We start from the raw sequence: 55618 nt of genomic DNA, 5'->3' as shown, positions 1-55618 counted from the left end.
CGGTGGACGCGGCGGCGCAGGCGCTGCGCAGCGCCTTCGGCATCGCGCTGGAGATCGTGCACTTCGAGGAGCGTTCGATCGGCGGCGGCTCCGACGCCCCAGCCTGGGCGCTGGTCGAGGCCGCCGCGCCGGGCGTGGCCGGCACGCGTTTCGGCGCCGGGCGCCACGCCGACATCGCCACCGCCGGCGTGCTGGCGGTGCTCAGCGCGGCGGCGCGGCTGGGGGCGGCGGGCTGAACAGGCCCAGAGCTCCCGCGTCGCCTTTCACGACGTCACGCGGCGCGCCCTCACCCCGCGCCCGCGTGCACGCCCCGGTCACGAGCCGGGGCGTGAGCCGGCCCGCCGCGCCTGCCATCCGCAGGCGCCGGCGCGGGCCGGTCGCGGCCGAACCCGGCGCCAGGCCACCCGCGTGGCCTGGCGCCAGGGCCGGCCAACCCCGGAGCGGCCCAGGGCACAAGGCCGCCACCGCCAGAATCGGCCATGGACTCCGTTTCGCAACTGGCGCTGGGCGCCGCCGTCAGCGTGGCGGTGATGGGCCGGCGCAGCGCGGTCTGGAAGGCCGCGGCATGGGGCGCGGTGGCCGGCACGCTGCCCGACCTGGACGTGCTGGTCGACCACGGCGACGCCATCCGCAACATGGTGCTGCACCGCGGCGCCACGCACTCGCTGTTCTGGCTGACGCTGCTGTCGCTGCCGCTGGCCGCCGCCGTGGCGCGGCTGCATGGCGAAACGGCACTGTGGCGGCGCTGGTGGCTGGCGCTCTGGCTGGCGCTCGTCACCCACCCTCTGCTGGACACGATGACGGTCTACGGCACGCGGCTGGCGCTGCCGTTCAGTGACTGGCCGTACGCCGTCGGCAGCATCTTCATCATCGACCCGCTGTTCACGCTGCCGCTTCTGGCCGGCGCCGGCTGGGCGCTGGCGTCGCGCGGCAGCGCCCGCGGGCTGCGCGCCAACGCCGCCGGGCTGCTGCTGGGCTGCGCCTACCTGGGCTGGAGCGCGGTGGCGCAGGCCCAGGTCGAGCGCGTGGCGCGCGCGTCGCTGGCGGCGCAGGGCATCACCGCCGGGCAGGTGCTGGTCACGCCGACGGCCTTCAACACCGTGCTCTGGCGCGTCGTCGCGATCGACGGGGCGCACTACCACGAGGGCTTTCACTCGCTGCTCGACGAGACGCCGACGATGCGTTTCGACCGCTTCGACCGAGGCACCGCGCTCGCCCCGGCGCTGCAGGACATCCCCGGCGTGCGCCTCGTCGCCGCGTTCAGCAAGGGCTTCTACAAGCTGCACGCCGACGGCGACGAGCTCTTCGTCACCGACCTGCGCATGGGCCAGGAGCCGGCCTACGTGTTCACGTTCGCCGTCGCCGAACGGCACAGCCCGGTTCGGCCGCTGGCCACGCCCGAGCAGCGCAGCGCCCGCCTCGACGTGCGCCTGGGCCTGGCCTGGCTGTGGCGGCGCGCGCTGGGCGAGGAACTGCCGCCGCCGCGCTAGGGAGCGCCTTCGCCGTTGAGCACTTGGTAGTTCAGCAGCAGCCACGAGTGCTGCAGCCGGCGCACCTCGTCGAGCACCAGGGCCTTCACCTGGCGCAGTTCGGCGGCGTCGCGCAGCGGCGGGCCGTCGACCAGCGTCGGCGTCGTCGCGCCGCCCACCAGCGCCGGGGCGAGCACCAGCGACACGCGGTCGACCAGGCCCTGGCGCAGCAGCAGCGCGTTCAGCGTGCCGCCGGTCTGGATCGTCAGGCGCTCGACGCCGTGCTGCGCCTTCAGCGTGCGCAGCAGCTCGCCGAAGTCGATGCGGCCGTCGAACGGCAGGATCTCCAGCCCTTCGGCGCCCTGGCGGGCAAACACCGGGTGTGCGGGGTTGGCGGTCGCCAGGAACAGCCGGCGGCAGCGTCCGAGCAGGTGGTCGACGCCGGCCAGCGTCAGGTGGTGGTCGTCGGCGATGACGAAGCTGACCGGCAGCCGCACCGCGGCGGGGCCGGCCTCGTTGACGCCGATCTTGGCCATCACGCGGCCGCTGTTCAGCGCGAACAGGTCGGTGCAACGCTCCAGCTCGTAGTACTGCGCCAGGCCCTCGCCGACGCCGGGCAGCGCCGGCAGGTCGCGGTCGAAGTCGCGCGTGTCGACGTCGCCGGTGGAGATCTTGCCGTCCACCGAGGACAGCATGAAGAGAGTCGTGACGGGGCGGGACATCGTCGCGGGCGGGTGTGTGGGGCGGCCATTGTCGGCCCAGCGCGCACGCCTTCAGCCCGGTGCGCCGCGCTCGCACAGCGCCTTCAGCCGCTGCAGCGCCTTCGGCCAGGCGGCGGCCAGGTAGGCCTCGTAGGCCGGGGTGACGTCCTGCTCGATCTCGACGCGCGTGCCTTCGGGCGTGGGCACGAAGCGGTAGTTCTCCAGCGCGCCGGCCCAGGCTTCGGCGGCGTCGCCGCTGGTGTCCTCCTCGCCGTTGGACAGCACGCCGAGGTGGCGCAGCGAGGTGTACTCGCCCGGCCGGTGCTCGGCGATCTCGGACAGCATGCCGTCGCCATTGGGTGCCAGGAAGCGGATGCGTTCGCCGGCCAGCCAGCGCCCTTCGTAGCGCGAGCCTTCGCAGAAGGCCGTGGTCCAGTCGCGGTAGTCCTCGGGGTCCAGCATGCGCTGGCAGACCAGCGCCGGCGGCGCGGCGATGTCGACGGCGAAGAACAGGCGCTTGAAGTCGGGCATGGGGGCCCCTGGCGGGCAGCGGCGGCCCGCGGGGCGGCAATCGGCGAGCCCGCGTGCTTCAGCCGGGCGCCGGCGCCTCGTCCAGCCAGCGCCGCAAGGCATCGAACAGGCGCTGCGGCTCCACCGGCTTGGACAGGTGGTCGTTCATGCCGGCGTCCAGGCAGGCCGCGCGGTCCTCGGCGAAGGCGTTGGCGGTCATCGCGACGATGGGGACGGCGCTGCCCAGGTGCTCGCGGATCTGGCGCGTGGCGGCCAGCCCGTCCAGCCCCGGCATCTGCACGTCCATCAGGATCAGCGCGTAGGGCGAGCGCAGCGCCATCTCCAGCGCCTGGCGGCCGTTGTCGGCGGTGTCGACCCGCAGCCCCACCGCTTCGAGCAGGTCGACCACCACCTCCTGGTTGATCGGGTTGTCTTCGGCCAGCAGGATGCGCCGGCCAAGATGGTCCGCGCGCAGAGGCCACGGGTCCTGCAGCGGCGGCGGCAGCGGCTGCGTGCCCTCGGGCGGCGGCAATCCGAACTCGGCGCTGACCCAGAACGTGCTGCCTTCACCCAGGCGGCTGTCGACGCCGGCCTCGCCGCCCATCAGCGTGGCGAAGCGGCGTGTCAGCGCCAGGCCCAGGCCGGTGCCGCCGTGGCGGCGCGTCGCCGAGTTGTCGCCCTGATCGAAGGCCTCGAACAGCCGCCCGAGCTGGTCCGGGGCGATGCCCGGCCCGCTGTCCTGCACCTCGAAACGCGCCAGCAGCCGGTGTTCGTCTCGCCACAGCTCGCGGCCGTGCAGACGCACGCCGCCGCGGTCGGTGAAGCGCACGGCGTTGGCCAGCAGGTTGATCAGCACCTGGGCCAGCCGTGTCGGGTCGCCGATCAGGCGCTCGGGCAGCGGCGTGGTGTCGACAGCCAGCTCCAGCCCCTTCTCCGCCGCCTTGGTACGCACCATCGACAGCGAACGCTCCAGCACTTCGTCGAGGCGGAACTCCTCGCGCTCCAGGCTCAACTTGCCGGCCTCGATCTTGGACAGGTCGAGGATGTCGCTGATGACCTGCAGCAGATGCCGCGCGGCGCCGTCGACCTTGGCCAGGCGGCTGCGCTGCTGGTCGTCGGTGGCGTCGCGCGCCAGCAGGTGCGTCAGGCCGATGATGGCGTTCATCGGCGTGCGGATCTCGTGGCTCATGTTGGCCAGGAAGGCGCTCTTGGCGCGCGTGGCGGCATCGGCTTCGGCTGCGCGCTGCACCAGCTGCACGTTGAGTCGTTCGAGCTCGATCTCTGCGCGCTTGACGTCGGAGATGTCGGCGACGATGACGTTGAAGCCGCGCACCCGTCCATCGACGCGGTCGGGGATGTACGACGCGAGCGTGTAGCCGGTGCTGCCGTCGGCTCGCGTCATCGTGCGCTGGAAGCGCTGTTCCTCGCCGGCCAAGGCGCCGCGGATGTGGCGCTCGTTGGCGCGGAACAGCTCCTCGCCCAGCAGGTCCTGCATCCGCATGCCCAGCACTTGCCGCGGCGTGCGGCCGAACCACTCCAGGTAGGCGATGTTGGCAAAGCGGCAGCGCAGGTCTGCGTCCCAGTAGCCGACCATGCCCGGCAGGGCGTCGGCGATGGCGCGCATGAAACGTTCGTGCTCGGACAGCGTGTCGCGTTCTTCGGCCAGTTGCCGCAGGCGCTCGTGCGTGTCGTCGGGCACAGGGACTGGCGCCGGCGCTGCGGGCCGCGGCCGGAACGCGGCCAGCGCGCAGATCAGCAGCGCCTCCAGCACGAACACGCCCCAGGCCTGCGCGCCGGCGCCGGGTGCAGCGTAGACCGCCCCAGCGGCACCGAGCGCGGCCGCCACCAGCCCCGGCCCGATGCCGCCGGCCCATACGGAGGCGATGACGGGCAGCAGCAGAGGCAGGAACAGCGTGTCGGCGGGGGCCGCCGACTGGCGCCAGACGAGCAGCACGGCCGGCGACGACGACAGCGCGAGCAGATAGGGCCAGAGACGCGGCCCGCGAGGCGTAGCCGGCTCGCGCTCAGGCATGCGCACGCGGATGCGCCGGGGCGGGAGAACGAACGGCAGCTGGGGTCACGGCGCGCTCCGGTCACTCGGGCCAGGCCTGGCACCCGCAGGCGAGCGGCCTGCGGGATGGGCTGCGCATTATTCGGCGGCCGCCCCGCCCTCGGGTGCGGGAATGCCCGCGACGTCCCGAATGCGAAGGACAGAGCGCGGAACAGTCCACGCTCCGGCCGCCGCCCCGGAACTCAGAGCTTGGTGCCGCCGCTGGCGTCGACGACCTGGCCCGTCGTCCAGGCGCCGTCCGGCCCGGCCAGGAAGGCAACGACGCCGGCCACCTGCGCCGGCTGGCCGATGCCCGGCAGCGCCTGCACCTGGGCCAGCGTCTCCTGGCCGCCCGGGGCGTGGATCCAGGTGCTCATGCGCGTGTCGATCGCGCCCGGCGCAACGACGTTGGCGGTGATGCGGCGTGGGCCCAGTTCGGCCGCCAGCTGCAGCGTCAGCACGTCGACGAAACCCTTGGTGGCGGCGTAGGCCGTGATGCCGGGGAAGGCGGTGCGCGACACCGCACTGCCGATGTTGATGACGCGGCCGCCGTCGGGCATCAGCGGCAGCACCCCCTGGGTGACGAAGAACAGGCTGCGCACGTTGACGGCGAGGAGCTTGTCGAAGACCTCGGGCGTGGTCTCGACGAGCGTCGCGAACGGCGCGACGCCGGCGTTGTTGACGAGGATGTCGACACGCGGCAGCGGCAGCGCCTTCAGGCCGTCGACGAGGTGCCGGGCGCCGTCGGCAGCCGCCAGGTCGGCCTGCAGCAGGTGCACGCGGTGGCCGCCGTCGTGCAGCGCAGCGGCCACGGCCTCGGCTTCGGCACGGCCGCTGCCGTAGTGCAGCACCAGCTCGGCGCCGTCGGCGGCCAGCCGCCGCGCGATCGCTTCGCCGATGCCACGCGAGGCGCCGGTGACCAGCGCGATCTTTCCGTCCAGGGGCTTGTTCATCACGATCTCCAACTTGACCATTTGGTCAATAAAGGGTGAAAGAAATGCCGCTCGCGCGGCCGGGCGGGCACAGGGCGGCTCAGGCCCTGTCGAGAACTCCGAGGGTCAGCGCCGCCAGCCGCTCCATCTGCTGGCGGCTGCGGCCGGCGCGGGCGGCGACCCGCAGCCCGCTGACGAGTGCGGCCAGCAGTTCGGCCAGGTCGGCCGACGGCGCGGGGTTGGCGACGGAACCGTCGCGCTGGCCGCGTTCGACGCTGGCGCGCAGCAGTTCGTGCGTGGCCTGCCAGCGGCTGGTCAGCGCCCAGGCCAGCGGCGCCTCGTCCAGGCCCTCGACGAGGCCGGTGGTGACGATGCAGCTCTTGCGGCCGGGGTCGGGGCTGGCGCAGTCGTCGAGCATCGCGGCGAAGAAGGCCTGCAGCGCGGCGCGGCCGTCGCTCGCGCCCTGCATCGCGCCGGCGACGTGTGCCGCACGCCGCGTCGCGCAGTCGATGGCCTGCAGATACATCGCCTGCTTGTCGCCGAAGGCGTTGTACAGGCTCTGCTTGCCCAGGCCGGTGGCCTGCTGCAGCAGCGCGAGGCTGGTGCCGGTGTAGCCGTGGGCGGCGAAGACGTCGGTCAGACGCTCCAGCACCTCGGCTTCGGAGAAACAGCGTTCGCGCGGCATGGGACGCAGCCTACACTGTTTTTGACCAATCGGTCAAACCTCGCGCTGACGGACGCGCAGCCGGAGGGCTGCGCGCCGCCGTCACTCCGGCTGGAACCCGGCGCTGCGCAGCAGTTCGGCACCCTGCGCGACGTCGCGCGCGACGAAGCCCTTGAACTGCTCGGCGCTCTCGGTGACCGGCGTGATGCCCAGCTTGGCCCAGGCGCCGCTGCGCGCGAGTTCGGTGGTGGCGGCGTTGATCGCGGTGTTCAAGGTCGCCACGCGGGCCGGTGGCGTGGCGGCCGGTGCCCAGACGCCGTACCAGGAGGCATAGGCAAACTCGTGCAGCCCGCTTTCCTTGAAGGTCGGCACCTCGGGCGCCAGCGCGCTGCGCCGTGCCGCGGTGATCGCGATCGGCTTCACCTTGCCCGACCTGGCCAACGGCAGCAGCGAGATCATCGAGTCCAACACCAGGTCGGTGTGGCCGCCGGCGACGTCCATCAGCGCCGGCTGCGTGCCCTTGTAGGGCACGTAGGCGAGCTCGAGCCGCGCGTCGCGCGCCATCAGCAGCGTCGCCAGGTGGCTGGGCGCGCCGGCCGCCGGGATGCCGGCCGACCATTTGCCGGGCTGCTGGCGGATCGTGCCGAGGACCTCGGCCAGCCGGGTCTGTGTCCGGTTGGGGGCCAGCACCAGCATCAGCGGCGCCTCGCCGACACGCGCCACCGGCGCGAAGTCGGTCTGCGGGTCGTAGGGCGCACTCTTCAGCACCTGCTTGGCGAGCACGTGCGTGGCCGCCGAGAACAGCAGCGTCTGGCCGTCGGCCGGCGCCGTCAGCACCGCGCGGCCGCCGATCGTGCCGCTGCCGCCGGCGCGGTTCTCGACGACGACGTTGACGCCGAGCTGCTTCTGCAGCTGCGTGCCCAGCAGCCGCGCGGCGGCGTCGACGCCGCCGCCGGCCGCGAACGGCACGACGATGCGCAGCGGCTTGTCGCGTTCGGGGAATGTCGCCGCCTGGGCCAGGGCCGCCGCCGCAGGCGCGGCCAGCAGCAGGGCCAGGGTGGCCCGCAACCATCGCTTCATCTTGTCTCCTGTTTCTCTTGGCGGCCTGCGCAGCCTGCCTCGCGGGGCAGGTCCGGCGGGCCGGGAACCTGCACTCTAGGGAGCGTGCTGCCTTGCGCCTAGCCGAGCTTCGCAGCTTTCAGACTTGCCGGAAAAGGCATGTCTTGACGCGCTGGCCGCGGGGTCGGCCGCCGCCGGCGAGAATCCCGCCACCGATGAGCGCCCCCGACCTCCGCGTGCTCGCCGTCATCCCGCCGATGACGCAGCTGAACACGCCCTACCCCTCGACCGCCTACCTGACCGGCTTCCTGCGTTCGCGCGGCGTCGCCGCGATGCAGACCGACCTCGCGCTGGCGCTGGTACTGGAACTGTTCACGCCCGCCGGGCTGGCTGCCGTGCGCGACGCCGCCGCAGCGCTGCCGCCCGCGCGACGCACGCCGCGGCTGGACGCCTTCGAGGCGCAGTTCGAGCGTTACGCGGCGACGATCGCGCCGACGATCCGCTTCCTGCAGGGCGGCGACGCGACGCTGGCGCACCGCATCGCCGGCCGCGCCTTCCTGCCCGAAGGCGCACGCTTCTGCTCGCTCGACGTCTACGTCGACCCCGACGACCCCGAAGGCGGCGACCCGCTGGCCTGGGCCTTCGGCGCGCTGGGCACGCAGGACCGCGCACGCCACCTCGCGACGCTGTACCTCGACGACCTGGCCGACGTGCTGCGCGACGCCGTCGACGCCCGTTTCGAGTTCGTGCGCTACGCCGAGCAGCTGGCCGCCAGCCAGCCGAGCTTCGAGCCGCTGGCGCAGGCGCTGGCGGCGCCGCCCAATCTGGTCGACGCGACGCTGCAACGCCTGGCGCGCGACGCGCTGGCCGAGCACCGGCCCGACGTCGTGCTCTTGAGCGTGCCCTTCCCCGGCTCGGTCTACGGCGCGCTGCGCATCGCCCAGGCGATGAAGGCGGTGCAGCCGGGGCTGCGCGTGGCGCTGGGCGGCGGTTTCGTCAACACCGAGCTGCGCGAGCTGTCGGACGCGCGGCTGTTCGATTACGTCGACGCGGTGACGCTGGACGCCGGCGAGCGCCCGCTGCTGGCGCTGCTGGAGCACTGGGCCGGCAAACGTTCGCGCCAGCGCCTGGTGCGCAGCTTCATGCGCGACGAGGAAGGCGCCGTGCGTTACCACGACATCGGCGAGGCCGACGTGCCGTTCGCCGAGGTCGGCACGCCGACCTGGGACGGGCTGCCGCTGGGCCGCTACCTGTCGCTCTTGGACATGCTGAACCCGATGCACCGGCTGTGGAGCGACGGGCGCTGGAACAAGCTGACGGTGGCGCACGGCTGCTACTGGAAGAAGTGCAGCTTCTGCGACACCAGCCTGGACTACATCTCGCGCTACGACGCCGCCGGCGCGACGACGCTGGTCGACCGCATCGAGGCCATCGTCGCCGAGACCGGACAGACGGGCTTCCACTTCGTCGACGAGGCGGCGCCGCCCAAGTCGCTGAAGGCGCTGGCCGCCGAGCTGCAACGCCGCCAGATGGCGATCTCGTGGTGGGGCAACGTGCGCTTCGAGAAGAGCTTCAGCCCCGAGCTGTGCCGCCAGCTGGCCGACAGCGGCTGCATCGCGATCAGCGGCGGGCTGGAGGTCGCGTCCGACCGGCTGCTGGGGCTGATGCAGAAAGGCGTGTCGGTCGAGCAGGTGGCGCGTGTCACACGTGCCTTCAGCGACGCCGGCATCCTGGTGCACGCCTACCTGATGTACGGCTTCCCGACGCAGACGGTGCAGGACACCGTCGACGCGCTGGAATACGTGCGCCAGCTGTTCGAGGCCGGCTGCATCCAGTCGGGTTTCTTCCACCGCTTCACCTGCACCGTGCACTCGCCGGTGGGGCGTGATCCGGCGGCCTACGGCGTGACGCTGCAGCCGCTGCCGCCGACGACGTTCGCGCGCAACGACGTCGGTTTCGTCGACCCCACCGGCGTCGACCACGACCGCCTGGGCACGGCGCTGAAGAAGGCGATCTACAACTACATGCACGGCATCGGCCTGGACACCGACGTGCGCAGCTGGTTCGACCAGCGTGTGCCCAAGCCGACCGTGCCGCGCGGGCGCATTGCGCGGGCGCTGCAACGCTGAGCCGCAAGGCGCTTCAAGACGAGAAGAGCAGGCGGTCGCGTTCCTTGACGTGGCTGACCAGGTAGTACGGCGCGAACCAGGTGCGGCCTCCCGGTGCGGGCGGCTTCTGCAGACGCAGCGTCTTCTGCGCATCGCGTTCGCGCGCGGCGACGCGGAAGTGGAAATGGTCGAACAGCCGCAAGGCCTCGATGGCATAGGCGGTTGCCACGCTGCGGTCTTCCAGGCGGATCAGATGGTCGCCGTTGTCGAGTTCGCCGCCCGCGGACAGGTTGGACGAACCAGTGAACACGACCGGGTTCTCGGTGTTGAAGTCGACGACGACGAACTTGTGATGAACCATGTTCGACTGGCCCTCGGCATCACCGGACCACTCGGTCTTGAACGGCACGGGCGCGTTATCGGCCAGCCAGGCGAAGGGCAGCAGACCGCGTGAACCGTCGGGCTTGTGCACCGTCAGGCCGCTGGTGCGCTGCGCGACGCCGTAGGAGAACAGCGAGCGCTGCATCAGATCGTCCAGGGCCTGCCGCACCTGGCCGCCGATCTGGTTGAGGAAGACCACCGAATAGAGCACCGAGCTGCGCGCCTGCTCGATGGCCTGGGCCACCGGGGCCAGCGACAGCGAGGCGTCGCGCTTCGGGGAGAACGAGACGGCGACGCGGGAGCCCGGTTCGTTGCGGATGACGTGCCATTGCTGCGAGATGGTCTTGCGGCGGAAGCTGGACGGTGATGTCCAGCAGGCGTCGAACAGCGCCCCGAACGGCCCCGCGGCGGCTTCGCCGTCGAACAGCAGCACGTTGTTGGCCTGGATGTACAGGCCGCGCAACGAGAAGTTGGTCGAGCCGCCGAGCGCGCGCACCGGCACGCCGTCGCGACGCACGACGAAGACCTTGTGGTGCTGCTGGCGGCCGAAGTGCAGGCGCCTGACCCGGGCGCCGGCGGCGGCGAGCCTGACGCAGGCCAGGCTCTCGGCGCTGTCGGCGGCGCCCATCTCGTCGTGGTCGTCGACGACCGCACGCAGCCGCGGGCCCAGCGCTTCGAGCCGCGCCAGGATCGCCGGCTCGCGCAGTTCGTAGATCAGCGCGTCCAGCGTCAGCGACGCATCAGCCGCGGCCTCGTCGAGCACGCGGTAGATCAGGCGTCGCGCCTCGAAGCCCAGCCAGGCGTACTCGGCCTCGTACGGACTCATGTCGTGTTGCAGGCTGGCGGAGCCGGGCGCGCCCCTCGGCGGCAGGATGCCGGTCTCGTTGTGGAAACGGTCGGCGTAGGCCTGCGAGGACGCGAAGCCGCGCGTGAAGGCGACGTCGAGGAAGGACGCGATGGTGCGCGGCTGCAGCGAGATCGAGGCCTGAACGCTGGCGCGGGGCGCGACCGCGCCGGCCGCGTCCATGTAGCAGGCGGCGACGCGGTACTCGAAGACCCCGGGCGCCGAGACGTCGGTCGGAACGTGGACCCAGCGGAAGGTCTGGAATGGCGCCTCGGTCGACTTGTACGAGCGGGGCAGCTCCTGCCGCGGGGGGTAGTCGAAATGCAGCCGGTTGCGCAGCGCACCCCAGCGGGTCGAGCCGGGGTAGCGCACCTCGACCGAGAAGCCGACGAAGTCGCGCGTCGCCTGCTCGGCGGCCAGATCGAAGGCCAGCAGGCAGGCTCCTTCGCCGCGGTAGAGCTTGAGGGTCAGGCCGCCGGCCGAAACCCGGACCTCGCTGTCGTTTGCCATGATGGGCTCTCCCTGCACGCCGCCTCGCGGGCAACCTCGCAGGGCACTTTGCCATCGGCTGGCGATGCCGGAGCCCCCTAGCGCATCTCGAACAGCTCCTGGTGGAAACGCCCCGGCGGCAGGCCGGCGGCGGCCAGGTCGCGCTTCAGGGCCTCGCCGAAGGCCGCCGGGCCGCAGAACCAGAAGTCGGCGTGCAGCCAGTCGGGCACCAGCTGGCGCAGCCGGGCGGCGTCCAGGCGGCCGTCGCGGGCGTCCTGCAGCACGTGCAGGCGCACGCCGGCGGCGCCGGCGTCGGCCGCCAGCCGCGCCAGCGCGGTGGCGTCGACGGCGGCCGTCGGGTGGAACATGTCGATCGTGCGGCCATCGGGCTGGCGCGCCAGCGCCTGCAGGCGGGCGACGAAGGGCGTGACGCCGATGCCCGCGCCGATCCACACCTGCCGCCGCTGCCGGCCCTCGAAGCGGAAGCGGCCGTAGGGGCCTTCCACCGCCACCGCGTCGCCGGCCTTCAGCGCCTGCGGCAGCGTGCGCGTGTAGTCGCCCAGCGCCTTGATGAGGAAACGCAGCCGGCCGTCGCCCGCCCAGGCCGAGGCGATCGTGAACGGGTGCGCGCCTTCGGCGGCGTCGAAGGTGACGAAGGCGAACTGGCCGGCGTCGTGGCCGCGCCAGCCGTCGGCCAGCTTCACCGTCACCGCGGTGACCTGGGTGCCGGGCAGGAACTCGACGCTCTCGACCCGGCCTTCGACACGGCGCGCACGGCCGATGCGGCACGCCAGGCTCATGAAGGCCGACACCGTGCCCACCGCCATCAGCGCGGCCAGCACCAGGCCCACCGGCTGCAGCCAGTACTCGGGCTTGGTCAGCACCACCGAGTGGAAGACGAGCACCAGGTACACGAGCGCCATCGCACGGTGGGTCTGGAAGAAGCGCCGGTACGGGAAACGCTTGATCAGCGCGATCGCGATCAGCGCCAGCATCACGTAGAAGGCGTATTCGCCGACCTCCTCGGCCGGGTGGCGCAGGCCCTGCATCAGCGCGAGCAGGCTGTCGGGCTCGAGCTGGGGCCGCGGGCCGCGCTGCGGGCGCTCCAGCCAGCCGGCCTGCACCAGCCACTTCGGCCCCTTGGCGAACAGCCAGTGCGCCACCGACAGCACCAGCCCGGCGATGCCCAGCCACTTGTGCAGTCGGTAGCCCTTGTCCAGGCCGTGCAGGCGTTCGTCCAGCCAGGCCGGGCGCAGCGCCAGCAGCATGCCGGCGCTCATCAGCCCCATGCCCAGCACGCCGCTGTACTGCACCAGCAGGTTGCGCCAGGGGAAGACACCTTGCGCGGCCGCCAGCGCGGACGCCTCGGCCGCCAGCCACAACACGCTCAGCCCGGCGGCGAGCGCGACGAAGGTGGTGCGGATCGTTTTCATGACGGACTCTCGGGATTCGATGCCGTCATGCTGCGCGTGCGAGGTGAAGCTGGTCTTAAGACAGCGCCGCGACAGCGCCGCGCGGCCTTGCGTCGCCCGTCGGCCGCCTTCAAGCCGATTCGGGCGCAAGACGCCTGACAGGCGCCGCAATCCTGCGTTGCGACAAGTCCTTTGACTTGGCTCCAGAGGCTTGATTGAAAGCAGTCGTTAGACTGTAACGGCAGCTTGACAGGCGATTTCACGAACTGGCAAGCCCACCGTGGCACGCAGGCAGCCACACCCGCAGCCGTAAGGAAGGACCTCATGAAGTACACAACCAGAGCAGTGGCCGTGACGGCCCTGGCCGCACCGGCCCTGCTCGCCACCACGCCTGCCGTCCCCGCGAGCACGCCCAAGTACCTCGCCGAACGTGTCGACTGTGCCGCCGTCGCCGGCCTGTCGCTCGCGCCCGGCCAGCTCTCGGTGCTGCTCGTCGACGAATCGGCCAAGCCCGCACCGGCACGCCTGGAGCGTCTGCGCGCGCCGGCCTGCCGCGCCATCGCCGCCGCCCAGCGTGTCAACGACGACGGCTGGATGGACCGCGACTGGCTCGGCGACGTGATCGTCTCGGCCGTCGACCCGGCCGACGGCAAGCCCGCCACCGACCTGCAGCAGAGCCGCCTGCGCGCGCCGCACTACGTCGTCACCGTCAGCACCACGCTGGCCGACCAGGCCACGCCCGACGCGCTGACCTTCTCGCTGTCGCGCGAGCTCGGCCACGGCGTCTACCGCCACGGCACGCGCACCGCCGCGCTGCGCCTGCTGTCCACCGGCTTCTACGCCACCAGCGTGCTGGGCTTCGGCATGCTGCCGACGATCAGCGCCTCGGTCGTGGCCAGCGGCGCCGCCGTCGACGCCGGCCTGGGCGTCGGCACCTGCCTGGTCGCCGGGCTGAACAAGCGTTTCGAGCTGCAGGCCGACGCCTTCGCTGTGCGCTCGCTGCAGGCGCTGGGCACGCCCAAGGCCCAGGCGCAGCAGGTCGCGCTGGACGTGCTGCGCGCCGCGCCGGCCGAAGAAGGCCGCTGCATGGACGCGCAGAACGCCACCGCCGGCACCTTCGCGCGCAGCCAGGCCGTGCAGGCGCTCTGAGCGTCCACATTCCCGGCAACGGCCGCCTTCGGGCGGCCGTTTTTGTTTCCCGGGACGTGGGATGTCGTCTCCCGCGCCGCCTGGGCATGCTGAGCGGCGGCCGATAAGAGGTGGGTAAGCGCCCAGCGTGTACACCGTCCCGGCCGCCCCCCCGTGCGCAAGGAGGACCACGAATGCTCCCCACAGCCTGCCGCCCGGCACCGGGCCGCCACCGGCACGATGGCTGAGCCCGCGCCGCCGGCCGGCTGGCGGCTGCGGCTGGGCGGCGCGCCGCAGTTGCTCGAGGCCCAGCCGCAGGGGCGCACGCTGGCGCTGATCGCGCTCGACGCCGCCTGGCTGGCACTGGCCGCCGCGCCCGAAGGCCGCGACAGCCGCCAGGTCGCGCTGCTTGTCTGGCCCGACGCCGGCGAGCGTGGTGCGCTGAACAACCTGCACCAGCGTGTGCACCGGCTGCGCCGCACCACCGGCGCCCGCCTGGTCGAGACCGGCACACACTTCGTGCTGGCCGCCGACCTGGAACTGCCGCCCGAGGACTTCGCAGCGCTCGCCGCCGCCCCCGAAGCCGAGCCGGGCGAATGGCTGGCGGGCTGCGACTTCACCCACCGGCCGGCCTTGGCCGAGTGGCTGGAGCATCAGCGCGCCGCGCGCGGCGCTGCCTGGCGCGAGGCGCTGGCAGCCCGCGCCGCGGCGGCCGAACGCGACGGCGCGCTGGTGCTCGCGCTGCGCTGCGCCGAACGCCTGCTGGCGCTGGAGCCGCTGAGCGAACACGCCCACCGCCGCCTGATGCGCCTGCACCACCTGCGCGGCGACCGCGCCGGCGCGGTGGCGGCGTTCGAGCGCTGCGAGCGGCTGCTGAAGGACGAACTGGGGCTGACGCCCGACGCCGAGACACGCGCCCTGCTGAGCACGGTCGAACGCGGTCGCGGCGGCGAACTGGCGCCGGTGCGGCCGGTGCCCGCCGCGCTGCTGCGCCCGCCCCGGCTGGCCGGCCGGCGCGAGGCGCTGGCCGAGCTCGCGGCCGCCGAGCGCGACGGCGCCGTACTGCTGCTGGTCGGCGACGCCGGCATCGGCAAGACGCGGCTGCTGCAGGAGCATCTGGCCGGCCGGGCCGACGCCCTGCACGTACAGGCCCGGCCCGGCGACGAAGGCGTGCCCTACGCGACGCTGATGCGGCTGCTGCAGCGCCTGGCCCCGGCCGAGGCCGAGACGGCGCCGGCGCGTCCCGAGCGCATGCCCGCGCTGCTGCGGCACGCGCTCTTGGCGGCGCAGCGGCAGGCCCTGCGCGTCGTCGCCGTCGATGACCTGCACTTCGCCGACCGCGCGAGCATCGAGACGCTGCTGGCACTGGCCGTTGAACCTGCACTGCGCTGGATCCTCGCCCGGCGGCCGCCACCCCACGGCGCCGAGGACGCACTGGCGGCGCTGCTCGAGAGCGGCGGCACGCGCCGCCTGCTGCTCGGGCCGCTGGAAGCCAGCGAACTCGCCGAGCTGCTGCAGGGTCTGGACGTGGCGCCGCCGCAGTCGCGGGCCCTGGCCGACCAATTGCTGCAGCGCTGCGGCGGCAACCCGCTGTTCGTGCTGGAGACGCTGCGCGCCGCCTGGCGCGACGGCCTGCCCGAAGGCACGCTGCCGGTGCCGCGTGCGCTGGCGCACCTGGTCGAGCTGAGGCTTGCACGGCTGTCGCCCGAGGCGCTGGCACTGGCCCGCGTGGCGGCCATCGCGACGCCCGACTTCGACCTGCCGCTGGCCGAGCAGGTGCTGGGCGTGCCGGCACTGCGCCTGGCCGGCGCCTGGCACGAGCTGGAGCAGGCTCAGGTGCTGCGCGGCGAGCAGTTCGCGCACGACCTGATCCAGGACGCGGTGCTGGCCGCGATCCCGCAGGTGATCGCCCGGCACACGCACGGCCAGGTGGCGGCGGCGCTGGCCGCACGCGGCGTCGCGCCGGCGCGCGTGGCGCGGCACTGGCGGGAGGCCGGCCGCCACGCCGTGGCGGCGGCGGCATTCGAGGCCGCGTCGCGGCTCGCGGAACGGGCTTGCCGGCCTCGCGAGCAGGCGGAACTGCTGGCCGACGCGGCCCACGAGCACGACGCTGCCGGGGACGCCGTCGCGGCCCGGCGGGCGCGCACATTGCGGCTGGGAGCCGTGCTGCACAGCGGCGCCTGCACCGCCGCGATCACCGAAGGCCGGGCGCTGGCCGAGGCCTGCCGCGGCACGCCGCAGGCAGCGGCGGCGCTGGCCGCGCTGGCGCTGGCGCTGCTGTGGGGCCTGCAGCTGGAGGAAGGCCACGAGACCGCCGCGGCCGCGCTGCGCGAGGCCGGCGACGACGCCACCCGCGCCCGCGCCACCGCGCTGCTGGCCCACGGCGAGGCGCTGCGCGGGCGCGTGCACGAGGCGCTGGCGCTGATGCAACCGTGGCGCTCGCGCATCGACCGCGTCGGCGACCCGGCGCTGCAATGCGACTTCCTCGGCAACCTGGCCGCGATCCTGGTGCGCTTGAACCGGGCCATGGAGGCCCGGCCCGTGGCCGAAGCCCACCTCGCGGTGGCCCGCGAGCTGGGCGCCGTCGGCGAGCAGCTGTGCGCGCTGATGAACCTGTCCAACCTGCACGGACGGCAGGGCGAGCTGCAGGCCGCGATCGCCTACGGCCGCGAGGCCGACCGTCTGGCCACCGACGTCGAGCATTCGCGTTCGATCGTCGGCTGGAACCGCGCGACACTCGGCTACTGGCTGGCCGGAGCTGGCCGTTACGACGAGGCGCTGGAACTGCTGGAGACGGCCACCGAGATGCTGGCCGACAACGGCGTCCAGCGCACGGTCGCCCTGGGTCTGACGGGCCGCGTCTGGCTGGCGCTGGGCCAGCCGGCGCGGGCGCACCGCTGCCTGGACGGGATGATGGAGTTCCCGCCCGGCCCGACACGGGCCGGGCAGCAGTTGCTGCGCGCCCAGATCGCCGCGGCGACTGCAGCGGTGCCGCGGGCGCTGCTCGACGACGCCGTGGTGCAGGCACCGCCCGATGACCAAGTCCACCTCGCGGCAGCCGTCGAACTCGCCGCGCTGGATGGCGATGCGCAGGCGCTGGCGGCGCTGCAGCGGCGTGCCGAAGCGGCCGAGTTCTTTCCGCTTGCAGCGGAAGCCGCCGCACGCGTGCTCGAGTTCCTGCCGGAAGCCGCCGCCGGCGTGGCCGCCGAACGTGTCGAGCAGCGGGCGCTGGCCGCGCGATCGCCGGCCTACTACCTGCCGGGCCAGCTGCTGCTGTGCGCGCAGGCCTTCCACCGCGCCGGACGCGCCGCCGACGCCCGCCGCTGCCTGGACACGGCGCTGGACTGGGTGCACCGCGAGGCCCTGCCCCACGTGCCCGCCCCGTTCGTCGAGGGGTTCCTGCACCGCCAGCCGGTCAACGTGGCCTTGCGCGCCCTGGCGGCGCGGGTAACGCGGCAGTAAGTGCCTCGCCGCTACACCCTGGGAGCCGGATGCCGGCATTCAGGAAGGAGCGCAGCGATGGTTTCCAGTCGTGCACGGGACGTGGGGCGGGTGTGGCTCGCCGCGATGCTGACGGCGGCCCTGGCCGCCTGCGGCGGCGGCGGTGGCAGCGGCGGCGACACCATCGTCGTGCCGGCCGGCGCGCCGGTGATCGTGTTTCAGCCGGCGTCGACCCGCGTCGAGGAAGGCCAGCAGGCGCAGTTCGAGGTCAGCGCCAGCGGCACGGCGCCGCTGGTCTACCAGTGGCAGCGCGACGGCCTGGACATCGCGGGCGCGACCGACGATCGCTACACGACGCCGGCGGCGACCGCCGCGGACGATGGCGCGGTGTTCCGTGTCGTGGTCTCCAACGCCGAGGGCAGCACGACCAGCGCCGAGGCCGTGCTGTCGGTCGCGGCGGCCCCGGTGGAGGACGCGCTGACGCTGAGCGGCCCGGCCGCGGACGCGGTCGGGGCCGGCGCGCGCTACGTGCCGGCGAGCGCGTCGGCCTCGGCGCAGGCACCGGCCTGCAACGCGGGCAGCTGCAGCTCGTCGCTGATGCTGATCTGGAGCCGCGGCCCGGGCGACCAGCTGATGGTCACGCTGATGTCCAACGGCGTCGCCGAGCCGGGCGCGACACCGGGCACGCAGGTCAACGCCATCGGCATCACGCTGTCACCCGGGGTCGTCGGCGCGATGGGACTGAACTACGCCTGTGCCGGCGAGGGCTGCAGCCTGCCGGCACTGGGCATCACGCTGGACCGGCAGGCCCGCACGCTGCGCTTCGCCGGCACCCGCGTGCCGGCCTGGACCGGCGGGCCCGAGGTCGTGCTCGACGGCGCGCTGCGCTACTGAACAGGGGGAGGAGGAGCGGGAACGACAAAGGGGCGGCCCTGGGGGCCGCCCCTTCCCGTCTGGTCAACCGTCTGAAACTGGGCTCTCAGCCCTCGCGCGTGAAATCGCGCTCGGGCCTGAGCCTGGCGTGCAAGGCCTTCCCGAACCGCACGTCCCGGCTCAGCCCTCGCGCGTGAAATCGCGCTCGGGCCTGAGCCTGGCGTGCAAGGCCTTCCGGCCTTGCACGTCCCGGCTCAGTCAGCCTGCTTGCGCAGGAAGGCCGGGATCTCGATCTCGTCCATGCCGTTGCTGGCCAGCGCGTCGACCTTGGCCGCGGCCTGGCTGCGGCCGCTGCGCCAGACGCTGGGCGTGTTCAGCCCGGCGTAGTCGTGCGCCGGGGCCGGCGCGGCGGCGCCGAGCGCCGGCTGGGTCAGGATCGGCAGGTTGTCGGTGCCGGTGCGCAGCACCGGCTGCGCGGCCGGGGCCTGCTGCACCACGGCCAGCGGCGGCGCCGGGCGGGTCTCCTGGCGGCGCGCCGAGCTCAGGCCGGTGGCGATGACGGTGACACGCAGCTGGTCGCCCAGGCTCTCGTCGTAGGCCGTGCCGTAGATGACGTGGGCGTCGTCGGCGGCGTAGCGGCGGATGGTGTTCATCGCGTTGCGGCTCTCGGCGAGCTTGAAGGTCGCCTTGCTCGCGGCGATCAGCACCAGCACGCCGCGTGCGCCCGACAGGTCGATGCCTTCGAGCAGCGGGCAGGCCACCGCGGCGTCGGCGGCCTTGGTGGCGCGGTCCGGGCCGCCGGCGGTGGCGGTGCCCATCATCGCCTTGCCGGGCTCGCTCATCACCGTCTTCACGTCCTCGAAGTCGACGTTGACGAGACCGGGGATGTGGATGATGTCGCTGATGCCGCCGACGGCGTTCTTCAGCACGTCGTTGGCGTGCGCGAAGGCCTGGTCCTGCGTCACGTCCTCGCCCATCACGTCGAGCAGCTTCTCGTTGAGCACGACGATCAGGCTGTCGACGTTGGCCTCGAGCTCGCTGACGCCGTCGTCGGCCTGCTTGCCGCGGCGCTTGCCCTCGAACTCGAAGGGCTTGGTGACGACGCCGACGGTCAGGATGCCCATCTCCTTGGCGACGCGGGCGATGACCGGCGCGGCGCCGGTGCCGGTGCCGCCGCCCATGCCGGCGGTGATGAACAGCATGTGCGCGCCGCTGATGGCCTCGCGGATGCGGTCGACGGCCTCCTCGGCGGCCGAGCGGCCGACCTCGGGCTTGGCGCCGGCGCCCAGGCCGCTGGTGCCCAGCTGCACGAGCGTCGCCGCGCCGCTGCGGTGCAGGGCCTGCGAGTCGGTGTTGGCGCAGATGAAGTCCACGCCCTGCACGCCCTGGGCGATCATGTGCTCGACGGCATTGCCGCCGCCGCCGCCGACGCCGATCACCTTGATCTGCGTGCCTTGGTCGAATTCCTCGATCATTTCGATGGGCATGTGGAGCCTCCTAGTGAATGCAGTTGCCAGACGGTTGACTTGACGGTTGGAAACGGGACCTCGTCACGGGTCCTCTTCAGAAATTGCCCAGGAACCAGTCCTTGGCGCGGCCGAGCAGCGTCGTCACCGACCCCGCCTGGGCCGCGGCCTTGTGACCGCGTTGCCGTGCCAGACGCGCCTCCTCGAGCAGCCCCATGACGGTGGCCGACCGCGGATTCGCGACCATGTCGCCGAGTGCGGCGTGGTACGTGGGCAGGCCACGCCGCACCGGCTTCAGAAAGATGTCCTCGCCGAGCTCGATCATCCCGGGCATCACCGACGAGCCGCCGGTGATGACGATCCCCGAGGACAGCAGCTCCTCGTAGCCGCTCTCGCGGATGACCTGGTGCACGAGGGTGAAGATCTCCTCGACACGCGGCTCGATGACGCCGGCCAGCGCCTGCTTGCTCAGCATGCGCGGCGCGCGGTCGCCCAGACCCGGCACCTCGACCTGGTCGGCCGGGTCGGCCAGCAGCTGCTTGGCGACGCCGTGCTCGACCTTGATCTCCTCGGCGTCCTTGGTCGGCGTGCGCAGCGCCATCGCGATGTCGCTGGTGATCAGGTCGCCGGCGATCGGGATCACCGCGGTGTGGCGCACGCTGCCGTCGGTGTAGATCTGCACGTCGGTGGTGCCGGCGCCGATGTCGACGACGGCCACGCCGAGCGACTTCTCGTCGTCGGTCAGCACCGCGGCGGCGCTGGCGCTGGGGTTGAGCACCAGGCGCTCGACCTCCAGGCCGCAGCGGCGCACGCACTTCAGGATGTTCTCGGCGGCACTCTGGGCGCCGGTCACGATGTGGACCTTGACCTCCAGCCGCGAGCCGCTCATGCCGATCGGCTCCTTGACCTCGTGGCCGTCGATCACGAACTCCTGCGGCTCGACGAGCAGCAGGCGCTGGTCGTTGGGGATGTTGATCGCCTTGGCGGTCTCGACGACACGCGCCACGTCCACCGTCGTCACCTCGCGGTTGTCGCGCACGATGACCATGCCGGTGGAGTTCTGGCCGCGGATGTGGCTGCCGGTGATGCCGGTGTAGACCCGGTCGATCTTGCAGGCGGCCATCATCTCGGCCTCCTTCAAGGCCTGCTGGATGCTCTGCACCGTGGCGTCGATGTTCACGACGACGCCGCGCTTCAGGCCATGCGTCGTCGCGACGCCGAGGCCGGCGACGCGCAGCTCGCCGTCGGGCAGCACTTCGGCGGCGACCACCATGACCTTGGCGGTGCCGATGTCCAGGCCGAAGACGAGATCCTTGTATTCCTTGGCCATGTTGTCCTTCAGTTGATCGTCTTCGTCGTCACGCCACGCAGTCGCACCGCATAGCCGTCGGTGTGGCGCAGGTCGGCGTATTCCAGCGGCGCGCGCCAGCGCGCCGTCACCTCGGGCAGCGTGCGCACGAAGCGCGCGGCGCGCGCGAGCACCTCGTCCTCGCTGCCGCGGCCCAGTTCCAGCGTCGCGCCGCTGTCGAGCTCGACACGCCACGAGCCGCGGTGCGACAGATGCAGCTCGCCGATCGCCGCGTCCAGCGGCTCGAACAGCGGCTGCAGCCGGCGGTACATCGCCAGCACCGAGGCCGCAGCCTCGTCGGGACCGGAGAACGCCGGCAGGCCGTCGTCCTCGACGTCGCCGACATTGGCGTCGAACAGTTCGCCGTAGCTGTTGACGAGGCGGTCGTTGCCGTCGTCGCCCTGCCAGACGGCGGCCGCGCGGTGCTCCTCCAGACGCACCGCCAGCCGGTCGGGCCAGACCCGGCGCACGACCGCGCTGCGCACCCAGGGCACGGCCTCGAAGGCCTCGCGGCCCTGGTCCAGGTCCAGGCTGAAGAAGTTGCCGCGCAGCCGCGGCATCGCGTTGGCGCGGATCGTGTGCACGCTGTTGCGGCCCAGGTCGCCGTCGATCTCGACGGCGTGGATCGTGAACAGCGGCGCGCGCGAGAGCCAGGCCACGCCGGCGGCCAGCAGCGCCGCGCCGGCGAGCACGAACACCCCGGCCGCGACGCCGTTCATCAGGCGCACGTCGACCGGTTGTTCGGCCAGCGGCAGGGCTGGGGCGCGGCTCATGGTCGTCTCAGGTCCCCGGGTGGTCCAGCGCGGCGCACTCGAGCACGTGCACGCACAGCTGTTCGTAGCTCAGGCCGGCCACGCGCGCGGCCAGCGGCACCAGCGAGTGGCTGGTCATGCCCGGGCTGGTGTTCATCTCCAGCAGGAAGGGCTTGCGGTCGCTGGCGCGGATCATCAGGTCGGCGCGGCCCCAGCCGCGGCAGCCGAGCAGGCGGTAGGCGGCCAGCGTCAGGCGCTGGATCTCGGCCTCCTCGGCCGGCGGCAGGCCGCTCGGGCAGTGGTAGCCGGTCTCCTCGGAGAAGTACTTGTGCTCGAAGTCGTAGTTGCCGCCCGGCGCGACGATGCGGATCACCGGCAGCGCCCGCGCCGAGGCGCCGTCGCCGAGCACCGCGCAGGTGACTTCCTCGCCGTCGATGAACTCCTCGCAGAGCACGTCGGCGTCGTACTCGGACGCCAGCTTCACCGCGTCCTGCATCTCGGAGTAGCCGGCGACCTTGGTGATGCCGATCGACGAGCCCTCGCGCGGCGGCTTGACGATCAGCGGCAGGCCGAGCTGGTCGGGCACGGCGACGACGTGCTCGCGCGCCTGGCGATCGGGCGCGAGCCAGGCCCAGCGCGGCGTCGGCAGGCCTTCGGCGGCCCAGATGCGCTTGGTCATCACCTTGTCCATCGCGATCGCGCTGGCCATCACGCCGGAGCCGGTGTAGGGGATGCGCAGCAGCTCCAGCGCGCCCTGCACCGTGCCGTCCTCGCCGTGGCGGCCGTGCAGCGCGATGAAGGCGCGTTCGAAGCCGGCGTGCTTGAGTTCGGCCAGCTCGCGCTCGGCCGGGTCGAACGGGTGCGCGTCGACACCGGCGCGGTGCAGCGCCTCGAGCACGCCGTGGCCCGACATCAGCGACACCTGCCGCTCGGCGCTCGATCCGCCCATCAGGACGGCGACCTTGCCCAGGTGTTTCATGCCACGGCTCCTTGCGTCAGTTCCACGACCTTCTGCGGCACGCCGCCCATCGAGCCGGCGCCCATCGCGATGACGACGTCGCCGTCCTGCGCGAACTCGGCGATCGCCTGCGGCAGCTCGGCGATGGCGTCGACGAACACCGGGTCGACCTTGCCGGCGACCCGCAGCGCACGGGCCAGCGCGCGGCCGTCGGCGGCGACGATCGGCGCCTCGCCGGCGGCGTAGACCTCGGTCAGCAGCACCGCGTCGGCGCTGCCCATGACCTTGACGAAGTCCTCGAAGCAGTCGCGCGTGCGGGTGTAGCGGTGCGGCTGGAAGGCCAGCACCAGGCGCCGGCCCGGGAAGGCGCCGCGCGCCGCGGCGACCACCGCCGCCATCTCGGCCGGGTGGTGGCCGTAGTCGTCGATCAGCGTGAAGCTGCCGCCGCCGCGCGCCGCCGACACCGGCAGCTCGCCCCAGCGCTGGAAGCGCCGGCCGACGCCGGTGAAGCCGGCCAGCGCACGCACCGTCGGCTCGTCGGGCAGCTCCAGCTCCATCGCCACGGCGATCGCGGCCAGCGCGTTGCAGACGTTGTGCACGCCGGGCAGGTTCAGCGTGATCGACAGGTCGGGCAGCGCGACGCCGTTGCGGCGCTGGGCGGTGAACTTCATGCGCCCGCCGGGCAGCGCCTCGACGTCGACGGCACGCACCTGCACGTCCTCGCCGAGGCCGTAGCTGACGACCGGGCGCGACAGCATCGGCATGATCGCGCGCACGCCGGGGTCGTCGCCGCAGACGATGGCCGCGCCGTAGAACGGCATGCGGTGGATGAAGTCGACGAAGGCCGAACGCAGCCGCGACAGGTCGTGGCCGTAGGTCTCCATGTGGTCGGCGTCGATGTTGGTGACGACGGCCATGATCGGCATCAGGTTCAGGAACGAGGCGTCGCTCTCGTCGGCCTCGACGACGATGTACTCGCCCGAACCGAGGCGCGAGTTGGCGCCGGCGCTCAGCAGCTTGCCGCCGATGACGAAGGTCGGGTCGCGGCCGGCTTCGGCGAGCACGCTGGCGACCAGCGAGGTCGTCGTCGTCTTGCCGTGCGTGCCGGCGATGGCGATGCCGCGGCGCAGGCGCATCAGCTCGGCCAGCATCACCGCGCGCGGCACGACCGGGATGCGGCGCGCACGGGCGGTGATGACCTCGGGGTTGTCGCCCTTCACCGCGGTCGAGATGACGACGGCGTCGGCGCCCTCGATGTTGGCGGCGTCGTGGCCGATGGCGATGCGCAGGCCCAGCGCGGCCAGGCGCTCGGTGGTCGCGCTGGCGGCCTGGTCGCTGCCGGTGACGCGGTAGCCCAGGTTGTGCAGGATCTCGGCGATGCCGCTCATGCCGGCGCCGCCGACGCCGACGAAGTGGATCTGCTTGACCGCGTGTTTCATCGCTTGCTCAGGTTCTCGATCAGGTCCGCGACACGCGCGGCCGCCTGCGGGCGGGCCAGCGCGCGGGCGCGGTCGGCCATCGCGGCGAGCGCGGCGCGGTCCAGCGCGCGCAGCTCGTCGGCGAGGCGTTCGGGGTTCAGTTCGGATTGCGGCAGGTGCCTGGCGGCACCCCGGGCGGCCATCATCTCGGCGTTGTCACGCTGGTGCGAGGTCGTGCTGACGATCAGCGGCACCAGGATCGATGCAACGCCGGCGGCGCACAGTTCGCTGACCGTGATCGCGCCAGCGCGGCACAGCATCAGGTCGCAGTCGGCCAGGCGGCGCGGCATGTCGTCGATGAACGGCAGCACCTCGGCGTCGACGCCGGCCGCGGCGTAGGCGGCCTTGACGGCCTCGAGCTGGGCGGCGCCGGTCTGGTGGGTGACGAGCGGACGCTCGTGCGGCGCGAGCTTGGCCAGCGCCTGCGGCACGGTCTCGTTGAGCACCTTGGCGCCCAGGCTGCCGCCGACGACGAGCAGCTTCAGCGCGCCGCTGCGGCCGGCATAACGTTCGGCCGGCGCCGGCAGCGCCTCGATCTCGGCGCGCACCGGGTTGCCGGTGACGACGGCGTTCTTCGTCGATTGCGCCGCCGCGCCGTCGAAGCCGAAGGCGACGCGGTCGGCCACCGGCAGCAGCGAGCGGTTGGACAGCAGCATCGCGGCGTCGGCGTTGACCAGCACCAGCGGCCTGGACAGCAGCGAAGCCATCAGCCCGCCGGGGAAGCAGACGTAGCCGCCCATGCCGAGCACGGCGTCGGCGCGGCGCCGGCGCAGGATGCCCAGGCAGTCGGCGAAGGCCTTCAGCAGGCGCAGGCCGCCGGTCAGCGCGCCCATCGCGCCCTTGCCGCGCAGGCCGGCGAAGCCGATCGTGTCCAGCGTGATGCCGGTCGGCGGCACCAGCTTGTTCTCCATGCCGGTCTTCGTGCCCAGCCAGCTGACCGTCCAGCCGCGGCGCTGCATCTCGCGCGCGACGGCGATGCCGGGAATGACGTGGCCGCCGGTGCCGGCCGCCATCACGACGAGGTGGCGCGTGCTCATGCTCGCCCTCCCCGCATCAAGGTGCGGTTCTCGATATCGACCCGCACGACGATCGCCAAAGCGACGAGGTTCATCAGGATCGCCGAGCCGCCGTAGCTCATCAGCGGCAGCGTCAGGCCCTTGGTCGGCAGCACGCCGAGGTTCACGCCCATGTTGATGAAGGCCTGGCCGCCCATCCAGATGCCGACGCCCTGCACCATCAGCCCGGCGAAGACGCGGTCCAGCGCGATCGCCTGGCGGCCGATGACGAAGATGCGCCGCGTCAGCCAGAAGAACAGCGCGATGACCGAGGCGACGCCGACGAAACCCAGCTCCTCGCCGATGACGGCGAGCAGGAAGTCGGTGTGCGCCTCGGGCAGGTAGTGCAGCTTCTCGACGCTGGCGCCCAGCCCCTGGCCGAAGAGCTCGCCGCGGCCGAAGGCGATCAGCGAGTGCGTCAGCTGGTAGGCCTTGCCCTGCGCGTAGGCCGGGTCCCAGGGGTTCAGGTAGGCCAGGATGCGCTCGCGGCGCAGGTCGTCGAAGGCGATGATCGTCGCGAAGGTGCCGACCAGCACCGCGGCGATCAGGAAGAACATGCGGCCGTTGACGCCGCCCAGGAACAGGATGCCCATGGCCACCGTCGCGATGACGATGAAGGCACCCATGTCGGGCTGGCGCAGCAGCAGCGCGCCGATGAAGGCCACCGCGACGACCATCGGCCAGACGGCACGGAAGAAGTTCTCCTTCACGTCCATCTTGCGCACCATGTAGCTGGCCGCGTACATGGCGATCGTGATCTTCGCCAGCTCCGAGGGCTGGAAGTTCATGATGCCCAGCGGGATCCAGCGGCGCGAGTTGTTGACCACCTTGCCGACGAAGGGCAGCAGCACCAGCACCAGCAGCACCAGCGAGACGACGAAGATCTTCTCGGCGTGTTTCTCCCAGAACGACACCGGCACCTGCACGACGGCGAACGCGACCACCGCGCCCAGCGCCAGCGCGAACACGTGGCGCGTCAGGAAGTACGAGGACGAGTAGTTGGCGAACTTCGGGTTGTCGGGCAGCGCGATCGACGCCGAATAGACCATCACCAGGCCGAGCAGCAGCAGCGTCGCGACGACGGCGACGAAACTCTGGTCGAAGGCGCGCAGCGTCGCCGGGCGGCCGCCGGCGGCGACGCGGTCGCGCACCGGCAGCGTGCCGACGCTCTCGCGCCGGGCCGCCCACCATTCGCGGATCGCGCCGACGGCCTTCATGCCTGGCCCTTCTCCGCGGCCAGCGCCTGCACCGCGGCGGCGAAGACCTCGGCGCGGTGGGCGTAGTTGCGGAACATGTCCATGCTGGCGCAGGCCGGGCTCAGCAGCACGGCGTCGCCCGGCTGGGCCTGCTCGAAGCACCAGGCGACGGCGGCCTCCAGCGTGGCGTGGCGCGCCAGCACCGGGCCGCGCACGTGCGGCTCGATGGCCGGCGCGTCGCGGCCGATGGTCGCCACGGCACGCGCCCAGCGCGCCAGCGGCGCGGCCAGCGGCGCGAAGTCCTGGCCCTTGCCGTCGCCGCCGAGGATGACGACCAGCTTGGCCGGCGTCTTGTCGGCGCCCAGGCCGTCGAGCGCGGCGACGGTGGCGCCGACGTTCGTGCCCTTGCTGTCGTCGAAGGCCTCGACCTCGCCGACGTTGCCGATCCACTGCACGCGGTGCGGCTCGCCGGCGTAGTCGCGCAGGCCGTGCAGCAAGGAGCTGAGCGGGCAGCCGATGGCCGTGGCCAGCGCCAGCGCGGCCAGCGCGTTGGCGGCGTTGTGGCGGCCGCGGATGCGCAGCGCGTCGGCCGGCATCAGGCGCTGCAGGTGGATCTCGTGGTCCTCGTCGCGGCGCAGCTTGACGGTCTCGTCGGCCGGCAGCGCCCGCACCAGCCAGGCCATGCCGTTCTCGACGACCAGGCCCCAGTCGCCGGGGCGGCGCGGCGCGTCCAGGCCGAAACGCTGCACGCTGCGGCCCACCGGCTTGGCGCGGCCCTTGGCCGGCGGCGGCGGCGGCACCATGGCCTCGACCAGCGGGTCGTCGCGGTTGATGACCATCACCGCGTCGCGGCCGAAGACGCGCGCCTTGGCCGCGGCGTAGGCCTCCATCGAGCCGTGCCAGTCCAGGTGGTCCTGGGTGACGTTGAGCACCGCGGCGGCGGCCGGCTCGAAGCCGCTGACGCCGTCGAGCTGGAAGCTGGAGAGCTCGAGCACCCAGACCTCGGGCAGCTCGTCCAGCCGCGCGGCCAGCGTGTCGAGCATCGTCGGGCCGATGTTGCCGGCCAGCACGACGCTGCGCCCGGCGCGTTCGACGAGCAGCCCGGTCAGCGTCGTCGTCGTCGTCTTGCCGTTGGTGCCGGTGATCGCGATGACCTGCGGCGCGTAGCCGCGTTCGGCCTTCAGCGCGGCCAGCGCCTCGGCGAACAGGTCGAGCTCGCCCTGCACCGGCAGGCCGCGGAACCGCGCCTCCTGCAGCACCGCGGCGATGCGCGCGTCGTGCGGCGCCAGCCCGGGGCTCTTCAGCACGCGCGCGGCGCCCTCGACGGCCTCGCGCGGCAGCGCGCCCGACAGCAGCTCGGCGCCGGGGCAGTGCTCGCGCAGCGCGGCGGCGCCGGGCGGGTTCTCGCGCGAGTCCCAGACGCGCACGCGCGCGCCGTGGCGCGCGCACCAGCGCGCCATCGCCAGCCCGGAGTCGCCGAGGCCGAGCACGAGGACGGAGCGGTCGTGCAGGTCCATCGTGCTCACCGCAGCTTCAGGCTGGCCAGGCCGACCAGGCACAGCAGCATCGTGATGATCCAGAAGCGCACCACGACCTGGCTCTCGGTCCAGCCCTTCTTCTCGTAGTGGTGGTGCAGCGGCGCCATCAGGAAGATGCGCCGGCCCTCGCCGTAGCGCTTCTTCGTGTACTTGAACCAGGCGACCTGGGCCATCACCGACAGCGCCTCGGCGACGAAGATGCCGCCCATGATCCCGAGCACGATCTCCTGGCGCGTGATGACGGCGATCGTGCCCAGCGCGCCGCCCAGCGCCAGCGCGCCGACGTCGCCCATGAAGACCTGCGCCGGGTTGGCGTTGAACCACAGGAAGGCCAGCCCCGCGCCGGCCAGCGCGGCGCAGAACACCAGCAGCTCGCCGGCCCCCGGGATGTAGGGCAGCAGCAGGTAGCGCGAGAACACCGAGTTGCCGGTGACGTAGGCGAAGACGCCCAGCGCCGAGCCGACCAGCACCACCGGCATGATCGCCAGCCCGTCCAGGCCGTCGGTGAAGTTGACGGCGTTGCTGGCGCCGACGATGACGAACCAGGTCAGCGCGATGAAGCCGAACACGCCCAGCGGGTAGCTCACCGTCTTGAAGAACGGCACGATCAGGTCGGCCTTGGGCGGCAGGTCGTTGGAGAAGCCGCTCGTCACCCAGCGCACGAACAGCTCCAGCACGCGCAGGTTCGAGGTCTCGGAGACGCTGAACGCGAGGTAGACCGCGGCGAACAGGCCGATCAGCGTCTGCCAGAAGAACTTCTCGCGCGAGCGCATGCCTTCCGGGTCCTTGCGCACGACCTTGCGGTAGTCGTCGGCCCAGCCGATGGCGCCGAAGCCGAAGGTCACGATCATCACGACCCAGACGAAGCGGTTGCTCCAGTCGAACCACAGCAGCGTCGACACCGCGATGCCCAGCAGCACCAGCACGCCGCCCATCGTCGGCGTGCCGCGTTTGCCCAGGTGGGTCTGCACGCCGTACTCGCGGATCGGCTGGCCGATCTTCATCTCGGTCAGCCGGCGGATGACCCAGGGGCCCAGCGCCAGGCCGATCAAGAGCGCCGTCATCGCCGCGAGCACGGCGCGGAACGTGAGGTACTGGAAGACGCGCAGGAAACCCAGCTCGTCCGGGAACAGCGAGAGGAGCCACTGGCTGAGGGTGAGCAGCATCAGCGCACCCCTTCCTTCAACGCGCGCACGACCTGCTCCATCCGCATGAACCGGGAACCCTTGACCAGCACCGACGCGGCCTGCGGCGCGTCGGCGAGCGCGGCGACCAGCGCCGACGTGTTGTCGAAATGACGATCGGCGCCGACGTGGCGCGACAGCGTGCCGGCGGTCCAGACCGTCTCGATGCCGGCGGCCCGCGCCGCGGCGCCGACCTCGGCATGGAACTCGGGGCCGCGCTCGCCGACCTCGCCCATGTCGCCCAGCACCAGCCAGCGCGGGCCTGGCAGCGCCGCCAGCACGGCGACGGCGGCCAGCGCCGAGTCGGGGTTGGCGTTGTAGCTGTCGTCCACCAGCGTGATCTCGCCGTGCGCCGTGGCCAGGCGCGCGGCCTGCGAACGCCCGGCCACCGGCTGGAAGGCCGCCAAGCCGGCGGCGATGGCCGCCGGCGCGACACCCGCGGCCAGCGCGCAGGCGGCGGCGGCGAGCGCGTTCTTCACGTTGTGCCGGCCGGCGACGGCCAGCGTGGTGACCAGCGGGCCGGCCGGCGTCGCCATCTCGACGCGCCAGCGATCACCCTGCCAGGTGGCGCGCGCCGTCAGGTCGGCGGCGCCGTCGAGCGCGAAGGTGATCGTGCGGCGCGCACCGGCCAGCTCGCGCCACAGCGGCGTGTAGTCGTCGTCGGCCGGGAACACGGCGACGCCTGCGGGCGGCAGCATCGTGATCGCCTGGCCGTTCTCGCGCGCCACGGCCTCGACCGTGGCCATGAACTCCTGGTGCTCGCGCTGGGCGTTGTTGACGAGCGCGATCGTCGGCCGGGCGATGGCCGCCAGCTCGGCGATCTCGCCCGGGTGGTTCATGCCCAGCTCGACGACGCCGGCGGCATGCGCCGGCTCCAGCCCGAGCAGCGTCAGCGGCACGCCGATGTGGTTGTTCAGGTTGCCGCGCGTGGCGAAGGCGGCGTCGCCGTGCGCGGCGCGCAGGATCGCGGCGACCATCTGCGTGACCGTCGTCTTGCCGTTGCTGCCGGTGACGGCGACCAGCGGCAGCGTGAAACGCGCGCGCCAGCCGGCCGCCAGCTGCTGCAGCGCGGCCAGCGCATCGGGCACCTGCAGGCCGGGCAGCGCATCGGACAGGCCGTGTTCGGCGATCGCCGCGACGGCGCCGGCCTCGCGCGCGGACGCGAGGAACTCGTGGCCGTCGAAACGTTCGCCGCGCAGCGCGACGAACAGGTCGCCAGGCTGCAGCGTGCGCGTGTCGGTGTGCACGCGCGCGAACGCCGTCGTGCCGTCGCCGACCAGCGTCGCGCCGGGCACGAACGGCAGCGCCTGGGCCAGCGTCGACCTCATCCGCGCACCTCCGTGCGGCGCGCCAGCGCGGCACGCGCCTCGGTCTCGTCGGAGAACGGGCGGCGCACGCCCTTGATCTCCTGGTAGTCCTCGTGGCCCTTGCCGGCCAGCAGCACGACGTCGCCCGGCGCGGCGTTGGCGACCGCATAGGCGATCGCCTCGTGGCGGTCCTCGATGACGTCGACTTCGTCGTGGCCGGCGACGCCGGCCAGGATCTGCGACAGGATGAAACACGGCGCCTCGTCGCGCGGGTTGTCGCTGGTGGCGACGACGCGGTCGGCCAGGCGCGCGGCGATGGCGCCCATCAGCGGGCGCTTGGTGGCGTCGCGGTTGCCGCCGCAGCCGAACACGCACCACAGCCGGCCGCCGCGCGCGGCCGCCAGCGGGCGCAGCGCCTGCAGCACCTTCTCCAGCGCGTCGGGCGTGTGCGCGTAGTCGACGACGACCTCGACGTCCCCGCCGGGCACCCGCTGCATGCGCCCGGGCACCGGCGTCAGCGCCGGCACGACGGCCGCGGCGTCGGCCAGCGGCACGCCCAGCGCGCGCAGGCCGCCGATGACGGCCAGCAGGTTGTGCACGTTGTATTCGCCGATCAGCGTGCTGCGCACTTCGACCGCGGCATCGCCTTCGTGCAGCGTGAAGGCCAGGCCGCCGTCGACGTAGCGCACGTCGCGCGCCACGAGGCGCGCCGCGCCGTTCACGGCGTAGGTCCAGACGTCCAGCGCCAGCGGCTCGGCGGCCAGCCGCGCGCCCTGCTCGTCGTCGACGTTGATCACCGCGGCCTTCAGCCCCGGCCAGGCGAACAGGCGGCGCTTGGCCTCCCAGTACGCGGCCATCGTGCCGTGGTAGTCGAGGTGGTCGCGCGTGAAGTTGGTGAACAGCGCGACGTCGATCTCGGCGGCGTCCAGGCGGTGCTCGACGATGCCGATCGACGAGGCCTCCAGCGCGCAGGCGGCGAAACCCTGGTCGACGAAGCCGCGGAAGGCGGCATGCAGCGTCACCGGGTCCGGCGTCGTCAGGCCCGTGGCGCGCACCGCGCCCGGCTCGCCGACACCCAGCGTGCCCATCACGCCGCAGCGCTGGCCCAGGCGGGTCAGCGCCTGCGCGGTCCACCAGGCGGTCGAGGTCTTGCCGTTGGTGCCGGTCGTGGCGACGAGCTTCAGCCGCTGGCTCGGATGCTCGAAATAGGCGTGGGCGATGTCGCCGGTGACGGCCTTCAGGTCGGGCAGCGTGGCCACACGCGCGTCCTCGAAGCCGAAGGCCTCGACGCCGTCGAGCTCGACCAGGCAGGTCGACGCGCCGGCGTCCAGCGCCTGCTGGACGAAGCGGCGGCCGTCGTTGGCGTAACCCGGCCAGGCGATGAAGGCGTCGCCGGGCTGCACGAGGCGGCTGTCGGTGCGCAGCGTGCCGGTGACCCAGGACGAGAGCCAGCGGGCGGCGGCCTCGGGGGACTTCAGGCGCGTCAGCGGCATGCGGCCTCCCCGGTGACGACGAAGGGCTGGGACGGGATCTGCATCAGAAGCTTTCCTGCTCGGCGGCGGCCGGATCGGCGACGATCTGCGCCTGCACCGGGATGTCCGGCGGCACGCCCATCATGCGCAGCGTGTTCTGCACGACCTGGCTGAAAACCGGTCCGGCGACGGCGCCGCCGTAGAACACGCCCTTGCTCGGTTCGTCGACCATCACCGCGACGACGATGCGCGGCGAGGAGATCGGCGCGATGCCGACGAACCAGGAGCGGTACTTGTTGGTGTAGCCCTTGCCTTCCTGCTTGCGCGCGGTGCCGGACTTGCCCCCCGTGGAGTAGCCGATCGCCGCCGCGGCGGTGGCGGTGCCGCCGGGCTGGGTCACCAGGCCCAGCATCGCGCGCATCGTGCGCGCGGTCTCGGGCTCGAACACCTTGACGCCGGCGACCGGGCCGTCCTGGCGCAGCATCGACACCGGCACGATGTCGCCGTCGCGGGCGTAGACGGTGTAGGCACGCGCGATCTGCAGCAGGCTCGCCGACAGGCCGTAGCCGTAGCTCATCGTCGCCTGCTCGATCGGGCGCCAGGTCTTGTACGGGCGCAGCCGGCCGGTGACGGCGCCGGGGAAGTCGATCTGCGGCTTCTGCCCCAGGCCGATCGCCGAGAACACCTCCCACATCTCGCGCGGCTGCATCTGCATCGCCATCTTGACGGTGCCGACGTTGCTCGACTTCTGGATCACCTGGGCGACGGTGAGCGCGCCGTGCGGGTGCGAGTCGCGGATCGTCGAGCCGGTGATCGTGATCGTGCCGGGCGCGGTGTCGATGACGGTCGACGGCGACACGCGGCCGGTCTCCATCGCCAGGCTGGCGACGAAGGGCTTCATCGTCGAGCCGGGCTCGAAGGTGTCGGTCAGCGCGCGGTTGCGCAGCTGCGCGCCGCTGAGGTTGCGGCGCTGCCCCGGGTCGTAGCTGGGGTAGTTGGCCAGCGCCAGCACCTCGCCGGTCAGCGCGTCCAGCACGACGACGCTGCCGGCCTTGGCGCCGTGCTGGGCGACGGCGTCGCGCACGCGCTGGTAGGCGTAGAACTGCACCTTGGAGTCCAGCGCCAGCTGCACGTCGCGGCCGTCGAGCGCGGCGGTCTGGTCGCCGATGTCCTCGACGACGCGGCCGAGGCGGTCGCGCACCACGGCGCGCAGGCCGTCGCGGCCCTGCAGCTCCTTGTCGAAACGCAGCTCGATGCCTTCCTGGCCGCGCTCCTCGACGTTGGTGAAGCCGACGACGTGCGCCGCCGACTCGCCCTCGGGGTAGCTGCGCTTGTACTCGCGCACCTGGTAGACGCCCTTCAGGCCCATGGCCTTGACCTTGTCCCAGGTGGCGTCGTCGGCCTGGCGGCGCAGCCAGACGAAGTTGGGGTTGCCGGCCAGCCGCGTGTCGAGCTCGGTCGGCGACATGCCCAGCGCACGTGCCAGCGCACGGCGCTCGCCGCCGTCGGCCTGGAAGTCCTTGGGGATGGCCCAGATCGACGGCGACGGCACGCTCGACGCCAGCACCAGGCCGTTGCGGTCGAGCACGCGGCCGCGGCTGGCCTGCAGCGACAGCGTGTGCGCGTAACGCTTCTCGCCCTGCTTCTGATAGAAGTCGTTGCCGACGACCTGCACCCAGACGGCGCGCCCGAGCAGCAGCGCGAACGACAGCGCGACCATCGCGACGACGAAACGCGAGCGCCACGGCGGCGTCTTGCTCGCCAGCAGCGGGCTGGTGGCGTAGTTGACGCTGCGCACGCTGGCGCCGCCGTTCTTGCGCCGCCCGATCATCGAGCGCCCCCGGAGGCGGCCGGCGCCGCGCCGTCGCCGACGTACTGCGTCACCGCCGGCGTGGCCGGGCGCATCGCCAGCTTCTCGCGTGCGACACGCTCGACGCGCAGGTTGGTCGCCTGCGCCTGGCGCTCGGCGTCCAGGCGCTTGTAGTCGGCCTCGAGCTGGAACTGCTCGTTCTTCGCCCGGTCCAGCGCCGCGAACAGGCGCCGGCTCTCGTAGGCGTTGCGCACCAGCGCGAAGGCGCTGCCCAGCAGCAGCACCAGCAGCACGGCGTTGAGCAGCTTGCTCATGCCGGCACCTCGGTGCGTTCGGCCACGCGCATCACCGCCGAGCGCGCGCGCGGGTTGGCGCGCACTTCGTCGTCGCCCGGCTTGACGCGGGCGAGGGCCTTGAGCTTGAGCGCCCGCGGCGGCGCCATCGGCGCACGCCGGTCGAACTCGTCGCGGCTCTCGCGCGTGATGAAGTTCTTGACGATGCGGTCTTCGAGCGAATGGAAGCTGATGACGACCAGACGGCCGCCCGGCGCGAGCAGCTGCAGCGCGGCGCTCAGTCCCTGTTCGAGCGCCTCAAGCTCGGCGTTGACGAAAATCCGAAGAGCCTGAAATGTGCGCGTTGCAGGGTCCTGGCCCGGCTCGCGGGTTTTGACTGCACGAGCCACGAGCGCGGAAAGCTCCCCGGTGGTTCGAAGCTGATCCCCGCCCTGCCGGCGAGCAACAACCGCCTTTGCAATCTGTAGAGCAAACCGTTCTTCCCCATAGTCGCGGATCACCTGTGCGATGTGGCGCTCGTCGGCGCGGGCCAGGAAGTCCGCGGCGGTCTCGCCGCGGGTCGTGTCCATGCGCATGTCCAGCGGCGCGTCGAAGCGGAAGCTGAAGCCGCGCTCGGGCGTGTCGATCTGCGGCGAGCTGACGCCCAGGTCGAGCAGCACGCCCTGCACCTGCCCGACGCCGCGCGCGGCGAGTTCCTCGCGCATCGCGCCGAAGCTGGCGTGGCAGATCGTGAAACGGGGGTCGTCGATCGCCGCCGCGGCGGCGATGGCCTCGGGGTCGCGATCGAAGGCGAGCACCCGCGCGCGCGGCGACAGCGCGGCCAGCAGCGCACGCGTGTGGCCGCCGCGGCCGAAGGTGCCGTCGACGTAGAGGCCGTCCGCCTGCGTCACGAGGGCCTCGACGGCCTCGGCGAGCAAGACGGTCGTGTGGGCGCGACCCGTCTGCGTCACGGCGGTCATCCTGCGACCTGGTTCTGCAGCTCTTCGGGCATGCCGCTGGCGATCGTCTGCGCCTCGGCCGCCTCGTAGCGGGCCTTGTCCCACAATTCGAACTTGTCGCCGACGCCCATGAAGACGACCTCGCGCTCCAGCCCGGCCCAGGCCCGAAGTTCAGGCGGCACCAGCACGCGCGAGGCGGCGTCGATCTCGACTTCCGTGGCCGAACCGATGAACACGCGCCGCCACCCTTCGTACTTCAGCGGCAGACGCACGAGCTCGGCCTCGAACGCGTCCCAGACGGGACGCGGGTACAGCGTCAGGCAGCCGGCGTGGTTCTTCGCGACCACCATCTGCCCCTGGACGGTGGACATCAGCACGTCACGCCAACGCGCCGGGACGGTGACCCGTCCCTTCGCGTCCAGCGTGAGCACCGGACCCCCTCGGAAGGCAAATGCAGCCACGAAACCCCACAGAAATCTACTTTTCTGCACTCTACCTGAGCGCCGGGCTCGGGGTCAATGGCGCAGAAGCGTAAAAATTCAGTGGAATCAAGGACTTACCGACGCTCTCGCAAGGACTTTTGCAGCCGGAAAGTGCTTCAGAATGAAGGACTTGCAAGCCTCACTGAAAGTGGTTTGTGAGCGACGCCGGGCTTGACGGCCGCGGCAGCGCTGCAGTGGGGGAAGGTGGATCTCCCCCACGATTCCACACCCGCCCGGGCCGGGCGCCGGGACGCGAGGGCCGCGTGGTGGGGCGGCAACCGCCGCCGCCGGGCGCCGGAGAGCCCTGCCGGAGCGGGCCCAAGCGCCTGCGGCCACCGCCCCGGGGCCATACTCGCGCCGCCCGTGACCGCACCGAACCGATGACCTGGCAGAACCAAGACCCGCTGTACCGCCTGCGCCATGCCCTCGTCGGGCTGACGATCGCCGTCGTGCTGTCGGTGCCCGCCGCGGCGCTGCTCGGGCGCTGGATCGGCGACCTGGTCGCCGACGACTACGCCTGGCGCGCCGGCACCTACGCGGCGCTGCTGGCCTACGTCGTCGCCGGGGCGGTGGTGCTGTTCATGAAGGTCGCGCGCCACGAGACGCGGCCGGTGTCGGCCGGGCGCGTGGCGCTGTGGTTCGCCAGCCTGTGGCTGTGGCCGGCCTTGCTGCTGCTGCGCCGCCGCGGCGGCGGCGACCTCAGCGGGACTGCTTGATCAGCCGCCCCGAGGACGGCTGCACCGGCCGCGCGTTCATCGGATAGATCCGCGCGAAGATGTCGATCTGCTCCTGCGACACCGCCACCGGCTGGCGCATGACGATCCACAGCACGCCTTCGGTGCACGGCGGCGTCGTCAGCGAGCCCATGTAGGTGTAGTAGCCACGATCGGCGGGCAGCAGCTGGCCCAGGTCGATCGCGCCGGAAGCCCGCGCCTCGTCGTGCTTTTCCAGCGGCAGGTTGTTCCACACCGACTGGACCACCGGCTGCTCCTCGCCACGCTGCAGCAGCACCGCGACGACGGCCAGCCGGCCTTCCGGGTCCCGGTGCACCAGGTGCGCGACCATCTCGCTCTGGCGGCCGTCGATGCGCTCCTCCGACGGGCGGTGGAAGTGGAACTGTTGCAGCTCGTAGCGCCGCCCGCCGACGGCGATGACATTGCCCGGGCCGACGTTGACCTGCACCGTGTGGCCGTTGTCCAGCACCGCGAAGCCGGCCGGCCGGTAGTCGAAGACGATCTCCTCGAGGTCGACGGCGATGCCGCCGCGGATGTCGATCGGGCTCTGGCGCTGGCCCCGCGCGCACAGGCCGAACTCGGGCCGCAGCGCGCCCCAGCGCGCCGGGCCGCCCTCGCCGGTGTAGTTCCAGTGGATCTCGGGGGCCGGCACCGGCTCGGGGCGCGGGCGCGGCGCGGGCTTGCGCGCCGCCGGCGCGTCGCCCGGCACCCGCGACGAGATGCGCAGCACGTTGCCCGGGGTGTCGGGCGCCTTCATCGCGCCGAGCTTCTCGGCCAGGCGCTCGCGCACGCGATCCAGCGGGTCCAGCGGCTCGGCCTCGGGGGCCGCGCTGGCCGCCGCCTTGGCGGGCGGCGCGCCCCGCTCGGACGCCCGCGACGGCGGCGCGAACAGCAGCGCCGCGGCCACGGGCAGCACCGCCCAGGCGTACCAGGCAGGGTTTGCGGCAGGGCGGACGGCAGCGGGGCGGGAACGGTTCATGCGGGGTCTCCGCCCCGGATATCGGCCGCCGCGGGGCCGCGCTTGAATCACCCCAGGCGCGGCCGGACCCAGAACCAGGCGACGATGCCCACCGCCATCAGCGCGAACGAGGCCAGCGCCAGCGTCGCCGTCGAGTGCATCACCAGCGGCGCCACGACGCCGGCGACCAGCGCGTTGGCGGCGCTGCCGACGCAGGACTGCACCGAGGACGCCATGCCGCGGCGCTCGGGCACCAGGTCCAGCACCATCAGCGTGACCACCGGCACCATCAGCGCCCAGCCGAACGAGAAGACGCCGATCAGCGGCATCGCCCACCAGGCCTCGGCCTTGAACACCAGGTTCAGGCCGACGTTGAGCACCGACACCACGGCCATGATCGTGAAGCCGTAGCGGATCTGGCGATGCGGCCCGAGCTTGCCGGCGGCGCGCCCGGAGGCCCAGGCGCCGCCCATGATCCCGCCGATCGTGAACAGGAAGAACCAGAAGAACTGCTGTGGCGCCAGCCCCAGGTGCTCGCCGACGAACACCGGCGCCGACAGCACGTACAGGAACATGCCGTTGAACGGCACGCCGCTGGCGAAGACCAGCGCCATGAAACGTGCGCTGCGCACCATGTCCCAGTAGCCGCGCAGCAGCGGCACCGGGTGGAAGGACTGGCGCGCGTCGGCATGCAGCGTCTCGGGCAGCCAGCGCCAGTTGGCCGCCCACAGCGCCGCGCCGATCAGCACCAGCAGCCAGAAGATCGAATGCCAGTCGGCGTGCACGAACAGGAAGCCGCCGATCATCGGCGCGATGGCCGGTGCGACGCCGAAGTAGATCGTCACCTGCGACATCACGCGCTGCGCGTCGGCCGGCGGGAACATGTCGCGGATGATGGCGCGCGAGACGACGACGCCGGCGCCGGCCGACATGCCCTGGATCGCGCGGAAGAACGCCAGCCAGCCGATCGACGGCGACAGCGCGCAGCCCAGCGAGGCCAGCGTGAACAGGCCCAGGCCGGCCAGCACCACCGGCCGGCGGCCGAAGCTGTCAGCCAGCGCGCCGTGGAACAGGTTCATCAGCGCGAAGCCGGCGAGGTAGGCCGACAGCGTCTGCTGCATCTGCACCGGCGTCGCGTCGAGCGAGCGCGCGATGCCGGCGAAGGCCGGCAGGTAGGTGTCGATCGAGAACGGCCCCAGCATGCCCAGGCAGGCCAGCAGCACGGCCAGCGCCCAGCGCGGGCCGCGCCAGAGTCGGGGCGCGTCGGGATTCATCGGGGCGGCGAAAAGCCGGCGAGTCTATCGACGGCGTCGTGAGCCTGCCCGTCCGGGGGCAAGCACGGCACCCGGCGACGTCGCGCCGGGCGAAAGGAAAAAGTGTGAAGCGAACCGATAGGCCGGATTCTGTGCACCGCGCCTCTTTCAAGGCGCGGCGTGACCGCCATTCCTCTTGGCCGTGGATCGCTCCACGGCTCGGTGCCACCTACCCGCCGGCTCCGCAGGCGACATCATCGCCGGCCTATTCGGTGTTGCTGCGCGTAGAGATTGCCCGTTTCACCCCGGGCGGACTTGCATCCGCCCGGACTCGTCTCTGTTGCTCTAATCCTCACCTCGCGGTGGACAGCCGTTAGCTGCTACGCTGCCTTGTGCAGTCCGGACCTTCCTCCCGTGCGGCGTTTCCGCTGATGCACCGGCGGCGGTCTGGTCCGCTTCACCGTGCCATTATCCCCGGAGAGCAAGAATGAGAGCCGACAACGTCCTGGCCACCATCGGCAACACGCCGCACGTCCGCATCAACCGCCTGTTCGGCGGCACGCACGAGGTGTGGGTCAAGTGCGAGCGCGCCAACCCCGGCGGCTCGGTCAAGGACCGCATCGCGCTGGCGATGGTCGAGGACGCCGAGCGCTCGGGTGCGCTGAAGGCCGGCGGCACGATCGTCGAGCCGACCTCGGGCAACACCGGCATCGGCCTGGCGATGGTCGCCGCGGTCAAGGGCTACAAGCTGATCCTCGTGATGCCCGACAGCATGAGCGTCGAGCGCCGCCGCCTGATGCTGGCCTACGGCGCCAGCTTCGAGCTGACGCCGCGCGAGAAGGGCATGAAGGGCTCGATCGCGCGCGCCCAGGAGCTCGTCGCCGAGATCCCCGGCGCCTGGATGCCGCAGCAGTTCGAGAACCCGGCCAACATCGACGTGCACGTGCGCACCACGGCCGAGGAGATCGCGCGCGACTTCCCCGAAGGCCTGGACGCGCTGATCACCGGCGTCGGCACCGGCGGCCACCTGAGCGGCTGCGCCCAGGTGCTGAAGGCGCGCTGGCCGAAGCTGAAGGTCTTCGCCGTCGAGCCGAGCGCCAGCCCGGTGATCAGCGGCGGCCAGCCCTCGCCGCACCCGATCCAGGGCATCGGCGCCGGCTTCGTGCCGAAGAACCTGAGGACCGAGCTGCTCGACGGCGTGATCCAGGTCGAGGCCGAGGCGGCACGCGAGATGGCGCGCCGCAGCGCGCGCGAGGAAGGCCTGCTGGTCGGCATCTCCAGCGGCGCGACGCTGGCGGCGATCGCGCAGAAGCTGCCCGAGCTGCCGGCCGGCGCCCGCGTGCTCGGCTTCAACTACGACACCGGCGAGCGCTACCTGTCGATCGACGGTTTCCTGCCGGCCTGAGCGCCCTGCCCCGCTGAATGACGAAGCCCCCGCGTGCGGGGGCTTTCTTGTTTCTAGGCCTCGAGGGCCGGCGCGGCGGCCGCCTGAATCGGCGGCACCGGCAGCGGCACCATGTCCTCGGGCTGCGCCGCGGCCGGCACCAGCACGACCTTGGGGGCCCACCAGTGCGCGAGGCCGACGCCGGCGGCCACCGCCGCGATCCAGCCCAGCACCCACCAGCGCATCTTCATGGCGGCAGTATGCGGCGGCGCGCGGCGCCCGGGCAAGGCGGCTTACTGGGCCTGCTGCAGCGCGCGGATGCGCTCCTCGATCGGCGGGTGGCTGGAGAACAGCGCCATGAAGCCGCCCGGCTTGCCGTTGATGCCCATCGCCTGCACCTGCTGCGGCAACTGGCCCGGCTCGAGGCCGCCCAGACGCGCCAGCGCGTTGATCATCGGCTGCTTGCGGCCCATCAACTGGGCGGCGCCGGCGTCGGCGCGGAACTCGCGGGCGCGCGAGAACCAGGCCACGATGATCGCCGCCAGCACACCCAGCGCGATGTCGAGCACGATGGTCGTCGCGTAGTAGCCGATGCCCGGGCCTTCGCGGTCGTTCTTCAGGATCACGCGGTCGACGAAGTAGCCGACGACACGCGACAGGAACACGACGAAGGTGTTCATCACGCCCTGGATCAGCGTCATCGTGACCATGTCGCCGTTGGCGATGTGCGCGACCTCGTGGCCGATGACGGCCTCGGCCTCCTCGCGCGTCATGCTCTGCAGCAGCCCGGTCGACACCGCGACCAGCGCCGAGTTCTTGAACGCGCCGGTGGCGAAGGCGTTGGGCTCGCCCGGGTAGATCGCGACCTCGGGCATGCCGATGCCGGCTTTCTGGGCGAAACGCTCGACGGTGCCGACGATCCAGCGGTGCGTCGGGTCCTGGGAGTTGTTGATGACCTGGGCGCCGGTGCTCATCTTGGCCATCGGCTTGCTCATCAGCAGCGAGATGATCGCGCCGCCGAAGCCGAAGATGGCCGCGAACGCGAGCAGCGAGCCCAGGTTCAGGCCGTTGGCCGTCATGAAGCGGTTGACGCCCAGCACGCTGGCCGTGATGCCCAGCACCAGCATCACCGCCAGGTTGGTCAGAACGAACAGCATCACTCGTTTCATCGTCGTAGCGCCTTTTCCGCGTTGGCGGGAATAGTCCAAACAGCCGCGCATGTTAGGGCGCGGCCCTGCGATTCAAGACTTGCCCCCGGAGGACCGGGGGCTTGGCCGGGGGATCAGCCTTCGATCGGGCGCAGCCGCACCTTGTTCGGCTGGCCGGCCGGCAGCAGCTCGAAGCGCTCGGCATGCGGCGCGAAGAAGCGTGTCGACGACGCGCGCGGGCCCAGCAGCTCGGCGTCGCGCAGGCGTTCGGCGGCCAGGCGCAGTTCCACCGCGTCGCCGCGCAGCAGTTCGGGCAGCGCGGCGAGGATCTGGCGGATCTCGTCGGGGTAGGCCGCAGCCGGCGCGGGCGCCGCCCGCGGAGGCCGGGGCGCCGGCTTCGGCGCCGGCTCGGGCGCGGAAGCTGGAGCCGCCGCGGCAGCGGGTTCGCCGGCAGGCTCGGCCGCGGGCTCGACGGTCTTGCGCCGGCGCGGCGCGCGGCGCGGGGCCGGCGCTTCGGCAGCGGGCACCTCGGCCACCGGCTCGTCGGCAGCGGACGGCACGGGCTCGGCCGCTGCGGGCTCGGGCACCGGCGCGGGGGCCGGTGCCGCGGAGCTATCCGCCGCAGCGGGCACGGCGGCCTCGGCATCGCGGCGCCCGCGGCGGCGGCGCGGTGCCCGCTCGGGCGTCGCGGCCTCGGTGGCCGGCGCGGCCTCGGCCGCCGGCGCGAGGGCCGGCTCGGCCGGCGCGGCATCGACCAGCGGCGCAGGCGCGGCCGCCGGGGCCGGGCGCTGCGGCGCCGGCGGCTCGCGGCGGGCGCTGCCGCGGGCCGCGGTGCGGGCGCCGCCGTCGGCGGCGGCTCGGGAGGAGGTGCCGGTGCGGCCACCGCGCCCGCGCGACGGCGTCGTGGCCACGCCGCCGCGGCGGTGCGACAGCACGGTGAACTCGTCGTAGACCGAGATCGTCTCGTCGCCGGTCTTGCCGTCCTGGCCGAGGCCGACGACGCGGCAGCCCTTCTCGCGCAGGCGCTGCACCAGCGGCGCGAAATCGGAGTCCGACGAAGCGATCGCGACGACCGCCGGCCGCAGCGCGAGCACCAGGTCGATGGCGTCGACGGCCATCGCGATGTCGGTGGAGTTCTTGCCGGCGGCGAGGTTGACCATCGGCTTGATGCCCAGGCGCTTGAACGCCGCCTGGTGCTTCAGCGCGCTCTCGGCGGTGCAGTAGGCGCGGCGCACGTGCAGCGCGCCGTGGCGCTCGATCATCAGCTCGACAGCCTGCTCCATCACGTCCAGCGAGACGTTGTCGGCGTCGATCAGCAGCATCACGCCAGCGTTCATTGCAGGCTCCAGGGCAGGGTTTCGCCGGCACGCAGCGGCTTGATCGTGGCGTCGCCGAACGGCAGCGCCTCGGGCAGCGTGAACGGCTCGCGACGCAGCGTCACGGTGCCGGTGTTGCGCGGCAGGCCGTAGAAGTCGGGGCCGTTGAAGGCGGCGAAGGCTTCCAGCTTGTCCAGCGCGCCGGCCAGCTCGAAGGCCTCGGCGTACAGCGCCAGCGCCGCCGGCGCGGTGAAGCAGCCGGCGCCGCAGACCGACTGCTCCTTCAGCGCCGCGGCGTGCGGGGCGCTGTCGGTGCCGAGGAAGAACTTGCGGCTGCCCGAGGCCACCGCGGCCAGCAGCGCGTGGCGGTGCACGGCACGCTTCAACACCGGCAGGCAGTAGTAGTGCGGGCGCAGGCCGCCGACGAACAGCGCGTTGCGGTCGTACAGCAGGTGATGGGCGGTGACGGTGGCGGCGGTGAAGTCGTCGGCGGCGGCGACGTACTCGGCCGCCTCCTTCGTCGTGATGTGCTCGAAGACGACCTTCAGCTCGGGAAAGTCGGCGCGCAGCGGGCGCATCACACGGTCGATGAACACCGCCTCGCGGTCGAAGACGTCGATCTCCGGGTCGGTGACCTCGCCGTGCACCAGCAGCGGCAGGCCGGCGCGCTGCATCGCCTCCAGCGTCGGGTAGCAGCGGCGGATGTCGGTGACGCCGGCATCGCTGTTGGTCGTGGCGCCGGCCGGGTACAGCTTGAGCGCGACGACGCCGGCCTCCCGGGCGCGCACGATCTCGTCGGGCGGCGTGTTGTCGGTCAGGTACAGCGTCATCAGCGGCTCGAAGTCGGTGCCTTCGAGGCCGGCGGCGAGGATGCGTTCGCGATAGGCCGTGGCCTGGGCCGCGGTGGTCACCGGCGGGCGCAGGTTGGGCATGACGATCGCCCGCGCGAACTCGCGTGCCGTGTACGGCAGCACGGCGGCCAGCGCCGCGCCGTCGCGCAGATGCAGGTGCCAGTCGTCGGGGCGGGTGATCGTCAGGGTGGTCGGCGCAGCGCTCATGCCGGAATTGTCTCATCGGCCCCGGCAAGCACCGCCCGGTCGCGGCCGCCGCGCTTGGCCGCGTACAGCGCGCCGTCGGCGGCGCGGTACAGGGCCTCGCCGTCGACGCGGCCCTGCGGGCTGAGCGCGATGCCGGCCGAGAAGCTCACCGGGCAGGCCTGGCCGGCTTCGGTGTGCAGCCCCATCTCCCGGCAGTCGCCGCGCAGTTGCTCGAGCACGCGCCGCGCACCGGCCGCGTCGCTGTCGGGCAGCACGAGGGCGAACTCCTCGCCGCCCAGGCGCACCAGCAGATCGCTGGCGCGCAGCCGGGTGCGCACCGTCTGCGCGAAACGGCGCAGCACCTCGTCGCCGAAGACGTGGCCGTGGCGGTCGTTGACCTGCTTGAAGCGGTCGAGGTCGATCAGCACGAAGGCGACGCAGGCGCCGCCGCGGCGCGCGCGCCGCAGGGCCTGGGCGAGCAGCGGCTCGGCCGCCTGGCGGTTCAGCGCGCCGGTCAGGTGGTCGTGCGAGGCCAGGCGCTCCAGCGAGCGCGAGGCCCGCTCGGTGCAGGCGAGCACGAAGCCGAAGCCGGCGCCGAGCAGCGCGACGTAGGCCGCCACCGCGACCAGGGTCTGCACCGGGTTGGGCTGCGTCATGTCGACGTAGGCCGAGGGCTGAAGCACGGCGTGCACGCAGCGGACCAGCAGCGTCGCGGCCACCAGCGCGAGCATCGCGCCGACCGGACGCAGCGAACGTTCGGCCTCGCGCCACTGCCGCACCACCAGCCAACCACCCCAGGCCAGCGGTGCCGCGGCGATCAGCGACATGATGGCCATGCGGGTCGGCGTCGCCAGCATCATCAGCGGCGCCATCGACAGCGCGCAGGCCAATCCGCCCATCACCAGCCATCGCGGCGGCGGCGCCTGGTCGACGAAACGCTGGAGCGCGGCGACGAACACGAACTCGCCGAGCACGATCAGCCCGTTGCTGGCGATCACCCAGACCGGCTGCGGGGCCACGACGTCGACCAGCAGGAACAGGTAGCCGGCCAGCATCAGGCTGTTGCCCAGGCCCCAGCCCCGCAGCGCCTCGCCGCCGAAGAGCCGGCGGCTGGCGGTCACCAGCTGCAGGCCCAGCATGGCGTAGCCGAGCAGCAGCAGGACGAAGAGGGTCGGCTCGTGCAGGGTCATCGGGACGGCCCGCCGGCTGGCGAGCCCAGTCGCATCCACCGGACAGAGGATGCCGGCGCAGGCCTGCAGGATCGCCCCGAGCGCCCGCACGCGGAGTGCCGCCGATCAACCGCAGCGGCTTCGCTAGCCGTGCATCCGCGCAATCCTGCACGCCGCGGCGGCCGGGCCGCCGCCGGGCGCGGGACTCAGGTGGTCTGCGGCGCCTCCGGCTGCGCGAGCACCACCCGGTCGCGGCCGGCGTGTTTGGCCTCGTAGAGCGCGCGGTCGGCATTGCGGTACAGCGCCTCGGCCCCGACGCGCCCGGACGGGCTGAGGGCGACACCGGCCGAGAAGGTCAGCACGAAGGGGCGGCCGTCGTCGGTCATCAGCCCCATCGCGGCGCAGGCCTGGCGCAGTTCCTCGACCACGCCCAGCGCGCCGGCCGCGTCGCTGTCGGGCAGCACCAGACCGAACTCCTCGCCGCCGCAGCGCGAGAAGACGTCGGTCGCACGCAGGCGCGTGTCGACGGTCTGGGCGAAGCGGCGCAGCACCTCGTCGCCGAAGACGTGGCCGTGGCGGTCGTTGATCGACTTGAAGCGGTCCAGGTCGATCAGCACGTAGGCGACGGTGCTGCGGTCGCGGCGCGCGCGCTGCAGCGCGTTGGTCAGCAGCAGCTCGGCGGGCTGGCGGTTCAGCGCCCCGGTGAGGTGGTCGTGCGAGGCCAGGTGCTCCAGCGAACGTGTCGCGCGCTCGGTGCAGGCGAGCACGAAGCCGAAACCCGAGCCGAGCAGCGCGACGAAGCTCGTCAGCAGCAAGGCCGCCTGCATGCCGCCGGGCAGCATCGGGTCGGTGTAGTAGGACGGGTTCAGCGCCGCGTGGCCGCCTCGTGCCAGCAGCGCCAGCGCGATCAGCGCCAGGCCGGCGCCGACCGGCCACAGCGAGCGCTCGACACGATGGCGCGCACGCCAGACCAGCCAGGCGCCCCAGATCGCCGGCAGCGGCGTCAGCACCGAGGCGACGAACACGCGCGTCGGCGTGTCGAACAGCGCCAGCGGCACCATCGCCGCGACGCAGAAGCCGCAGGTCCGGCGCACCCAGCGCGGCAGCGGCCGGTCATCGATGAACTGCTGCAGCGCCGCGACGTAGGCGCACTCGCCGAGCAGGATCAGGGTGTTGCCGGCGATCACCGACACCGGCAACGGCACGACGATGCGCGCCAGCAGCATCAGGTGGCCGGCGAGCAGCAGGCTGTTGCCCCAGCTCCAGCGCCGCAACGCCTCGACCTCGTTGAGGCGCCGGCGCACCATCGCCAGCTGCAGGCCGAGCATCACGTAGCCCAGCAGCAGCAAGACGAGGATGGTCGGCGGGTGCAGCGTCATCGGACGGGGGCCCGCGCACCCGGGCGGGGAGGATCAGGAAGGCACGCCGGCGGGCGTGGCCGCGGGAACTCAGTGCGACAGGATCTTCGAGAGGAAGTCCTTGGCGCGCACCGAACGCGCGTCCGGATTGCCGAAGAACTCGTCCTTCGTGCAGTCCTCCACGATCTTGCCGTGGTCCATGAAGATCACGCGGTGGCTGACCTTCTTGGCGAAGCCCATCTCGTGGGTGACGCACATCATCGTCATGCCCTCGTTGGCGAGCTGCACCATCACGTCGAGCACCTCGCCGACCATCTCCGGGTCCAGCGCCGAGGTCGGCTCGTCGAACAGCATGACGATCGGGTCCATCGACAGCGCACGCGCGATCGCCACACGCTGCTGCTGGCCGCCGGAGAGCTGGCCCGGGTACTTGTCCTTGTGCACCATCAGGCCGACGCGCTCGAGCATCTTCAGCCCGCGCGTCTTGGCTTCGTCGACCGAGCGGCCGAGCACCTTGATCTGCGCCAGCGTCAGGTTCTCGGTCACCGACAGGTGCGGGAACAGCTCGAAATGCTGGAACACCATGCCGACGCGCGCGCGCAGCTTGGGCAGGTTGGTCTTCGGGTCGCTGAGGCTGATGCCGTCGACGACGATGTCGCCCTTCTGGAAAGGCTCGAGCGCGTTGACGGTCTTGATCAGCGTGCTCTTGCCCGAGCCCGACGGGCCGCAGACGACGACGACCTCGCCCTTCTGGATGGACGTGGTGCAGTCGGTCAGCACCTGGAAGGAGCCGTACCACTTGCTCACGTTCTGGATCTGGATCATTCGGAAGGTTCCTCAGCGGATGATGGCGATGCGCGCCTGCAGCCGCCGCACGAGCATCGACAGGCCGAAGCAGATCACGAAATAGACGACGGCGGCGACGAGATAGGTCTCGACCGGCCGGTTGAAGTTCTTGCCGGCGATCTCGAAGCCCTTCAGCAGGTCGTAGGCGCCGATCGCGTAGACCAGCGAGGTGTCCTGGAAGAGGATGATGGTCTGCGTCAGCAGCACCGGCAGCATGTTGCGGAAGGCCTGCGGCAGCACCACCAGCTGCATCGTCTGGCGATAGCTCATGCCCATCGCGTAGCCGGCGTAGACCTGGCCCTTGGGCACGCTCTGGATGCCCGCGCGCATGATCTCCGAGTAGTACGCGGCCTCGAACAGCGTGAAGGTCACGAAGGCCGAGAGCTCGGCGCCCATCGGCTTGCCCAGCAGCAGCGGGATCAGCAGGAAGAACCACAGGATCACCATGACCAGCGGGATGCTGCGCATGGTGTTGACGTAGGCCGCCGCGGGCGTCACCAGCCAGGGTTTGCCGGACAGGCGCATCAGCGCCAGCAGCGTGCCCAGGATGATGCCGCCGATCATCGCCACCAGCGTCAGCTGCAGCGAGAACAGCAGGCCCTTGACGATGAAGCCCGAGATGACGTCGGCGCTGAAGAAGCTGAAGTCGAGATTCATCGCTTCACTTCCCGCCGATCATGCCCGGCACGCGGACACGGTTCTCGATGACCAGCGCGACGCGGTTGATCGCGAAGGCCGAGAAGAAGTAGAGCACCGTCACCGCGAGGTACATCTCGATGTTGCGCGAGGTCTCCTCGCCGGCCTGCAGCGCGAACATCGTCAGCTCGGCGATGCTGACCGCGAAGGCCACCGACGAGTTCTTGATGATGTTCATCGCCTCGCTGGTCAGCGGCGGCACGATGATGCGGAAGGCCATCGGCAGCAGCACGTAGCGGTAGGTTTGCGGCAGCGTCAGGCCCATCGCCAGGCCGGCGTAGCGCTGGCCGCGCGGCAGGCTCTGGATGCCCGCACGCACCTGCTCGGAGATGCGCGCCGAAGTGAAGAAGCCGAGCGCGAAGACCACCAGCACGAAGCTCGGGAAGGCCTGCAGCGGCTTGAACAGCGCCGGCAGCGCGTGGTACCAGAGGAAGATCTGAACCAGCAGCGGGATGTTGCGGAACAGCTCGGTCCAGGCGTTGCCGAACCACACGAGCCGCCGGTCGGGCGTCGTGCGCAGGATGCCCATCAGCGAGCCGAAGACCAGCGCGACGATCAGCGCCAGCGCCGACACCGACAGCGTCCAGCCCCAGGCCGACATCAGCCAGTTCAGGTAGGTGATGTCGCCGCCGCGGCCGAAGCAGCCCGGCAGCACTTCACCGGTGACGGTCTCGGTGCAGAAGATCTGCCAGTCCCAGGTCACGCGCTCTCCTCAAAAACGAAACGAGGGCCCGCCCCGAGACGGGAGCGGGCCCGGCGCAAGACGCGTCAGCGCTTGGCGTACTCTTCCATCGGCTTGTCGTTCGGGGTCGCCCACGCGGCCTTGGTGGCGTCGTTGAGCGGCATGCCGATCTTGGCGTTGGTCGGCGGGATCGGCTGCAGGAACCACTTGTCGTAGGTCTTGGCCAGGTCGCCGCTCTTGATCTGCGCCTTGATGCTCTCGTCGACGGCGGCCTTGAAGGCGGCGTCGTCCTTGCGCAGCATGATCGCGATCGGCTCGACCGACAGCACTTCGCCGACGATCTTGAAGCCGGCCGGGTTCTTCGACGTGGCGATGTTCTTCGCCAGGATCGAGCCGTCCATCACGAAGGCGTCGGCGCGGCCCGACTCGAGCAGCAGGAAGCTGTCGGCGTGGTCCTTGCCGTAGACCTCCTTGAAGTCGACGCCGTTGGCGCGCTCGTGCTTGCGCAGCGTCTGCACCGAGGTCGTGCCGGTGGTCGTGGCGACGGTCTTGCCGACGAGCTGGGAGATGGAGTTGATGCCCGAGTCGGCCTTGACGGCGATGCGCACTTCCTCGACGAAGGTCGTGACGGCGAAGGCCACGTCCTTCTGGCGCGCGACGTTGTTCGTCGTCGAGCCGCACTCGATGTCGACGGTGCCGTTCTGCACCAGCGGAATGCGGTTCTGCGAGGTGACCGGCTGGTACTTGATGGTCAGGCTCGACAGGCCGAGCTTCTTGCGGATGTCGGAGAGCACCTTCTGGCAGACGTCGATGTGATAGCCGACGAACTTGCCGTCACCCAGCGTGTACGACAGGCCCGAGGACTCGCGCACACCCATCGTGACCGTGCCGGTCTCCTTGATCTTGGACAGGGTGTCGGCCTGGACGGCACCGACGGCCAGCAGCGTGGCTGCAGCCAGCAGCGTCTTCTTCATGAACTCTCCTTCGCAGTGAGAAGCAGGGGAAAGGCGGAATCGCTCATTTTAGGGATAGCACACGGACGAACGAAGCGTGCAACCCCGTGGAATGCATGAATCGGGCCACCGTGCCCCCCGATCGTCGCGCTTCAGCCTCGCTGCAGGAAGTCCCACAAGGCCTGCACGCCGGGCTTGGGATGGCGGGCGAACTCGGGACGTTCGCGGTAGATGCGCACGTCCATCGTCAGCTCGAAGCTGCCGGGCGCCGCCGCCGGCACCAGGCGCCGCGCCTCGAGCTCCTTGTGCACCGAACTGGCCGGCAGGAAGGCCAGGCCGTGGCCTTCGAGCGCCATCGCCTTCAGGCCCTCGGCCATGTCGGTGACGTAGATCGGCTCGAGCTGCGCCGGCACCGGCGCCTGCTTGAGGATCAGCTCGACGAGGCGCGCCATGTAGGCGCCCGAGGCGTAGTTCAGCCAGGGCACACGCTCGTGGCCGGGCAGGCGGAACAGCGGCTGGCCGTCGGCGTCGGGCTTGGCGTAGGCGGCCAGGGTCTCGGTGCCCAGGCTCAGCATCTCGTAGCGGTCGGTGGACAGCTGCAGCGGCTGCGACGGGTGGTGGTAGGCGATCAGCAGGTCGCAACCGCCTTCGGTCAGGCGCAGCACCGCATCGTGCACGTTCAGCCCGGTGAGCCGGCTCTTGATGTTGCCGAAGCGCTGGCGCAGGTCCATCAGCCAGTGCGGGAAGAAGGTGAAGGCCAGCGTGTGCGGCGCCGCGAACTCGATCATGTCCAGGCCCGCGGCCTGGTACGAGCGCATCATGTTGCGCGCCGAGGCCAGCGAACCCAGGATCTCCAGCGACTGGGCGTGGAAGGTCTCGCCGGCGGGCGTGAGCCGCGTCGGGTACGACGAACGGTCGACGAGGTCGATGCCGGCCCAGGCCTCCAGCGCCTGGATGCGGCGCGAGAACGCCGGCTGCGTGACGTGGCGCAGCTGCGCCGAACGCGAGAAGCTGCGGGTCTCGGCGAGGCTCACGAAGTCCTCGAGCCACTTGGTTTCCATCGGGCCAGTGTATGCAGTGCGGCGTCAGGCGCCGGCCGGCTCGCCGGCATCGTCGCGCGCGGCCTGCTGCAGCCGCCACATCTCGGCGTAGCGGCCGTCGCGCGCCAGCAGCTCGGCGTGGGCGCCGCGCTCGACGACGCGGCCGTGGTCGAGCACGACGATCTCGTGCGCGTCGACCACCGTCGACAGGCGGTGGGCGATGACCAGCGCGGTCTTGCCCTGGGCCGCGCTCTTCAGCTCGGCCTGGATCGCACGTTCGTTGGCCGAGTCCAGCGCCGAGGTCGCCTCGTCGAAGATCAGGATCGGCGGGTTCTTCAGCAGCGTGCGCGCGATCGCCACACGCTGCTTCTCGCCGCCGGAGAGCTTCAGCCCGCGCTCGCCGACCATCGTCTCGTAGCCCTTGGGCGTGGCGGCGATGAAATCGTGGATGTGCGCCGACCTCGCCGCCGCCTCGACCTCCTCGCGCGTGGCGCCGGGGCGGCCGTAGGCGATGTTGAACTCGACCGTGTCGTTGAACAGCACCGTGTCCTGCGGGACGATGCCGATCGCGCGGCGCAGGCTTTCCTGCGTGACGGCGCGGATGTCCTGACCGTCGATCGTGATGCGGCCGCCCGAGACGTCGTAGAAGCGGTAGAGCAGCCGCGCCAGCGTCGACTTGCCGGCGCCCGAGGCGCCGACCACGGCCACCGTGCACCCGGCCGGGATCTCGAAGCTGACGCCGTGCAGGATCGGCCGCGCCGGGTCGTAGGCGAAGTCCACGCCCTCGAAGCGCACCGTGCCGGTGGCGACCTTCAGCTCGGCGGCACCGGGCGCGTCGGCGACCTCGCGCTCGCGCTCGAGCAGGTTGAACATCTTGTCCAGGTCGGTCAGCGCCTGCTTGATCTCGCGGTAGATCACGCCGAGGAAGTTCAGCGGGATGTACAGCTGGATCATGAAGGCGTTGATCATCACCAGGTCGCCCAGCGTCAGCCGGCCCTCGGCGACGCCGGCGGTGGCGCGCCACAGGATGCCCACCAGCGCCGCGGCGATGATCAGCTGCTGCCCGGTGTTGAGCAGGCTCAGCGTGCCCTGGCTCTTGATCTTGGCGCGCTGCAGCCGCTCCAGGCTCTCGTCGTAGCGCCGGGCCTCGAACTCCTCGTTGTTGAAGTACTTGACGGTCTCGTAGTTCAGCAGCGCGTCGACGGCGCGCGAGTGCGCGCTCGAGTCCAGCTCGTTCATCTGGCGGCGGAACTGCGTGCGCCACTCGGTGACGACGATCGTGAAGACGATGTAGAAAAGCAGCGCGCCGGCGGTGATCCAGGCGAACAGCGCGTCGAACTTCAGCGCCAGCAGGCCAAGCACCAGGCCGACCTCGATCAGCGTCGGCAGGATGCTGTAGAGCGAGTACGAGATCAGCGCCTGCACGGCGCGCGTGCCGCGCTCGATGTCGCGTGTCATGCCGCCGGTCTGGCGCTCCAGGTGGAAACGCATCGACAGCGCATGCAGGTGGCGGAACACCTTCAGCGAGATGCTGCGCGAGGCGCCTTCGGTGGCGCGCGCGAAGATCAGCTCGCGCAGCTCGGTGAACACCGAGGTCGACAGGCGCAGCGCGCCGTAGGCGACGATCAGCCCGACCGGCACGGCCAGCAGCGCCATCGTGTCGCCGGGCTTGATCGACATCGCGTCGACCAGCTCCTTCAGCAGCACCGGCACGCCGACGTTGGCGACCTTGGCCGCGACCAGGCAGGCCAGCGCGATCGACACCCGCCAGCGGTAGACCCAGAGGAAGGGCAGCAGGCGCGCGAGCGTCCGCCAGTCCGAGCGCGGCGCGCCCGGTTCGGCGGCCGGCGCCGGGGGAGCTCGCATGGAACGGGAGGCGGAACGCATGGGCCGGGATTGTCGCCGCGCAGCCGGCGCGGCGCCGGCCGCGGCCCGGCAGGCCACAATGCCGGCCGTCGTCTTTCCTGGAGCCTGTCCCGTATGAACGCCCCCGCAGCCTCGGCCGTCCCGCACATGCCCCCGGCCACGCTGCCCGACGGTGCCGAACTCGTGATGCGCGTGATGCCGATGCCCGCCGACGCCAACGCCAACGGCGACGTGTTCGGCGGCTGGATCATGGCGCAGGTGGATCTGGCCGGCGCCGTGCTGCCGGCGCGCGTGGCGCGCGGCCGCATCGCGACGGTGGCCGTCAACCAGTTCGTCTTCAAGCAGCCGGTGTCGATCGGCGACCTGCTGAGCTTCTATGCCCACGTCGAGCGCATCGGCAACACCTCGGTCACCGTGCACGTGCAGGTCTGGGCCGAGCGCAACCCGGCCGACCCGCAGATCGTCAAGGTGACCGAGGCCAACCTGACCTACGTCGCGATCACCGACGACGGCAAGCCGCGCACGATCCCCCGCTGACCGTGGCCCTCCGGCCGCCTGGCGGGCGCCGGGGACGGCATCACGCCGGCAGCAACACCCTCACCGCCAGCCCGCCGAGCGTGGCCGAACGCGTGACTTCGCACTGCGCGTGGTGCAGCGCGACGATGCGCCGCACGATGGACCAGCCCAGGCCGCTGCCGCTGGCCTCCTGGCCGAGCACACGGAAGAATCGTTCGCCCAGGCGCGCGATGTCGGCCTCGGCCATGCCGGGGCCGCTGTCCTCGACGGTCAGCACGACGGTGCTGCCGTGGCGCGCGACCGTGGCACGCACCGTCGCGCCGGCCGGGCTGTAGCGCAGCGCGTTCTCGACGAGGTTGCGGATCAGCACCGACAGCAGCGCCTCGACGCCGTCGACACGCAGATCGCCGTCGGCGTCCAGCTCAAGCTGCTGACGGCGCGCCAGCGCCTGCGGCGCCAGCGCGGCGGCCACGCGCCGCGCGACCGCGTCCAGCGCCACCGGCGCCACGGCCGGCGCCTGGCCGCCGGCGTCCAGCCGGGCCAGCGTCAGCAGCTGCTCGACGAGGCGCACGGCGCGGTCGCAGCCTTCGATCGTCGATTGCAGCGCGTGGCGGCGGCGTTCGCCGTCGGCCTCGCCCAGCGCCACCTGGGCCTGGGTGCGGATCGCGGCGATCGGCGTGCGCAACTCGTGCGCGGCGTCGGCGGTGAAACGGCGCTCGGTCTCGACCATGCGCGCGATGCGCTCGAACAGGCTGTTGAGCTCGTCGAGCATCGGGCGCATCTCGCTGGGCGCGTCGGCCACCTCGACCGGCTGCAGCGCCTGCGGCTCGCGTTCAGCCAGCGTCGCGCCCAGGCGGCGCAGCGGCGCGGTGCCGGCACGCACCGCCCACCAGACGCCCAGGCCGAGCAACGGCAGGCCCAGCGCCAGCGGCCACAGCGTGCCCCACAGCAGCGCGCCGAGGATCGAGCGGCGCGAGTCCAGGTGCTCGGCGACGAAGACCTGCACGTCGCGCTCGGCGCCGCGGGCGCTGAACAGGCGCCAGACCTCGCCGTCGATGCGCACCAGGCCGAAACCGTCGCGGTCCTGGCGCAGCGGCCGCCCGCCCGGCCCCAGACCGTCGAGCCGGGCCTCGGGCGCGTTGGCCGAACGCTGCACCAGCCGCCCTTCGTGCCAGACCTGGAAGGCCACGCGCGGCGAATAGTGGCGCAGCGCGGCGATGCCGAAACGGTCGTCGTCCTCGTGGTCGTGGCGCTGGCGCCTGGCCTCGCGTTTGGCGGCGTGACGCGCGGCGTGCGCGGCGTCGCGCGCTTCGCGCCGGCGCTGCTCGGCGGCGCGGTCGCGATGGTCGTCGTCGTCATCGTCGTCGTCCGCGTCCTCGATCGTGCGCACCTGCTGGGCGACGAGCAGCGTCGCGGCCTGCGCCAGGTGGGCGTCGAGCAGTTCGCTCAGTTCGCGCCGCGTGTCGCGGAAGGTGATGGCCAGCGTCGCCAGCCAGAGCACGGCCACCAGGCCGAGCACCAGCAGCAGCAGCCGGCCCTGCAGCGAACGCGGCACGAGGCGCTTCATTCGCCGGGCAGCAGGTAGCCGACGCCGCGCACCGTCTGCACGAGCTCGGCGCCGAGCTTGCGCCGCAGGTGGTGCACGTGCACCTCGACGGCGTTGCTCTCGACCTCGCGGCCCCAGCGGTACAGATGCTGCTCGAGCTGCTCGCGCGTCAGCACGCGCCCGGCGTTGAGCATCAGCGCGTGCAGCAGGTCGAACTCGCGCTGCGACAGCACGACCGGCTCGCCGGCGCGCGTGACGGTGCGCGCCGCCGGGTCGAGCACGACCTCGCCGGCGGCCAGCAGGTCCTGCGTCTGGCCGTGGGCGCGACGGATCAGCGCACGCAGCCGCGCAGCCAGCTCGTCCAGGTCCACCGGCTTGACGACGTAGTCGTCGGCGCCGCCGTCCAGGCCGATGACGCGGTCGCTGACGGCGTCGCGCGCGGTCAGCACCAGCACCGGCAGGCGCACGCCGGCCCGGCGGGTCTCGGCCAGCACCTCCAGGCCGTCCTTGCGCGGCAGACCCAGGTCCAGCACCGCGGCGGCGTGCACCGCCGAGCGCAGCTCGCGCGACGCGGCCTCGCCGTCGCGCACCCAGTCGACCTGGAAGCCGGCTTGCGTGAGCCCGGCGCGCAGGCCGTCACCGAGCAGCGGATCGTCTTCGACGAGCAGGATGCGCATGGTGGGGATGCTAAGCCTGGCGGAGCCGGCTCAGTCGTCGTCGCCGTCGGGCGCGCCACCCTGGCGCGCCGGGCCGTGGTGGCCGGCCGAGGCCACCGCAGCGTCGGCGTCCGCGGCGCCGGCATCGCGCCACTGCAGCACCCAGAAGCCCAGCACCGCAGCCAGCAGCAGTGCCGCGACGCTGCGCCACGACGAGCGGATGGCCTGCTCCGGCGGCGCGATCTTCAGCCCGTCGACCATGCTGCGCGGCAGGTTCTCGCCGGTCATGCGGCTGGCCAGCAGCACGCCGACGACGTGGCCGATGGCGGTCAGCAGGAAGACGTTGGCGGCCAGCTCGTGCAGCTCCTCGACCCATTCGCCGCCGACGTCCTGCTGCAGCGCCCAGCCGCTGGCGCCGAGCACCAGGCCCGTCACCAGCAGCACGACGATCGCCAGCGCGCTGGCCGGGTTGTGGCCGACGTGGTGCTCGGGTGTGCGCCGGGCGACGTTCTTCAGGTAGCGCAGCACCGCGCCCGGGCCGGTGACGAAGTCGCCGAAACGCGCGTGGCGCGTGCCCACCAGGCCCCAGACCAGGCGCCAGACGATCAGCCCGGCCAGCGTGTAGCCCAGCGTCTCGTGCAGCAGCGCATGGCGCTCGCTCTCTGACGTCAGCCAGGCACCGGCGAAGCAGACGACGATGAGGCCGTGGAACAGGCGCACCGGCAGGTCCCAGACCAGACGGCGCTGGCGGTCGTTGGAAGCGTTCATTTCGGGATCTTCACGTCGTCTTCTTCGAAATCGCCTTGTTCGGCGCGCGGATGGCAGGCGGCGCAGTTGGCCGGGCTGCCGACGGCCTTGCGCTTCCAGACCGCGGCGCGCACCTCGTCGTGCTTGCGCTCGAACCAGGCGCTGCGCGTGATGCGATCCTCGGGCGGCGCGGTGCGCGCGCGACGGCTGGCGTTGGCGTCCAGCCAGGCGGCGATGCTCGCCTGCGTCGCGGCGTCGATCGAGGCGTCGCTGCCGTAGTGCTGGTCCAGGCCGGCCATCAGGCGCTTCCAGGACTCCGCCGGCAGCATGCCGGCCGGGTAGGCGATGTGGCAGGAGCCACCGCATTCCTGCTCG

The 55618-nt window shown here is 72.1% G+C and carries 50 protein-coding genes and 1 other RNA gene (2 of these 51 cut by a window edge); 9 read left to right on the top strand and 42 right to left on the bottom strand.

Going from position 1 to position 55618, the window contains the following annotated elements; translation table 11 throughout:
* Positions 1–236: the 3' end of a 2-isopropylmalate synthase gene (locus LOC65_RS18325; protein ID WP_230248614.1), read on the top strand. It extends 1441 nt beyond the left edge of the window; the window shows 236 of its 1677 coding nt (coding positions 1442–1677); its start codon lies off the left edge, out of view; the stop codon is at positions 234–236.
* Positions 237–479: 243 nt separating this feature from the next.
* Positions 480–1490, top strand: coding sequence for a metal-dependent hydrolase (locus LOC65_RS18320; RefSeq protein WP_230248612.1), 1011 nt, complete (start codon positions 480–482; stop codon positions 1488–1490).
* Here the strand turns inward: LOC65_RS18320 and LOC65_RS18315 are convergent.
* From LOC65_RS18315 to LOC65_RS18290, 6 genes are all read right to left on the bottom strand, one after another.
* Positions 1487–2191: a dihydrofolate reductase family protein gene (locus tag LOC65_RS18315; protein WP_230248611.1), complete on the bottom strand. Its 705-nt coding sequence runs from the start codon at positions 2189–2191 to the stop codon at positions 1487–1489. The genes LOC65_RS18320 and LOC65_RS18315 overlap by 4 nt on opposite strands.
* A gap of 51 nt (positions 2192–2242) precedes the next feature.
* A complete protein-coding gene (locus tag LOC65_RS18310; protein ID WP_230248610.1) occupies positions 2243–2701 on the bottom strand; it encodes an SRPBCC domain-containing protein in 459 nt (152 codons plus the stop codon).
* A gap of 58 nt (positions 2702–2759) precedes the next feature.
* Positions 2760–4712 carry a response regulator gene (locus LOC65_RS18305; RefSeq protein WP_230248609.1) on the bottom strand — a complete coding sequence of 651 codons (1953 nt, stop codon included), beginning with the start codon at positions 4710–4712 and terminating at the stop codon, positions 2760–2762.
* Between the two features lie 221 nt (positions 4713–4933).
* Positions 4934–5683, bottom strand: a complete 750-nt coding sequence (locus tag LOC65_RS18300; RefSeq protein WP_230248608.1) for an SDR family NAD(P)-dependent oxidoreductase — start codon at positions 5681–5683, stop codon at positions 4934–4936.
* Between the two features lie 79 nt (positions 5684–5762).
* Complete coding sequence (locus tag LOC65_RS18295) at positions 5763–6347, bottom strand: TetR/AcrR family transcriptional regulator (protein WP_230248607.1); 585 nt, start codon at positions 6345–6347, stop codon at positions 5763–5765.
* Positions 6348–6428: 81 nt separating this feature from the next.
* Entirely contained in the window at positions 6429–7406 is a 978-nt protein-coding gene (locus LOC65_RS18290; protein WP_230248606.1) for a tripartite tricarboxylate transporter substrate binding protein, read from the bottom strand.
* 194 nt (positions 7407–7600) lie between these two features.
* Between LOC65_RS18290 and LOC65_RS18285 the strand changes: the two genes are divergently transcribed.
* On the top strand, positions 7601–9514 hold the full coding sequence (locus LOC65_RS18285; RefSeq protein ID WP_230248604.1) for a radical SAM protein: 1914 nt from the start codon (positions 7601–7603) through the stop codon (positions 9512–9514).
* 13 nt (positions 9515–9527) lie between these two features.
* Here LOC65_RS18285 and LOC65_RS18280 read toward each other — a convergent pair whose 3' ends face one another.
* Together LOC65_RS18280 and LOC65_RS18275 are read right to left on the bottom strand one after the other, a co-directional pair.
* Complete coding sequence (locus tag LOC65_RS18280) at positions 9528–11228, bottom strand: phospholipase D-like domain-containing protein (RefSeq protein WP_230248603.1); 1701 nt, start codon at positions 11226–11228, stop codon at positions 9528–9530.
* A 77-nt stretch (positions 11229–11305) separates the two neighbouring features.
* Complete coding sequence (locus tag LOC65_RS18275) at positions 11306–12640, bottom strand: ferric reductase-like transmembrane domain-containing protein (RefSeq protein WP_230248602.1); 1335 nt, start codon at positions 12638–12640, stop codon at positions 11306–11308.
* Between the two features lie 303 nt (positions 12641–12943).
* Between LOC65_RS18275 and LOC65_RS18270 the strand changes: the two genes are divergently transcribed.
* The 3 genes from LOC65_RS18270 to LOC65_RS18260 all read left to right on the top strand — a co-directional run bounded on the left by LOC65_RS18270 (position 12944) and on the right by LOC65_RS18260 (position 18082).
* Positions 12944–13768 carry a M48 family metalloprotease gene (locus LOC65_RS18270; RefSeq protein WP_206026548.1) on the top strand — a complete coding sequence of 275 codons (825 nt, stop codon included), beginning with the start codon at positions 12944–12946 and terminating at the stop codon, positions 13766–13768.
* 219 nt (positions 13769–13987) lie between these two features.
* The gene (locus LOC65_RS18265; protein ID WP_230248600.1) at positions 13988–17209 is read left to right on the top strand and encodes a BTAD domain-containing putative transcriptional regulator; all 3222 of its coding nucleotides are present in this window, start codon (positions 13988–13990) and stop codon (positions 17207–17209) included.
* A 105-nt stretch (positions 17210–17314) separates the two neighbouring features.
* Complete coding sequence (locus LOC65_RS18260) at positions 17315–18082, top strand: immunoglobulin domain-containing protein (RefSeq protein ID WP_230248598.1); 768 nt, start codon at positions 17315–17317, stop codon at positions 18080–18082.
* A gap of 233 nt (positions 18083–18315) precedes the next feature.
* Here LOC65_RS18260 and ftsZ read toward each other — a convergent pair whose 3' ends face one another.
* The 15 genes from ftsZ to mraZ all read right to left on the bottom strand — a co-directional run bounded on the left by ftsZ (position 18316) and on the right by mraZ (position 35317).
* On the bottom strand, positions 18316–19548 hold the full coding sequence (gene ftsZ, locus LOC65_RS18255; protein ID WP_009858060.1) for a cell division protein FtsZ: 1233 nt from the start codon (positions 19546–19548) through the stop codon (positions 18316–18318).
* Between the two features lie 76 nt (positions 19549–19624).
* The gene (ftsA, locus tag LOC65_RS18250; RefSeq protein ID WP_009858061.1) at positions 19625–20857 is read right to left on the bottom strand and encodes a cell division protein FtsA; all 1233 of its coding nucleotides are present in this window, start codon (positions 20855–20857) and stop codon (positions 19625–19627) included.
* A gap of 8 nt (positions 20858–20865) precedes the next feature.
* Positions 20866–21648 (bottom strand): cell division protein FtsQ/DivIB, encoded by a 783-nt coding sequence (locus tag LOC65_RS18245; RefSeq protein ID WP_009858062.1) that lies wholly within the window; start codon positions 21646–21648, stop codon positions 20866–20868.
* Between the two features lie 7 nt (positions 21649–21655).
* The gene (locus tag LOC65_RS18240; protein ID WP_230248597.1) at positions 21656–22606 is read right to left on the bottom strand and encodes a D-alanine--D-alanine ligase; all 951 of its coding nucleotides are present in this window, start codon (positions 22604–22606) and stop codon (positions 21656–21658) included.
* Positions 22603–24024: a UDP-N-acetylmuramate--L-alanine ligase gene (gene murC, locus LOC65_RS18235; protein WP_230248595.1), complete on the bottom strand. Its 1422-nt coding sequence runs from the start codon at positions 24022–24024 to the stop codon at positions 22603–22605. Before murC ends, LOC65_RS18240 begins: the two co-directional genes overlap by 4 nt.
* Positions 24021–25100, bottom strand: a complete 1080-nt coding sequence (gene murG / locus LOC65_RS18230; RefSeq protein WP_230248594.1) for an undecaprenyldiphospho-muramoylpentapeptide beta-N-acetylglucosaminyltransferase — start codon at positions 25098–25100, stop codon at positions 24021–24023. Before murG ends, murC begins: the two co-directional genes overlap by 4 nt.
* Complete coding sequence (gene ftsW, locus LOC65_RS18225) at positions 25097–26335, bottom strand: putative lipid II flippase FtsW (RefSeq protein ID WP_206023518.1); 1239 nt, start codon at positions 26333–26335, stop codon at positions 25097–25099. The genes murG and ftsW overlap by 4 nt, the downstream gene beginning before the upstream one ends.
* On the bottom strand, positions 26332–27831 hold the full coding sequence (gene murD, locus LOC65_RS18220; RefSeq protein ID WP_230248592.1) for a UDP-N-acetylmuramoyl-L-alanine--D-glutamate ligase: 1500 nt from the start codon (positions 27829–27831) through the stop codon (positions 26332–26334). The genes ftsW and murD overlap by 4 nt, the downstream gene beginning before the upstream one ends.
* Before the next feature lie 5 nt (positions 27832–27836).
* Positions 27837–29018: a phospho-N-acetylmuramoyl-pentapeptide-transferase gene (mraY, locus tag LOC65_RS18215; protein ID WP_009858068.1), complete on the bottom strand. Its 1182-nt coding sequence runs from the start codon at positions 29016–29018 to the stop codon at positions 27837–27839.
* The gene (murF, locus tag LOC65_RS18210; protein ID WP_230248588.1) at positions 29018–30364 is read right to left on the bottom strand and encodes a UDP-N-acetylmuramoyl-tripeptide--D-alanyl-D-alanine ligase; all 1347 of its coding nucleotides are present in this window, start codon (positions 30362–30364) and stop codon (positions 29018–29020) included. Before murF ends, mraY begins: the two co-directional genes overlap by 1 nt.
* A complete protein-coding gene (locus LOC65_RS18205) occupies positions 30361–31836 on the bottom strand; it encodes a UDP-N-acetylmuramoyl-L-alanyl-D-glutamate--2,6-diaminopimelate ligase (RefSeq protein ID WP_230248587.1) in 1476 nt (491 codons plus the stop codon). The genes murF and LOC65_RS18205 overlap by 4 nt, the downstream gene beginning before the upstream one ends.
* A gap of 43 nt (positions 31837–31879) precedes the next feature.
* On the bottom strand, positions 31880–33646 hold the full coding sequence (locus LOC65_RS18200) for a penicillin-binding protein 2 (protein ID WP_009858071.1): 1767 nt from the start codon (positions 33644–33646) through the stop codon (positions 31880–31882).
* Positions 33643–33939 (bottom strand): cell division protein FtsL, encoded by a 297-nt coding sequence (gene ftsL, locus LOC65_RS18195; RefSeq protein ID WP_009858072.1) that lies wholly within the window; start codon positions 33937–33939, stop codon positions 33643–33645. Before ftsL ends, LOC65_RS18200 begins: the two co-directional genes overlap by 4 nt.
* Entirely contained in the window at positions 33936–34877 is a 942-nt protein-coding gene (gene rsmH / locus LOC65_RS18190; RefSeq protein WP_009858073.1) for a 16S rRNA (cytosine(1402)-N(4))-methyltransferase RsmH, read from the bottom strand. The genes ftsL and rsmH overlap by 4 nt, the downstream gene beginning before the upstream one ends.
* Positions 34874–35317 (bottom strand): division/cell wall cluster transcriptional repressor MraZ, encoded by a 444-nt coding sequence (gene mraZ / locus LOC65_RS18185; RefSeq protein WP_029718671.1) that lies wholly within the window; start codon positions 35315–35317, stop codon positions 34874–34876. The genes rsmH and mraZ overlap by 4 nt, the downstream gene beginning before the upstream one ends.
* 401 nt (positions 35318–35718) lie before the next feature.
* Here mraZ and LOC65_RS18180 point away from each other — a divergent pair, with 401 nt between their 5' ends.
* On the top strand, positions 35719–36054 hold the full coding sequence (locus LOC65_RS18180) for a hypothetical protein (protein WP_009858075.1): 336 nt from the start codon (positions 35719–35721) through the stop codon (positions 36052–36054).
* Here the strand turns inward: LOC65_RS18180 and LOC65_RS18175 are convergent.
* The 3 genes from LOC65_RS18175 to rnpB form a co-directional block, all read right to left on the bottom strand.
* A complete protein-coding gene (locus LOC65_RS18175; RefSeq protein WP_255718726.1) occupies positions 36038–37051 on the bottom strand; it encodes a carbonic anhydrase in 1014 nt (337 codons plus the stop codon). The genes LOC65_RS18180 and LOC65_RS18175 overlap by 17 nt on opposite strands.
* A 47-nt stretch (positions 37052–37098) precedes the next feature.
* Positions 37099–38304, bottom strand: a complete 1206-nt coding sequence (locus LOC65_RS18170; RefSeq protein ID WP_230248586.1) for a multidrug effflux MFS transporter — start codon at positions 38302–38304, stop codon at positions 37099–37101.
* 102 nt (positions 38305–38406) lie between these two features.
* An RNA gene (gene rnpB / locus LOC65_RS18165) (RNase P RNA component class A) lies at positions 38407–38742 on the bottom strand.
* A gap of 28 nt (positions 38743–38770) precedes the next feature.
* Between rnpB and cysK the strand changes: the two genes are divergently transcribed.
* Complete coding sequence (gene cysK, locus LOC65_RS18160; protein WP_164963381.1) at positions 38771–39688, top strand: cysteine synthase A; 918 nt, start codon at positions 38771–38773, stop codon at positions 39686–39688.
* 53 nt (positions 39689–39741) lie between these two features.
* Here the strand turns inward: cysK and LOC65_RS18155 are convergent, their stop codons facing one another.
* The 12 genes from LOC65_RS18155 to LOC65_RS18100 all read right to left on the bottom strand — a co-directional run bounded on the left by LOC65_RS18155 (position 39742) and on the right by LOC65_RS18100 (position 51799).
* Complete coding sequence (locus LOC65_RS18155) at positions 39742–39918, bottom strand: hypothetical protein (protein ID WP_230248585.1); 177 nt, start codon at positions 39916–39918, stop codon at positions 39742–39744.
* Positions 39919–39960: 42 nt separating this feature from the next.
* Positions 39961–40836, bottom strand: a complete 876-nt coding sequence (gene htpX, locus LOC65_RS18150; RefSeq protein WP_029718672.1) for a protease HtpX — start codon at positions 40834–40836, stop codon at positions 39961–39963.
* 113 nt (positions 40837–40949) lie between these two features.
* Positions 40950–42152, bottom strand: coding sequence for an NYN domain-containing protein (locus LOC65_RS18145; RefSeq protein ID WP_230248584.1), 1203 nt, complete (start codon positions 42150–42152; stop codon positions 40950–40952).
* Positions 42149–43189 (bottom strand): dihydroorotase, encoded by a 1041-nt coding sequence (gene pyrC / locus LOC65_RS18140; RefSeq protein WP_230248582.1) that lies wholly within the window; start codon positions 43187–43189, stop codon positions 42149–42151. Before pyrC ends, LOC65_RS18145 begins: the two co-directional genes overlap by 4 nt.
* Positions 43186–44358, bottom strand: a complete 1173-nt coding sequence (locus tag LOC65_RS18135) for a diguanylate cyclase (RefSeq protein ID WP_230248581.1) — start codon at positions 44356–44358, stop codon at positions 43186–43188. Before LOC65_RS18135 ends, pyrC begins: the two co-directional genes overlap by 4 nt.
* Positions 44359–44543: 185 nt before the next feature.
* Positions 44544–45716 (bottom strand): diguanylate cyclase, encoded by a 1173-nt coding sequence (locus LOC65_RS18130; protein WP_230248580.1) that lies wholly within the window; start codon positions 45714–45716, stop codon positions 44544–44546.
* Positions 45717–45785: 69 nt separating this feature from the next.
* Positions 45786–46520, bottom strand: coding sequence for an amino acid ABC transporter ATP-binding protein (locus LOC65_RS18125; protein ID WP_009858359.1), 735 nt, complete (start codon positions 46518–46520; stop codon positions 45786–45788).
* Between the two features lie 12 nt (positions 46521–46532).
* A complete protein-coding gene (locus LOC65_RS18120; protein ID WP_009858358.1) occupies positions 46533–47198 on the bottom strand; it encodes an amino acid ABC transporter permease in 666 nt (221 codons plus the stop codon).
* 4 nt (positions 47199–47202) lie between these two features.
* Complete coding sequence (locus LOC65_RS18115) at positions 47203–47940, bottom strand: amino acid ABC transporter permease (protein WP_009858357.1); 738 nt, start codon at positions 47938–47940, stop codon at positions 47203–47205.
* Positions 47941–48005: 65 nt separating this feature from the next.
* Positions 48006–48893 carry an amino acid ABC transporter substrate-binding protein gene (locus LOC65_RS18110; RefSeq protein ID WP_230248576.1) on the bottom strand — a complete coding sequence of 296 codons (888 nt, stop codon included), beginning with the start codon at positions 48891–48893 and terminating at the stop codon, positions 48006–48008.
* 131 nt (positions 48894–49024) lie between these two features.
* Positions 49025–49933 carry a LysR family transcriptional regulator gene (locus LOC65_RS18105; protein ID WP_009858355.1) on the bottom strand — a complete coding sequence of 303 codons (909 nt, stop codon included), beginning with the start codon at positions 49931–49933 and terminating at the stop codon, positions 49025–49027.
* 24 nt (positions 49934–49957) lie between these two features.
* A complete protein-coding gene (locus LOC65_RS18100; RefSeq protein ID WP_310736946.1) occupies positions 49958–51799 on the bottom strand; it encodes an ABC transporter ATP-binding protein/permease in 1842 nt (613 codons plus the stop codon).
* Between the two features lie 93 nt (positions 51800–51892).
* Here LOC65_RS18100 and LOC65_RS18095 point away from each other — a divergent pair, with 93 nt between their 5' ends.
* Positions 51893–52315 (top strand): acyl-CoA thioesterase, encoded by a 423-nt coding sequence (locus tag LOC65_RS18095; RefSeq protein WP_009858353.1) that lies wholly within the window; start codon positions 51893–51895, stop codon positions 52313–52315.
* Positions 52316–52355: 40 nt separating this feature from the next.
* Here the strand turns inward: LOC65_RS18095 and LOC65_RS18090 are convergent, their stop codons facing one another.
* The 4 genes in view from LOC65_RS18090 to LOC65_RS18075 are tightly spaced (at most 30 nt apart) and all read right to left on the bottom strand, a layout consistent with a single transcriptional unit that may run on beyond the window.
* Positions 52356–53861: an ATP-binding protein gene (locus LOC65_RS18090; RefSeq protein WP_230248572.1), complete on the bottom strand. Its 1506-nt coding sequence runs from the start codon at positions 53859–53861 to the stop codon at positions 52356–52358.
* Positions 53858–54517, bottom strand: a complete 660-nt coding sequence (locus LOC65_RS18085; RefSeq protein WP_164963387.1) for a winged helix-turn-helix domain-containing protein — start codon at positions 54515–54517, stop codon at positions 53858–53860. The genes LOC65_RS18090 and LOC65_RS18085 overlap by 4 nt, the downstream gene beginning before the upstream one ends.
* Positions 54518–54547: 30 nt before the next feature.
* Positions 54548–55264 (bottom strand): cytochrome b/b6 domain-containing protein, encoded by a 717-nt coding sequence (locus tag LOC65_RS18080; RefSeq protein ID WP_230248570.1) that lies wholly within the window; start codon positions 55262–55264, stop codon positions 54548–54550.
* Positions 55261–55618, bottom strand: partial view of a diheme cytochrome c gene (locus tag LOC65_RS18075; RefSeq protein ID WP_009858349.1) — the 3' portion only. It continues 167 nt past the right edge of the window; 358 of the gene's 525 nt are visible here — the last part of the coding sequence; the start codon falls outside the window, past its right edge — the gene reads right to left on this strand; its stop codon occupies positions 55261–55263. The genes LOC65_RS18080 and LOC65_RS18075 overlap by 4 nt, the downstream gene beginning before the upstream one ends.

Source organism: Rubrivivax sp. JA1055 (assembly GCF_020966565.1).
GTDB lineage: Bacteria > Pseudomonadota > Gammaproteobacteria > Burkholderiales > Burkholderiaceae_C > Rubrivivax > Rubrivivax benzoatilyticus.
This window is presented reverse-complemented; position numbering and strand designations above follow the sequence as displayed.

Coding starts and splice junctions, on each gene's coding strand:
- LOC65_RS18320 (WP_230248612.1), top strand. CDS start 480: ATGGACTCCGTTTCGCAACTGGCGCTGGGCGCCGCCGTCAGCGTGGCG.
- LOC65_RS18315 (WP_230248611.1), bottom strand. CDS start 2,191: ATGTCCCGCCCCGTCACGACTCTCTTCATGCTGTCCTCGGTGGACGGC.
- LOC65_RS18310 (WP_230248610.1), bottom strand. CDS start 2,701: ATGCCCGACTTCAAGCGCCTGTTCTTCGCCGTCGACATCGCCGCGCCG.
- LOC65_RS18305 (WP_230248609.1), bottom strand. CDS start 4,712: ATGCCTGAGCGCGAGCCGGCTACGCCTCGCGGGCCGCGTCTCTGGCCC.
- LOC65_RS18300 (WP_230248608.1), bottom strand. CDS start 5,683: ATGAACAAGCCCCTGGACGGAAAGATCGCGCTGGTCACCGGCGCCTCG.
- LOC65_RS18295 (WP_230248607.1), bottom strand. CDS start 6,347: ATGCCGCGCGAACGCTGTTTCTCCGAAGCCGAGGTGCTGGAGCGTCTG.
- LOC65_RS18290 (WP_230248606.1), bottom strand. CDS start 7,406: ATGAAGCGATGGTTGCGGGCCACCCTGGCCCTGCTGCTGGCCGCGCCT.
- LOC65_RS18285 (WP_230248604.1), top strand. CDS start 7,601: ATGAGCGCCCCCGACCTCCGCGTGCTCGCCGTCATCCCGCCGATGACG.
- LOC65_RS18280 (WP_230248603.1), bottom strand. CDS start 11,228: ATGGCAAACGACAGCGAGGTCCGGGTTTCGGCCGGCGGCCTGACCCTC.
- LOC65_RS18275 (WP_230248602.1), bottom strand. CDS start 12,640: ATGAAAACGATCCGCACCACCTTCGTCGCGCTCGCCGCCGGGCTGAGC.
- LOC65_RS18270 (WP_206026548.1), top strand. CDS start 12,944: ATGAAGTACACAACCAGAGCAGTGGCCGTGACGGCCCTGGCCGCACCG.
- LOC65_RS18265 (WP_230248600.1), top strand. CDS start 13,988: ATGGCTGAGCCCGCGCCGCCGGCCGGCTGGCGGCTGCGGCTGGGCGGC.
- LOC65_RS18260 (WP_230248598.1), top strand. CDS start 17,315: ATGCTGACGGCGGCCCTGGCCGCCTGCGGCGGCGGCGGTGGCAGCGGC.
- ftsZ (WP_009858060.1), bottom strand. CDS start 19,548: ATGCCCATCGAAATGATCGAGGAATTCGACCAAGGCACGCAGATCAAG.
- ftsA (WP_009858061.1), bottom strand. CDS start 20,857: ATGGCCAAGGAATACAAGGATCTCGTCTTCGGCCTGGACATCGGCACC.
- LOC65_RS18245 (WP_009858062.1), bottom strand. CDS start 21,648: ATGAGCCGCGCCCCAGCCCTGCCGCTGGCCGAACAACCGGTCGACGTG.
- LOC65_RS18240 (WP_230248597.1), bottom strand. CDS start 22,606: ATGAAACACCTGGGCAAGGTCGCCGTCCTGATGGGCGGATCGAGCGCC.
- murC (WP_230248595.1), bottom strand. CDS start 24,024: ATGAAACACGCGGTCAAGCAGATCCACTTCGTCGGCGTCGGCGGCGCC.
- murG (WP_230248594.1), bottom strand. CDS start 25,100: ATGAGCACGCGCCACCTCGTCGTGATGGCGGCCGGCACCGGCGGCCAC.
- ftsW (WP_206023518.1), bottom strand. CDS start 26,335: ATGAAGGCCGTCGGCGCGATCCGCGAATGGTGGGCGGCCCGGCGCGAG.
- murD (WP_230248592.1), bottom strand. CDS start 27,831: ATGGACCTGCACGACCGCTCCGTCCTCGTGCTCGGCCTCGGCGACTCC.
- mraY (WP_009858068.1), bottom strand. CDS start 29,018: ATGCTGCTCACCCTCAGCCAGTGGCTCCTCTCGCTGTTCCCGGACGAG.
- murF (WP_230248588.1), bottom strand. CDS start 30,364: ATGAGGTCGACGCTGGCCCAGGCGCTGCCGTTCGTGCCCGGCGCGACG.
- LOC65_RS18205 (WP_230248587.1), bottom strand. CDS start 31,836: ATGCCGCTGACGCGCCTGAAGTCCCCCGAGGCCGCCGCCCGCTGGCTC.
- LOC65_RS18200 (WP_009858071.1), bottom strand. CDS start 33,646: ATGATCGGGCGGCGCAAGAACGGCGGCGCCAGCGTGCGCAGCGTCAAC.
- ftsL (WP_009858072.1), bottom strand. CDS start 33,939: ATGAGCAAGCTGCTCAACGCCGTGCTGCTGGTGCTGCTGCTGGGCAGC.
- rsmH (WP_009858073.1), bottom strand. CDS start 34,877: ATGACCGCCGTGACGCAGACGGGTCGCGCCCACACGACCGTCTTGCTC.
- LOC65_RS18180 (WP_009858075.1), top strand. CDS start 35,719: ATGACCTGGCAGAACCAAGACCCGCTGTACCGCCTGCGCCATGCCCTC.
- LOC65_RS18175 (WP_255718726.1), bottom strand. CDS start 37,051: ATGAACCGTTCCCGCCCCGCTGCCGTCCGCCCTGCCGCAAACCCTGCC.
- LOC65_RS18170 (WP_230248586.1), bottom strand. CDS start 38,304: ATGAATCCCGACGCGCCCCGACTCTGGCGCGGCCCGCGCTGGGCGCTG.
- cysK (WP_164963381.1), top strand. CDS start 38,771: ATGAGAGCCGACAACGTCCTGGCCACCATCGGCAACACGCCGCACGTC.
- LOC65_RS18155 (WP_230248585.1), bottom strand. CDS start 39,918: ATGAAGATGCGCTGGTGGGTGCTGGGCTGGATCGCGGCGGTGGCCGCC.
- htpX (WP_029718672.1), bottom strand. CDS start 40,836: ATGAAACGAGTGATGCTGTTCGTTCTGACCAACCTGGCGGTGATGCTG.
- LOC65_RS18145 (WP_230248584.1), bottom strand. CDS start 42,152: ATGAACGCTGGCGTGATGCTGCTGATCGACGCCGACAACGTCTCGCTG.
- pyrC (WP_230248582.1), bottom strand. CDS start 43,189: ATGAGCGCTGCGCCGACCACCCTGACGATCACCCGCCCCGACGACTGG.
- LOC65_RS18135 (WP_230248581.1), bottom strand. CDS start 44,358: ATGACCCTGCACGAGCCGACCCTCTTCGTCCTGCTGCTGCTCGGCTAC.
- LOC65_RS18130 (WP_230248580.1), bottom strand. CDS start 45,716: ATGACGCTGCACCCGCCGACCATCCTCGTCTTGCTGCTGCTGGGCTAC.
- LOC65_RS18125 (WP_009858359.1), bottom strand. CDS start 46,520: ATGATCCAGATCCAGAACGTGAGCAAGTGGTACGGCTCCTTCCAGGTG.
- LOC65_RS18120 (WP_009858358.1), bottom strand. CDS start 47,198: ATGAATCTCGACTTCAGCTTCTTCAGCGCCGACGTCATCTCGGGCTTC.
- LOC65_RS18110 (WP_230248576.1), bottom strand. CDS start 48,893: ATGAAGAAGACGCTGCTGGCTGCAGCCACGCTGCTGGCCGTCGGTGCC.
- LOC65_RS18105 (WP_009858355.1), bottom strand. CDS start 49,933: ATGGAAACCAAGTGGCTCGAGGACTTCGTGAGCCTCGCCGAGACCCGC.
- LOC65_RS18100 (WP_310736946.1), bottom strand. CDS start 51,799: ATGCGTTCCGCCTCCCGTTCCATGCGAGCTCCCCCGGCGCCGGCCGCC.
- LOC65_RS18095 (WP_009858353.1), top strand. CDS start 51,893: ATGAACGCCCCCGCAGCCTCGGCCGTCCCGCACATGCCCCCGGCCACG.
- LOC65_RS18090 (WP_230248572.1), bottom strand. CDS start 53,861: ATGAAGCGCCTCGTGCCGCGTTCGCTGCAGGGCCGGCTGCTGCTGCTG.
- LOC65_RS18085 (WP_164963387.1), bottom strand. CDS start 54,517: ATGCGCATCCTGCTCGTCGAAGACGATCCGCTGCTCGGTGACGGCCTG.
- LOC65_RS18080 (WP_230248570.1), bottom strand. CDS start 55,264: ATGAACGCTTCCAACGACCGCCAGCGCCGTCTGGTCTGGGACCTGCCG.